The sequence below is a fragment of the Pseudomonadota bacterium genome (genome assembly GCA_039193195.1).
Taxonomy (GTDB): Bacteria; Pseudomonadota; Gammaproteobacteria; order Steroidobacterales; family JBCBZW01; genus JBCBZW01.
In genome coordinates this window covers 1-57,671 of the sequence record JBCCWS010000031.1, presented here as the reverse complement: position 1 = coordinate 57,671, position 57,671 = coordinate 1, and the positions used below count along the sequence as shown (strand labels likewise).

The following is a 57,671-nucleotide window of genomic DNA, read 5'->3' as shown; positions in this document are numbered from 1 at the left end:
AGCGGCAACTCGGCCAACCTCATGGCGGCGTTTCGGCGCGCACGGCAGCTAGAGCTCATCACCCTGGGCCTGTGCGGCGGCGATGGCGGCAATATGGCCAGCAGCGGCCTCGTGGAGCACTGCCTGGTGGTGCCCTCCAACTCCATTCACCGGGTGCAAGAGTCGCACGTGGCCGCTTACCACATTCTGTGGGATGTGGTGCACACGCTCCTCGCCGACGATCGCGGCTGCCTGGTGCATAAGGAGCAAGGTGCATGAAGTTTGTTGACGAGTTTCGAGACCCGGACGCCGCCAAGGCGGTGCTGCGCGCGATCGACGCCCTCGCACCGAACTTCGCCGATCGCCCCGAAGGCCCTCTCCAGCTAATGGAATTCTGCGGCGGCCACACGCACACGATCTTCCGTTACGGCATCGAACCGATGCTCCCGGACTGGATCGAGCTGGTGCACGGCCCCGGTTGTCCGGTCTGCGTACTGCCTATGGGCCGGGTGGATGACTGCGTCGCCCTCGCCGAACGCCCGAACGTCATCTTCACCACCTTCGGGGATGCGATACGCGTGCCCGGCTCGCGCAAGAGCCTGCTGCAAGCCAAGGCTGAAGGCGCAGACGTGCGCATGGTCTACTCGCCATTGGACGCGCTCGAACTCGCCCGCCGCCATCCCGAACGGGAGGTGGTCTTCTTCGCCTTGGGCTTTGAGACCACCATGCCCAGCACGGCGTTGACCGTGTTGCAGGCCGCGCAAGAGGGCGTGGAGAACTTCTCGCTCTTCTGCAATCACATCACCACCGTGCCGACCATCAAGGCGATCCTGGACTCCCCAGATATGCGCCTAGACGGTTTCCTAGCCCCTGGCCATGTGTGCATGGTGGTGGGCGAGCGCCCCTTCGATTTCGTGGCCGAACGGTACGGCAAGCCTCTCGTGATCACCGGCTTTGAACCGCTCGACATCCTGCAGTCAATCTGGATGGCCGTAGAGCAACTTGCCGACCGGAGGTGCGCGGTGGAGAACCAATACGCCCGCGTGGTCGCCGCCCACGGCAACCCCCCCGGCCTCGAGGCGATCGCCAAGGTGTTCGAGCTCAGAGCGTTCTTCGAGTGGCGGGGCCTTGGCTCTATCGATCACTCTGGCGTGGGCATGCGCGATGCGTACGCCCGCTTCGATGCCGAGCACAAGTTCACGGTGCCAAACCTGCGTATCGCTGATCCCAAGTCATGCCAGTGTGGCGAGGTACTGAAGGGATCCATTCGGCCCTGGGAGTGCAAAGTGTTCGGCACCGCCTGCACGCCCCAGACCCCCCTAGGGGCACTGATGGTCTCCTCGGAGGGCGCGTGCGCGGCTTATCACAACTTCGGCGACCTACAGGCGCTGCTAGCGCGACGAGAAACGCAAGAGGCGGTCAGCTCATGAGTTCTTCTATCCTCGCGGAGGGCACGCCATTCGCCCGCCCCCGTCGCACGCTCCACGCAGAGCGAATCACCCTCGCTCATGGCGCCGGTGGCAAGGCGATGCGCGATCTCATCGAAGACGTGTTCGTGGGCACCTTCGACAATCCCCATCTGCACGAGCTCGACGATCAGGCACGCCTGCCCCTGGATGCGATCGCCAAGGGCGGTGACCAACTGGCGTTCACCACGGACTCCTACGTGGTCGACCCGCTATTTTTTCCCGGCGGCGACATCGGCGAGCTGGCGATCACCGGCACCGTGAATGACCTCGCCGTGTCCGGCGCGACGCCCCACTACCTCACCTGCGGAATGATCATCGAGGAAGGGCTAGAGGTAGAGGCGCTGCGACGCGTGGTGGCGTCTATGAAACGAACGGCGGATGCGGCGGGCGTGGCTATCGTGACCGGCGACACCAAAGTGGTTCACCGCGGCGCGGCCGACAAACTGTTCATTAACACGGCGGGGGTGGGCGTGATAGCCGCAGGGCGCAAGTTGCATGCGAGCACGATCCGTCCTGGTGACGTACTGCTGGTGAACGGGGCGCTTGGCGATCACGGCGCCGCCATCGTGGACGCGCGCGGCGAGTACGCCATGCAGAACACGATCGAGTCCGACTGCCAGCCGCTGAGCGGGCTGATCGAGACGATGCTCAACGCATGCCCGGATCTGCGTTGCATGCGCGACGCGACCCGCGGCGGCGTCGCTACGGTGGCGAACGAGTTTGCCCAAGCGAGCCACACTGCCATTCGTCTACACGAACGGTCGCTGCCGGTGCGCGATGCGGTGCGCGGCATGTGTGAGATTCTCGGCCTCGATCCGCTCTACCTGGCCAACGAGGGCAAGCTGATGGCGATCGCACCCGCCGCGCAAGCGCAGCCGCTGCTGGAGGCGATGCGTGCCCACCATGCGGGCAGGGACAGTGCGATCGTTGGCGAGGTCCATCCGGCGCCCGCCGGTCGCGTGATTCTCGAGACGGGCTTCGGTGGCGATCGGGTGCTCGACGTGCTGATCGGCGATCAACTCCCTCGCATTTGCTAAGGCCATTCATCGCTATGCATGAGCTAGGCATCACCCGCAACATCGTGGCCATCGTGAGCGACCACGCGGGCGCGTCTCAGGTGAGCCGCGTGGCGCTGCAGATCGGCGCCCTCAGCGCAGTGATGCCGGACGCCATTCGCTTCTGCTTTGACATCTGCGCCAAGAACACGGTGGTGGAAGGGGCGCAGCTAGAAATAGAGGAAGTACCGGGACGTGGGCGCTGTCAGCGCTGCGGCAGAGAGTTCGCCCTCGACAAGCCCTTCGGCCAGTGCATTTGCGGCAGCAGGCAGATCGCCTGTATCGCCGGTGAAGAAATGAAGATCAAGGAAATGGAGACGATCTAATGTGCGGAACTTGCGGCTGCTCGAAGACGGCGAAGGGCACGGTTACGGATTTGCAGAGCGGTCAGGTGCTGCTGCGCGATGGCCACGCCCGGCCCCACGGCGGTGAGCACCACCACCATCATGGTCATGACCACTCACACGATCATGATCACCACCATCACGATCGCGCCCATGATCACGCGCAGGACCACGCCAACCACGCGCTGGAAGCTGCCATCATGGGCAAGAACGACCAGCTCGCGCGCGAAAACCGCGAGTGGTTGAGCGAGCAGAACATCATCGCCCTGAATCTCGTCAGCTCGCCGGGATCCGGCAAGACCACGCTGCTCGAGCGAACGATTCGCGAGCTGTACGACAGCGTGCCGATCTGCGTCATCGAAGGCGACCAGGAGACGGTGAACGACGCCGAACGGATCCGCGCGACAGGGTGCCGCGTCGTGCAGATCAATACGGGCACAGGTTGCCATCTGGAAGCCGATATGATCGCCAAGGGACTTCGTCAACTCGACCCGCCGCGCAACTCGTTGGCCATGATCGAGAACGTCGGCAACCTCGTCTGTCCTGCGATGTTCGATCTCGGTGAGCGTGCCCGCGTCGCGATCCTGTCCGTGACCGAAGGTGAGGACAAGCCGCTCAAATACCCTCACATGTTCCGTTCTTCACAGGTCATGCTGCTGAACAAGGTCGACCTACTCCCCTACCTCAACTTCGACGTGGCGCGCTCCATCGCCGCCGCCCGCGAGGTCAATCCCGATATCCACGTGATCGAAGTGTCGGCCACCACCGGCGCGGGTATGGCCGACTGGTACGCGTGGATACGGCAGCAGCTGCAGATCGGGCAGGAAGCCGCCGCGGAGTTACATGGATGATCACGGTACTCATCCTCGGCTTTCTGATCGGGGTGCGCCACGCCCTCGATGCAGACCATGTAGCGGCGGTCGCCTCACTCGTGGTCGGGACGAAGTCGGTGGCCCATAGCGTGCGCCAGGGCGTGGTGTGGGGCATCGGTCACACCTTGACCCTGTTCACCGTCGGCACCGTCGTGGTCGTGGCTGGCACCCGCGTGTCCCCGCGCGTAGAGGTCATGCTCGAAGCGGCCGTGGGCATCATGCTCATCGGTCTCGGCCTGGACGTAGCTCGCCGCCTAGTCGCCGAGCGGGTGCACTTCCACACGCACCGACACGAGGACGGCATACAGCACTTTCACGCCCACAGCCACCGGGGCGCCGCGAAGGAAACTCACGACGCGCAGCGCCACTCCCATTCCCATGCGCCAGCTGAGCGCTTTCCAGCGCGGGCGCTGCTGGTCGGCCTAATGCACGGACTAGCCGGCTCGGCCGCCCTGGTGATTCTGTGCCTAGATAGCACTGGCTCCCTGTTGAACGGCCTGCTCTACATGCTGTTGTTCGCCCTTGGCTCGATACTCGGCATGGCGCTGCTATCGGCCGTCATCGCCGTGCCTCTGACCCGATCCGAACATCGCCTTACACACTTGCATCGCGGCGCCCAAGCCGTCGTCGTACTCCTCAACGTAAGCCTGGGCGGTATGCTGCTCGCCGGTGCTTGGCCGGCCTAGCGGTTGGTACGGCGGCGAGCGTCCACGGCTGCGCGGTTGGGATTGCCATTGCGCAGATCGAGTAGAGTCGCTCTGTGCACCTCGCCAGCGATCACCGGTCTGTGCGGCGTGACTACCGTGTGGAAATCGTCGTGGCATAAGGGATGCGCGACACTGAATGCGGGGATAGGCACAGCCCCGTCGGAAAATGCGACGATCATCACGCTGGCGAACTCTCGACTGAATCGCCCCATGCTGACGCGGCGAACACTGCGCCATGAGCACCATGAGCGACCCCCTAGGCAGAAACCCCTCCCGCTTGGCCGGCGTACCCTCAATGGCAAGCGGTATTCCCGATTGCTTGATCGGCGACTTACGATCCGACCATGCGGGCGAGACCGGCGCCGTTCGGATCTACCAGGGCATCCTCGCCGCCTCCCGCGATCCCGAGGTAAGAGCCTTCGCGGAACGGCACATCGCCACCGAGCGCGAACACCTCGAGCTCGTATCCGCTGTCTTCCCCAAGCGTCTGCACAGCCGCCTGCTCCCGATCTGGAACGTTGCGGGATTCCTAACGGGCTGGTTCCCTGCCCTACTCGGCAAGCGTGCTGTGTTCGCCACCATCGAGGCGGTGGAGACCTTCGTCGATCATCACTATCAGGAGCAAGTGGACAAGATAGACGCCATGCTCGCCAGCGCGAGCTCAACGGCAACCGCCCGGGACTTGCACTCACTGCGTGATCTAATCACCTACTGCCAGGCCGACGAGATCCACCATCGGGACGAAGCCGCCGCCTTAGCCGGCGCCGATCGCTCCCCACTGATACGCCTGTGGTGCTGGATGGTCGGCGCGGGATCGTCGTCCGCCGTCAAGCTGGCCCGCGCCATCTGAAGCTAGTCTTCACTCCAGCGAGACGTCGCCGAGGCGGACACGAGCGGTTGCTCGAGATGAGCAGTCGCAGCGCTCGCTGGGCGTAGCGCTGGCAGCTACTGCGAGAAGAACTCTCGAGCAAGCCTCGCAATCAAGTCCGGATCTTCGGCGTGCATAAAGTGGTTGGTATCGATCAGCTCGACCCGGCCGTTCGGTACCACTTCGGCTGACCGATAGTACTCTTCCGCCTTCTGACCTGGGTCTTTGTACCCCTGCACGAACAATACTGGCATGGTCATCTTGGGCACCACGTTTTTCATACGGAACTCACGCTCGATGTCGAAGCTCGTGCCGACAAACGTGCGCGCGGCAGCCTCCGCTGTGCCCTCGAACCCAAACTCCCATTCGAGTCGCGCGATTTCCTCCTCCGGAAGTTCGACGGAGGCGTAGTTGCTCGCGTACATGCTCCTAATCAGGCCCTCGCGACGTTGCCATTCGGCGGTCGCCATCTGCGCGTGCGGCGGTCGCGGTAGGCCGTGCGGCTGGTCGAATGACTGCTGCATGCGCATGAATGCCTTAATGCGTCGATTCATGCGACCGATCGCGAGCAGTCGCTCAGACACGATGCTGCCCCGGTCGTGCGCAATCAAATTGAAGTCGCGAACACCAATCTTGTCGAGCAACGTTACCAGGCTCGCAGCAACGCTGGCATAGCTCACATCGATCTCGGGTCGCTTGTCCGACTGGCCATAACCGAGCGTATCAACGGCGATGATGTGGTAGTCATCGGCCAGTTTGGCCATGACCTTGCTGTAGGCATACCACGTGTCTGGGTAGCCGTGCACAAACAGAATGACGTCCTTGGACGGATCACCGGCCGTCACGAAATGCCACACCGGGCCATCGGCATCGACAAACCAATGCGTTGCAAAGACACCTTCGCCAATGTGTTCGATTTCACCATGGCGATTTACCGTGCCGGCAGGTGGCGTTGCTGCCGGGTAGCGATCCAGGTCTTCGGCGTAGACCGGGAACGGGTAAGGCTCGTAGGAAAACTCAGTCCAGGTGTAATTCTCATTGGCAACCGAAATCGTTGCCGTCAATGCGGCTACGACACCAGTGCTCAGCACCAGTGCCGGGAGCAGAAGGAGGGGCTTTCGTACTGGCAGCGCATTCGTCATCTCGCTTGGTCCTTTAGTGTCGGGTGGATTGCACAGGTGATCCGTACGGATCGTCCGTCCTGCGCGAGGCCACTGAACTGAACATCGATTGATTTCGGACCCGCTGTCGCGGACGCTGGTATTCCTGCGATTAGCTCACGGAGAGATCACCCGTGACAGGCGCCCCGGCGCACACATCGTGCGCGCAAGTTCGCATGGCGCGCGGACCGAGGCGATTTAGCCGCAAATCTCGGCTCCCGCCGATGCATCGAAACCGAAGGGGGCCGAACCTTCCTACTCACTGGGCTGGACCCCACTTACGGTGCTGCAATCACCTGAAACCCTCGACTGAGCTGTCGATAATGCACGCCTCGAAATCGATAGACGCGCTGTGAGAGATTCCCCACTCGCTCCGCCTCGGATGGCAACCGCGGAACCACTGCGCCCATGGGCGGCGCGATCGCGACGTACTCATCACCGTCACTGGCATAGAAGTGACCGTCGTAGAAGACGTATGTCCGACCGCCGTGGCGCACCTGCTCGTGACCGGACGGCAGCCGGTATAGCCGCTGCCCGATCGGATAGCCGGGCGGTGCGGCGGCGCCAGGGACCCCCGGTGGCGGTACGTGCGGTCTCGGCCCAGGTGGAGGTTGGGCGGTGGCAACAGCGATAGCGATGATTCCCACTAGGGTGCCCCAGGATTGCCGAGTCCTCATCACGTAGCTCCTCCGACGATGGTTCTTAGGACGTCGTTGAGAGTCTGCGGCCTCCGGCCACGTGAGCGAAGGGGCTAAAGCGCACATTGCATGCGCGCTTTGGTGACACCAGCGGAGGGAGAGGTGCGCAAGAGAACCCTAGCGCATGCCTTCCGGGGGCTCCCTGCGCAATCGCAGGAAGGCATTTGGTGATTGCCGGGTTTGCGTACGGCTAAACCGCGAGCACGTGCTGACGCGGCGCCACGTGGGGCAGCTAGTGAGCCGCTTTTCGCCGACGCTAGCACCCCATGAAGTGCGTGAGGTTCACCCGCAGGCTCGGCACCCGCGCCCAGCGGCTGAACACGACGTGCGTCGTGCCATACCCTTCCGGCATATCCTCACTCACGCCTGTCTACTGAGCTTGACATGCGTCCGTTTGCCCACTCGGCCCAGGCGCCTGCAAGCGATCTCCAAACAAAGCTCTAGTGTGCTGTCCCAGAAGTTCGTTGAAGATACGCACGGGGCTCTTCGTTCCTGGGTGCGGCGCGAGGACGAGCGTGGCAGGCCCCACGGGAGGACGAGCAACGTACTCAGGGACGAAAAGTAACCGCGTATTTTTCAACGAACTTCTGGGACAGCACACTAGCATCTTCGATGTTCACGATGCCTCACCATTCAAGTCAGCGTCTTCATCGGCACTTCCGTCATCAGCCCCTTCGATCGCAAAGCCATTGTCTCCATCCAACTCCTCTGCCAGGAGTCGACGTAGACAACGTAGACGTCACCTGTGCCGCTGTGCCCTTCCGGCTGTCTGCCTATCATCGCGGGGCCGTGAGCGTGCCGATCGGCCAGTGGTGCGCAGCGCGCGTCCCGCCGCGGTCCTTGCACCACCGGCGAAGCCCCGTGGTGTACGTCACCCAGGGTGGTTCATGGCGATCTCATGCGCAATCAGATCGGATAGGCGCCGGTGCGGGATACACCTTACTGATTCCAACGCTGGCGGCGGTCGGCGTAGGTACGCTCCGGTCGGCGAGGCTATCGATCCTCCTGAGATCGACCGTAGAGGACAAAGGTTCGGCCGGCAGCGGGCCGGTCTTCGTCGGGTGTAGCGCTCTGCGAGGTGATCAGCACATCTCCTAGACCGTCATCGTTCACATCGCCCACGGCGATCTGGCGACCTGCTTGCAGTAACGCGGCATCGCCGTTAATGACGAAGCCTTGGCCGCCATCTCCACCGTTTCTTGCGAGCAGCTGTGCCAGTTCGAACTGCGCCGGGAAACGCCCCTGTGACGCCCCATCCCTACCGTACACCACGAACACCTGACCCGCGCGATCCCGTCCCTGCGGACTGCCGTTCAGGGCGGAGATCACAAGGTCGCCAATGCCATCGCCGTTGACGTCAACGCCACCGGCGACGCTGAAGCCCGTGAGATCCTCAGCGGCGACCCCATTCAGAACGAAGCCGAAGCGCCCGTCACCGCCCTATTCGGGGAGCAGACGCGAGAGTTCGAGTATGGGGGAAGGGCTCACGGTCTATGCCCCTGCGCCCGAAAACGACGTAGGCGCGGCCGGCCTGCGCACGTCCTCCCGGAGACGCCCGGTCTGCTGCGATGATGACATCATCCACGCCATCGCCATTCACATCGCCCGCGGGCGCAAGCGCCGATCCGGTCTCATCTTGAGGGGCGATACCATCGATGAACAACCCGCGCGTGCCGTCTCCACCGAACGGTAGCAATAGGCGAGCAGCGTCAAAACGCGGTGGGAAGGTATCCTCGGTGGAGCGACCAAACAGCACGATCGCACCTCCACTTTGGTCCGGGGTCAGATTCAGGCTGCCGATCAGAACATCGTCCCGACCATCCGCATTCAGGTCGAAACCCCCGCCCATACTCCAACCAATACGATCACCGATCGCTGAGCCGCGGGTGACGAAACCCTCGTTGCCAGTGCCACCGGCGGACGGCAGGAGCTGCACCGAGTTGAAGCGGGCGGGAAATAGGCCGTCCGCAGCAGTATCGCGACCAAAGAGAGTGAACACGACGCCTTCCAATGCTGTCTGCAGGGTGGTGTCAGGCGCCGCCACAATGAGATCGTCCAGCCCGTCTCCGTTGATGTCTCCCGCGCCACCGAGGGGGTAGCCCAAGCGGTCTTCCGGAACGAGGCCACTGAAGATGAACCCCGCCGATCCGTCGCCACCAATTTCCAGGTCCGGCCGCAGATCACGCAGGAAGAACACCGGCGGGAAGAAACCGCCGAGATCCGCGTCTTGACCGAACACCACGTAGCTTTCACCAACCAGGCGCACATCTTGGGCGAAGCGCCCGCCGAGGGCGAGATCATCGACGCCGTCGCCGTTTACGTCGCCCACTCCGGCCAAGGACTCACCCGTGTAGTCAGATAGCTGCGACTGGATGGAGAAGCCCGCGCTGCCGTCGCCGCCGGACTCCGGATAGAGCGATTGCACCTCGAAGACCGCTGGGAACTCGCCCGATGGACGCCCGAAGATCACGTGGGTTCTCCCCGTGTCGAGGAGGTCGAGCTTGCTGGAGGACACCACAATGTCGTCGATGCCATCGCCATTGAGATCGGCCGTCGCGACGTCTCGTCCCAGGCCATCACTCGCGTAGGCGCCGTTGATCACCATGCCGTCGGTGCCATCGCCTCCGCTCTCCTGCAGCAGCGTTGCCAGGTCGAACTCGGCTAGGAAAGGGCCCGCAGTCGCCGCCGTGCTGAGGACGGCCCCAGCGCCCACAAGCCAGCCAGCCCCGGCACTGAGCAGAGCACGCCGCACCGCACGGCGAGTACCGCCCACACCCTCATCTGCTCGGGGGACCCCGGGCATATCGTCATCGGAGATGCTGGCGATTGGCGCTCTTACCATAAGTCACTGCCGGAAACCGTTTCTAAGCGGAGCGGCTCCGGCATAGCCCGAACGAGTGGCCAACACGCACCGCGTTCGCCCTTTGACGAGAGAGTGGTACCGGAATATTGATTTCTCAACGAAAATCGCCCACGCCCGGTGCGGCGCGGGCGCCTCGCCTACTCGACGAGTCCACGCACCGTCACCGTCACCGCGTCTTGGTTGTTCACGGCCACACCCGCCGCCACGCAGTCGAAGGCCGCTTCGCCCTCAGGCAACACGATGAACCGTGTCACCCCCGTCGTGCGGTTGTCACAGCGTACCTCCACTTGGCCGCCGAGGCGGGACATCTCTCCCGTGAGCGTGGCGCCGAAGTTGCGGCCCTGGCCTTGGATCGTCACTTGGTCATCGGCGCTGCTAACAAGGCCTAGCGCATCGCAGTCGATCGTCTCCACCAAGCGAACGTCGGGGAGCGAGCCGTTGACCAACTCGCCGGTGGTGAGGTTTTGGCACGCGGTGCCGCGCGTGTCCATGCCGGACAAGGTCAGCGCCAGCGCGGGCTGCTCAGGGAGAAACGGTTCGATGACACCGCGCACGGTGATGACCAGGGCGTCCTGGTTCTCACTGGCGAGGCCTGCGGCTTCGCAGTCCCAAAGGCCGTCGACAATGTCAGCGGTCACGGACTGCGCCGTGGTGGTGTTCTCGCAGATGACGTTGGCACCAACGCCAAGACCCGCCACCTCACCGTTTAGCGCCGCGCCAAAGTTCACCCCGTCCGCCTGTAGCACGATCTGCTCGTCTGGGAGGAAATCGAGGCCCAGAAAGCCACAGTCGAAGGACTCGTCGAGGGAGAACTCGGCCAAACCGATGGAGACCGTTTGGTCGATCGTGACGTTCCGGCAAGCGGCGCTGCGCGTATCCATGCCGACAATGCGCGCGGAGAGTGACGAGGGTAGGCGACCGAAGAACACGTAGCCTTCTCCGTTGATGTCCGCATCGCCCTCCTCTATGCCTCGCGCCGTGTCGTCACCGATCAGAAAATCCCCTAGGCCGTCGCCGTTGAGGTCGAAGTCACCCGCGATATTTGGGATCTGAAAGTCACCCACCGGATCTGCCGCCAGGAAGATCACGCCATCGTCACCGCGACCGCCGTTCTGCGCCTCGAAGGTCGACAGATCTACGCGCGCGCCGAAACCGTCGTGGCGACCGTAGACCAGGTAGACGCGACCGAATTCGGTCCGGAGGAACTCCGTGCGTGAGATCAGAAAGTCGCGCACGCCGTCAGCGTTGACGTCGCCCGCCGCCGCCACGGTGACCCCCAACTCGGCGATTGCACCGGCCGACGCCCCCTCGTCGAACACGGTGCCGACGCTGCCATCACCGCCGTTCACCTCGAGCAGGCTCGCGATCTCTAGCTCGGCACCAAAACCACCGCGCTGCCCGCGGATGAGGTAGGTGGCGCCCGTATCAGAGTCGTCGCTATCGACACCGTTGGCTCCCACCAGGAGATCTACCATGCCGTCGCCGTCGACGTCCCCGGGAGCTGCGACGACCACCGCAGCAAAGTCGGAGGCGACGACGGGCACTACGACGAATCCGTCACTGCCATCACCGCCGTTGTCCGCTTGCAGCGTGGGCAAGTCGAATTCGGCCGGCCAGGCGTCGCGGCCGTAGAGCACATAGGCGAGCCCGCGCACGGTGTCTTGCGTTTGGTCCGGGGCCGCAAGGGCGAGGTCGGCGACGCCGTCGCCGTTGAGGTCGCCCACGCCGGCGGTCGTCACGAAAGGGCGGAACAGGCGGTCGTTGCGCGTTTGCACGGGATCGCGCAGGACCACGCCCGCGGACCCGTCGCCGCCATTCTCCTGCAGCAGCGACGGCAGAGACAGCTCCGCGCCGAAGCTCTGGTCGCGGCCGAACACCAAGTAGTGATTGGTGGCGCAGATGAACGGCTCGGTGCAGTCGACGCCGATGACCGTGACGATGAAGTCGTCGCGTCCGTCATCGTTGACGTCACCGGCGGCGGCGAGACCTTCGCCCACACGGGTTTCATCGGGGGAGCGCAAGACGGTGCCGACGCTACCGTCGCCGCCGTTCTCCAGCGAGAGCGTGGCCAGGTCGATCTCGGCGGGGAATCCAGAGTCGCTGCCGTAGATGAGGAAGGCATCGTCCTGGGAGGCGACGAGCAGGTCGGCGATGCCGTCACCATTCACATCTCCCGCGCCGCCGATGCGCGGACTCTCGACGCCGCGAATGAGAAAGCCGAGGCTACCGTCACCGCCGTTCTCGGCGATCAAGCCGTCGAGGCGAAAGGTGACGTCCTCCACCGTGGTGCTGCCGAAGTAGACGTAGATGCCGAGGACGCCAGCGGAGATCGCGATGTCGTCCACGCCGTCGTCGTTTAGGTCGCCAGGGGAAGCAAGATACCGACCGACGCCACCACGTTCCGTGGCGCTGATGAGCGTGATGCCTACGGTGCCATCGGCTCCCGACTCGGCTCGCAAGCCACCGACACTGACCTCCGGTGGGAAGCTTGCGGCTTGCGCTGCCGAGAGCGGCAGCAGGGCAAGGATAGGCAGAAGACGAGTACACATAGCGCCCTCCGTGGCGCAGCTGAGGAGGCTTGCTAGCTTAGCAGTATCCAGTCCTGGGCGATGACGACGGCCAAGCCGAGCACGGCGCACGGCCGAGGACTGCAGAATCGGAGAACGCATCTCCCGAACCTGCGACGCGCCAAGTTCCAACCCGCCGAGGTCGATGGCCAAACCGTGGACGTCGTGATGAGCGTGCGGGTGAAGGTTCGCTGCATCGGTGACAAGTGCAACGTCAGCGCCTACCCCAACCTCGGCCTATACACGCAGGAGCACGGCGACAACTACGTGGCCCCTCAGGAGATCTTGACCCGCCAGGCCACCTGGTACGAACGCATGCTGACGGACGCGTCGTGTAAGGACGGAAAGACCCCACGCGAACCGTGCGTGGACGACGGCGCCTTCCGCCTGGTGGTGTACGTGGATGTGGATGACGCGGGCACCCCCTCCAATGCGCGCAGCCGGCGCAACCCCGCTGACCGCCGATGCGGACATGCTGATGGAGAAAGCCCACGCGTCGGTGGAAGCCTCGCAGTTCATCCCAGGCCTAGTCGAAGGCACGGCGAAACCGATGACGGTGCTCAGCTCGTCCCTGCACTACTCCAACAACAAGAGCATTCCGAAGACCATCTGCGTGGACGACACGGAGCTCGGCTCAAGGCTGGCCACCAAGCGTTGCTACAATGCCCAAGAGCACGCTCGCGTGAAGCCCGGCCTGCAGATCTACAGCTGGCTGCCCATGACCACCGGCACCAACATTGGCACGGACGGCTAAGCCTGCCATTGGCGAAGTCTCCCCAACCCTTAGAAGGTTGAGGCCTGTCCGAGTAGACAACCTCTATCGCCATCGACACTAGGATCAAGCTGAGGGCGGCGATAAGCCGCCCCGACATCGCTCGTGGTGCAGTACGTTGAATAGCCTCCGTTAGGTGTATCGTGGTGTTGCTACGGGCCTTCGCGGCGCGGTCCGCCCAGCGAGTGCCCGGCCCTTTTGGGGTCTAACCACTCGCTAGCGCAAAGTACCGAACGAAGTCTCGCACCTCAATACCCACGCTTTCTGGCGAGCTGAGGTGAGCGCTGCCATACCTATGCCACTGGATCAGGGTGTGGGGGCTTAGTCAGCGAATGCCACCTGGCAGCGAATACCGGCCGGCACCTTTGCCCCGTTGTTCGGCAGGCGCAGGCGCACGCCGAAGGTACCACTGGCCGCGTCTACGACGGAGTCGACCACGGTCACGGTTGCCTCGTACTCACCGCCCACAGGGGCCTCGGGTCGCACCATGGCCTTCTCGCCAACCGCCACCTGACCGATGTAGGCCACGGGCACCACGACCTCCACATGCAGGGGATTGACCCGCGCCAGCGTCGCGATCACCCCGTCGCGGACCAGCTCCCCCGCGTCCAGCTGACGCTCCATCACCACCCCGTCGACGGGACTGCGGATCGTTCGCAGGGAGAGCTCCACGCTTGCCTGGTTGAGTTCGAGTTCGGCGATCAGGCTCTCGGTTTCCACCTCGTCCTTATCGTGAATCGACAGGAGATCGTCGCGGTAGAGATCCTGGTTGCGCGCCACCTTGCGTTTGCCGAACTCGGCCCGCGCACGTGCCAGCTCCACCGCCGCCTGCTGGGAGCTTGCCTCCAGCTGCGCCACGGGATCGCCCGAGCGCACGCGATCGCCGCGATCGACGAAGTACTCGGCGATGACGCCGTTCACACTGGTACCTAGCTCTACCGTTCGGCTCGGTTGCAGCAGGCAATCAAACCCAGCTGCCTCCACGCCGCACGCCGCCAGGGCGAAGCACAGCCCCAGTCCCGTGACTCTCGCCCTAAGCAATACCAGGGTCCTCTCCGATGAACGCATAGCGGTCTTTGCCCGTAATGGAGTTGCGAAACAGCGCCAGGCGGGAAGCGCCTGCCAGACGCTCCTGACACCGCATCGCGCGAGTCAGGGCCCGTGCCGAGGGCGGCCGTTGCTCGACCTCCAGATGCTGCTCGACCACCCGATGCTCACGACACAGCACGTCCTGCGTATCGTAGCCTCGATGGCTGAGCGTCGCGCGGAGGATTCGGCGCTCGCCCGCCGCGGATGGCCCCGCCACCCATAGTACCGGCGTGGCCGGCAGTTCGCCGCGAAGCAGCGCCTGGGTGGTGGTCATTCGCACGCCGTCCGCACCGCCCTGCGCCTCGAACGCGGCCCGATCCTCCTCGTCGTCGACGAGCACGGCGCGCCCGCCGGCGTTCGCGCGCACCCACGCCACCATCCGGACACGGCTGTCGAAGATCTCGTGGCACGGACGCAGGGCGACACCCGCCGAGGCATCGGCGATACCAAGTCCCAGCAGCCGTCGGGCGGAGGCGACCGCACGGCTACCCGGACGCACGGTGCCGCACATCGCGCCGTAGCGCCGAGCCGCCTCCAGCAGCGTGGTCTCCCGGGCGTTGACGCGCATCGGCGGCGGGGGCAGGCGATGCCAACGCTGCAGGATCAGGGCGAGATCGATATCGCCCGCGCGCTGGGGGAGTTGTCCGGGTAGACGGGCCGCGTCGACGACCACCCTTCCGCCATCCACCCCGTAGTGCTGGTCCTCGCTCAGCAGTTCCCGAGCGCTCAGGGCCAGGCAGATCAACTCTTCGCGACGATTCGGCCCCGCCCACCAGCGGTCCAGCGCGTGCGCCAAGGCGCTGAGGCGGGCCCGGCCCGCACCGGTCAGCACCACAGCCTGTGGGGTGCACTGGTAGTGCGCAGGGGCGGACAAGGCGCTGGCGACGGTCACGGCGTCGTGGACTCGCCGCAGCAGTTCAGGCCGATCGACCACCGCCTGCAGCAACACGCGCCGCAGGCCCTGATTCAGGTAGGGACCGTCCGCATCCGCGGCGATCAGACGCGTCCTCGACAAGCGCGCGCGCTCCTGGTCGCCACCGCGCATGGCCAGCAGTGCCAGGGCCTCCGGCGTGCCCACGAGCACGGAGGCGCGCTGCACCTTCGTCGTCTGCGGGCCGACGAGTGCCCACCGTCCCTCGAGCCCGGCCAACGCGCATACGCGCTCGATGTCCGCTTCCTCGCCAGCGGACGAGGGCCACGCAAGGTGGACGGGCTCACCGTTGACGCTCGCTGCCGCCAGCGTGGCCGCGAGAAGCGCATCGCGTTCCTCGGCGCTACGCGACTCGACCAATCCACCAGCGAACAGATGTGCTAGGTGCATACCCCGCCGGGGGTCGACCCCCTGATCGCTTGCCATGGCGAATACTTCTGCCGCACGCGCCAGCGCGGGCGGTGGGCGATGCGACCACGCCATTCGGGCCTGCAGCAGATCCAGGCGCAGGGCCAGCGCGGTCTGCGCTATCCAGCCGTCGATACCGACGATCTCAGGCAGTCGCCTGGACGGCAGGGGCGGCAGCAGCGAGGTGAACATCACCGGCGCACTCACAGATCGAAGCGGCGCAGGAACAGCTGACGCAGCTGACGCGACCAGCGCTGGATCAACGGACTCCAGGGATGGCGGAACTTCAGGTAGGCCCGCTGCCCGAGGCGCTCGTAGGCGACCGGTTCGCTCAGGTCCACATCGATCTCGAACAGGGGCTGCACGGTGGTGCCGGGCTGCTGGGCAGTTGGATCCAGCGCGAAGGGTCCTCCGCCCTCGCGGCCGAGGGCCGCCGCCGGCAACTGGAAGGTGGCTGCGGGTACCTCACGAATCAGTGTGCCTACCTGAGGTGTCGAGCGCTTCGAGGTAATGAGGACCTCTACCGATCGGGAGTCATTGCTGACGCGGTCCGCGCGCTCCATGGGCACGGCAGCACGCACCCGCCGGGGCGGCCTGGTGAGGATCCAGCCCAATGCATCTCCCCGCTGCACGTAGCTGCCAGGCATATCCGACGGCGCCTGGGCCAGTAGGAAGCGTCCCCCACGATGCGCTCGGATCGTCAGGCCCGCCAGGCGGGTGCGCGCGTCGTCAAGCCGCGATCGGGCGAGCTCCAGCCGTTCGGTGACCGAGGCGGCGAGCACCCGGTCACTCGCCCGGGCCGCGAGCAGGCGCGCCTGCGCTTCACGCACCTCAGCCTCGTAGGCGCGCACCTGCGCTTCCAACACGGGATCACTCAGACGGAGCAGCACATCCCCTTCCCCTACGGTGCTCGCCACCTCGGCGATCACCTCATCCACCACGCCACCGCCGGTGGCGTAGAGCACGGCCTCGTCCGGCGGCAGCACCACCCCTTGCGCCGTCGTATGCTCCGGCAGAGGCACCACCAGTACCGCTGCACAGACGATCAGCATCGCCACGCCGGTACGGCCGATGGCAGCGCCCCGCTGACCGATCAGCGAGGGGTCGAAGAGCAGGGTCGAGGTGTGTTTGAGCATCGGCAGCACCAGAGCGTTGGCCAGCACCCACAGCGCCAGCAACACACCGAACATAAAGTACTGCCCGGCGATGAACAGGACGATCATGGTCATGACAAACAGTCGGTAGGCGAAGGCCAGCACACCGTAGGTCACCAGCCAGACACCCTCCCCCGCATCGCGAGTGACCGGGCGTACGCCCTCCTGGCGCAGGAAGTGGCGGCGCACGAGATAGCCGATCTGGCGGTTGGCGCGCGAGCCGAGGTTGGGGATCTCCAGCGCGTCCATGAGGATGTAGTAGCCGTCGAAGCGCAGCAGGGGATTGCCGTTGAACAGCACGGTGGATACCCCGGCGATGAACATCACGTTGAAGGCGATGGCACGCACTACCCCCTCCTCCGCCTGCACCCACAAGTGAAAGGCCACGGCGGCGATGAACACCTCGACGATCATCCCCGCCGCCCCCACCACCATGCGCTGCCAGCGGCTGCGCAGGGCGGAACTCGCCGAGGCATCGACGTAGGGCACCGGCACGAACACCAGCAACATCACCCCCATCTCGTGCACTTCCCCACCCCAGCGCTTCACCGCCAGCCCGTGGCCGATCTCGTGCAGCACCTTCACCACGGGGAAGACGAACAGCAGCATGATCAGGTTGCTGGGGCTGAGCACGCGGTCTGCCAGGTTGCCGGTGAGCGCATCCCAGCGCACACCTACCTGCAGCGCAGCCGACAACACTACGGCCAGCCACAGGCACAGGCCCGGCCAGGAGAACAACCAGCGTGCGACGCCAGCCAGGCGCGTGAGCAGCCGTTCCGGATCGATCAGCGGCACGCGAATCGCAAGCGGCGTGCGAAAGCGGGCGAGGCGCTGCTGGCGCAGGAGGCGTCCGCTACGACGCGCCAACTCCCCGGCATCGGGCACTTCGTCGGTGAGCAAGACATCGCTGCCGTGCAACTGCGTCAGCAGACTCATCAGTTGCTCCTGGGTCGGCGCTTCCTCGCCAAAGGCCTCGCGAGCCTCCTCCCAGATCTCCGCCAGCGTGCGCTCGCCATCCATCAGGGCGATGAGGTAGTAGGCCGGCGCGGTAAAGCGGGAGAACTTCCCGCTCGCGTGATCCTGGAGCACGTACCAACGCTCACCGCGATAGCGGTGACGATGGATCTCGACGTGCTCGCGCAGGCGCGGTCGCAGGCCCGCCGCGGCGTGCCACGCCGCGGTGAGCGTGGTGGTGGGATCACCTGCCGGCAGAGCACCGCGGCCGGCGACGGCCCCCCGTGTGCCGTCGGTGATCATGGGGCCAGACGCCAGTAGGTGAGGGCGAGCCAATCGATGAAGGTGCGGCTCCACAGCCACACCACCCTGCGCTCGCCGATCGACACTTTAGCTATTCCCGCCATTCCCGGGCGAAGGCGTTCGTCGTTCGCTGTCACCTGTGCCTCGACCGTAAAGACGTTGCGCCCGTCCTGCGCCTTGGACGACGGGGTAAGCCTTACCACTTCAATATCGAAGCGCTGATTGGGCAGGGAGGCGAGCACGAGCTCCCCCTGCTGACCGATCGCCAGGTGCTCGATGTCCTTGTCGTCAACGTCGATCTGCACCCGATAGCCTTCCAGGGGAGTGATCTCGAACAGCACCTGCCCCCGGGCGACCGACGCACCGAGCGACTGCGTTAGGTCACCGCTGATCACCAGGCCATCGAAGGGGGCCGCGATGCGCATACGCGATATCTGCTCATCGAGCAAGGCGACCTCCGCTTCCACCTGTTCTATCTGCGCCGCAAGCACGCTCGCCTCCGCGCGCTCACCACGCGCCTGGGCGTCCTGCAGTTGCAGGGCCAGCTGGGAACGGCGGCTTGTCTGCGCGAGGCGCTCGAGGCGCAGATCGCGCTCGTCTAACTGGCCGAGGAGATCGCCGCGATTGACACGATCGCCCGCACGCACCGGCGCCTCACGCAGGAAGCCGTCGATCGGCGCCGCCACCGTGCGGGTGATTTGCCCCTGCAGCCGGGCGTCAGCGGTCACGCGGAAGTCTCCGCGCACCCACCAGGCGGCAGCGATCAACATCGTAAGCATGAGCATGCTGGCCTTGAGGCCGAGATGGCCAGGTCCGATGAGCCGCTGCAGCTGATGCACACAGGCTGCCCCGAGCTTGCTGCCGATCCAGCGCTCGTCACGTTCCCGCACTGCCAGCACCGGTCCGCTGAGGAGCGCGATCCTCTCTACGGCCTCGCTCTCCTCAGGGGTGAACGGGGTATCCGCCCCTCGCTCCAGGCAGAGCGCACCCCAGGGCGGCTCATCGCCCGCGCCGTTCGGCAACACGACGGTCAGGGCGGTATCCACATCGTGTTCGCGCAGATGCCGCTGGTGCTCGCGGCGAATCAGCGGCGGGACTTCTTCGATGGCCGCGGGCGCCAGCACACTCGTGCCCTGATCGATGGTCTCGTCCATCAATTGCTCAATGCTGCGCACGAGGTTCATGCGCTTCGGTTCGATCGCCATGTGAGACACCACCTGCAGGCGGGAACGGCCGCGCAGGTAACGCCCTACGGACACCCGATCACAGCGCAGACGTGCTGCGAGGCGCGTCGCCAGCGAGCGAGCGCTATCGCTCATCGAGTCCGCGGCATGCACGGCGGCGAGCGTCTCAGCGACCTCGGCGGCCTCTTCGCTTCGCCGGCGATACCCGTCCGCCGACAGCTGCACCAGCCGCGCCAGCAGCCAACCGCTGCCCCAGCGCAGCTCACGTACGAGCGAGTGCGATGCCTCGCCCCGCCTGCGCAGGCGGAAGGCCACCGCTCCGATCAGCTCGCCCGCCCAGAGCAAGGGGGCGGCGGCATCGGTGCACTCGCCGCCCGCGTTCACCTGCCCGGCTCGCTCGGCGACGGCACGTTCGAGCAGGTCACGCAGCGCTTGCGGCGTGCTGCCGCGCTCGGGCACGGAGGCGACGCGTGTGAGCATGCCGTCCGCCTCACGGATGACGACGACCGCGTCGATGACATCGCCGAGGTGATCGCTCTGAAGGGCGAGCCACGCGGACGCGGCGCCAGGCATGTCTGTGGCGTTACCGAGGGCGCGCCAGCGAGGCTCATCCGGCGGAAGCGAATCCATAGAGGTTTACGGGGGCCCTGGGGGAGCCCCTTCGATCATCCCTTGGCCGGCTTCGTCTCGATCTTCAACTCGCCGACGGTGGCCTCGAAGTTCTTGATCGTCGCATCGAGCATGAGCAGCAGGCGCTTGGCCACGTAGGGATTCATGACGATGCGATTGGACAGCTGCACCGTGACTTCCTTCTGCGACGGCTGCCAGGTCAGGTTGGTGCCGAACAGCAGGGTGATCTCCTCGCGCGTGCTCGAGATGTTGCAGATGTTGGCGTAGGAGGTCTCCATGTCGCCATCATCCCACTTGATCGTACGACCCTCGAGGCTGGGCTTGGCAGTCGGTTCCTTCGATGACACTTAATTCTTCCTTCAGTGGTTACTAGGTAAAGCTAGGGCGACTTCGCTCGCCCCACGACACCGCTCAAGCCCAGTTTATCGGCTCACCGGCCTTGCGGGGAGCGCGCTCGCGAACGCGCCACGCCACGGCGCCGATCACAGCCGCGGCACCCGCGCCTCGCGTATCCACGGGTTGCTCCCAGAAGGCTACCGAGGCAGACCGATCGTGCTCTTCGAAGTGCGCCCCCCCACCGTCGCGCCCGTCGCCTAGGGCCGGGTTGGCGCCCGCCGGTGCCGGTGCCGCTTCCGGGACACCAGGCGCCTGCGGTAATCCGTCGGTATCGGCCGGCGTATCGGGTGGTGGCGCAGGCGGCGAGGGCGGAGCATTGCTCGAACCGCTCTGGCCCGTCAGGCGCTTGAGCAGACTGGTCTCCTCAGCTACCTGAATCGCTCCCTGGGGCGCCCCGTCCGGCGCCTGAGGCTGCTTCACGGCCACAATGAGGTCCTCGACGGCCACGGTGGTTCGCACCTGTACCTCATCCAGCTCGCCGAAGAGCGAGTCGTAGAGCGTGAGGATCTGGTTGGAGGCCAGATCGAGGACATCCGGGGCGAGGGTGACCAGAGAATCACCCAGCTGATTGGTGCCGATAAAGCGCGCGTACTCGCCGATGATGATGTCGGTGCCGAGTTCGCCCACGAAGAAGTCGCTGCCGAACCCACCGATCAAGATGTCCTGGCCAGCGCCGGAGTCAAGGGAGTCATCGCCCCCTGTCAGGGGATCGATCGTCTCCGCCACGAAGCGCTCGCCGAGGCGTGTCACCTGACCGCCATCGCCGATAAGCGTGTCGTCGCCCTCGCCGGTGCTGGCCGTATCAGCGCCGGCACCGCCGATGAAGATATCGTCTCCGGCAGTACTGACCATAGTGTCATCACCGCCGAGCAGTGGGTTACCGCTGCGCACGATGTCCAGGGTGCGAGGGTCACCTTCCTCATCGGCCACGAAGAAGAACTCGCCCTCGTCGCCAACCACCGCATCGCGACCGGTGCCCACGTCGATCGTGTCACTGCCGAGGCCGCCCGCCACCGCGTCGTCGCCCGCGCCCGTGACGATCGTGTCGTCGCCAGCCCAGCGCTCATCCGTGTCCGTGGTGCGTAGCTCGCCCGTCGCGCCGTCGACAAACTGTGCCTGCGCACCATCGCCGATCACGATGTCGCTGCCGGCGCCGGAGGTCAGCGTGTCGTTGCCCGCACCGCCGATGAGTACGCTGCCACCATCACCAGCGGTGATCGCATCGTCACCCCCAAGGCCAGGCACGGAGCGCTCGCTGCTGCCGAAGGCGAGAATCCCCACCTGGAAATTGGCCAGCGCGTTGAGCTGCAGTTCGCCGTCCCCGCCGGGCTGCGGATCGGCGATGAACGATGCCTCGCCGCCGTCGCCAAAGAGCACGTGGCTGCCGTTGCCTGCCTCGATCACATCGCCCGCGACACCCCCGAAGACGATGCTCTCACCATCGCCCACGATTAGCCGGTCGACGCCGCCTCGGTCGTCGAACAAATCGGTAGTCAGCACGAAGCTGACGATGCCGTTGTTGAATTCCACGGCCGCGTTGTCGCCGACCACGAGGTTGATGCCATCGCCCGCGGTGGCCGAGTCCTCACCCAGGCCGAGCAGGATCACGTGGTTGCCGTCACCGACGATCGCCTCGTCATCACCACCGGGCTGCGTGGCGGCCGTGTTGATGGAGGACAGCTCGCCCAGGGTGTTAAACTGCATGAAGCCGCCATCGCCGAGGATGATGGCGTCGCCATCGCCCTGGGTGAGCCGATCACCGGCCACGCCACCGACCACGACCGCATCACCGTCGCCGAGGCTCACGCTATCCGCGCCACCGCTCCCCTCGTCCGTGTCGGTAGACGCGATGCGCACGATGATGCCGTCCGCATAGTCGATCTCACCGCCGTCGCCGATGACCACACGCTCACCGTCGCCAGCGGTCAGGATATCCGCCCCTTCACCAAGCAGGGTTACGCCGGACCCATCGCGCAGATCCACCCGATCAGCCGCGCCGGCAAGGTCCTCGTCGGTGACGATACGGATGAGCACCCCAGCCTCGTCCCAGGTCACCATTCCGCTATCGCCCAGGATGAGTGATTCACCGCCGTCCTGGGTGATCAAATCGCCGAAGGCACCACCGACGATGATCGAGTTCGACTGGCCCACATTGATCGTGTCCGCCCCGGCCGAACTCTCGGCCGTATCGAAGGAGCGTGCCTCGGTGAGCACGCCGTTGGTGTAGGTGAGGCGACCGAAGTCGCCGAAGACCGTGTGGGTGCCATCGATCGCGTTGAGCGTGTCATTGCCGAAGCCTAGGATCGCGGTCAGGCGCCCATCGTTTGCTATCACCGTATCGCCGCCGCCCTGGTCGAGGTGGGTGGCGTCGACGGCGAGCAGCACGCCAGCGGCGTCACGCCGCACCTCACCGTTGTCCGCAATCACCAGGTCATCGCCACCGGCCACATCGATCGTGTCGCCGCCCATGCCCGCCAACACGATGTCATCGCCCTCGCCCGCGCTGATCGTATCGCTCGCGCCGGTCGTGCCATCGGCATCGCTGGTGACCACCCGCGTGGCCGCGGCGCCCGCGAGTTCGATTGCGCCATTGTCGCCGAGGATGACATCGTCACCCTCATCCCCGCTGATGAGGTCCTGCCCGAAGCCGCCGAAGATCAGATCGGCACCCTCATTGCCGTTGATCTCATCGTCACCGCCGAGGGCGGGCTCGCGGGTGCTTAGCACGTCGGCCCGGCCATCGGTCGTCTCCACGGTGGCGATATCGCCGAATAACACGTCTCGATCGCTTCCCGTGACTACCCCGGCGAGCATGCCTCCGTACAGGCGGTCGTTACCTATCGAACCGATAAGGTAATCGTCGCCGCCATCGCCGATCAGAAGATCATCACCGCCGACGGTCACATCGATGGTCTCGTGACGCGCCAGGCTGCCGTCGCGAATGACGAGGGCCGCGTCTCCGAGCAGGAAGTCCCCGTCAAAGCCGCCGCTCAGCGTGTCATTGCCCGCCCCGCCGATGAGCAGATCCTCGCCCGCATCGCCGGTGATCTCGTCGTCGCCACCCTCGCCCGTTGCCACAGAAGTGACGACGAGCATGTCATCGCGCTCGACATCGGCGTGATCGCCCACCAGGACATCGCCTTCGGTGCCACCATCGAGGGTGTCGGCGCCGTCTCCGCCGAGCAGGATGTCCGCACCCTGGTCACCGGTGATCGCATCGTCACCTCCGGTGCCCACCGCCGCGAGGGATGTGAGGATGGCATTGGCCTGCGTCGAACCATCCTCGAAGTGGATTACGCCCGCGTCACCGAGCGCGACATCGTCTCCCGCGCCGCCGCCGATCGTGTCGCCACCGGTGCCGCCCATGAGAACGTCGTCGCCCGCATCGCCTTCCAGCGTGTCGTCACCGCCAACGGCCGCATCCAGAGTCTCGACGCGGATGCGCAGGCTCGTGCCGTTGAGCAGCACCGTGCCACTATCGCCGAGCAAGGTGTCGTCGCCGAGCGCACCCGATAGGTAATCGGCCGCGGCACCGCCAAGCAGCACATCGTCGCCGTCCTCCCCGCGCAGCGCATCGGCACCGCCGGCAGCGGTGTCTGCGCTCGTCACCGCCTCGATGGCAAGATCGCCACCGCGCGTCACCGCGCCGTGGTCGCCCAGCAGCACGTCGCCCTCGGTGCCCCCCGTGATGTCGTCCGCGCCGTCACCGCCGAACAGCAGGTCTGCCCCGGCATCGCCGAACAAGACGTCATCGTCGCCCGTACCTACGAAGCTTGTGAAGACGTCGTCGGCAAGATCGCTGCCGTCTGCACCCACTACCGTGCCGGCATCGCCGAACACGATGTCATCACCGGCGCCCGCCCGGATCACATCGGCGGCCGCTCCGCCGAGCAGGATGTCGTCGCCCTCGCCACTCTCCAGCGTGTCGGCGTCGCCCGTGGCAGCATCCACGCTCTCGACTCGAAGGCGCAGGCTGATGCCATTCGCCAGCACCGTGCCGCTGTCGCCGAGCAGGATATCGTCGCCGAGGGAGCCGGACAGGAAGTCGGCATCGGCACCGCCGATCACCAGGTCATCGCCCGCTTCACCGTGCAGGGTGTCCGCGCCGCCCGAGCCGGTATCCGTGCTCGTGACTTGCAGGAGAATCCGGTTGTCGTCTCGCGTGACGACACCGTGATCGCCCAGCAGGACATCGCCCTCGGTGCCGGCCGTGATGTCGTCCGCACCATCGCCGCCGAACAGCAGGTCCGCCCCTGCATCGCCGAACAGGATGTCGTCCCCGCCCGTACCGAGGAAACTCGTAAACGCATCATCGGCAAGCTCGCTGCCGTCGGCGCCCACCACCGTGCCCGCATCACCGAAGACGATGTCATCGCCCGCGCCGGCCATGAGCACGTCCGCATCGGCGCCGCCGAGCAGGATGTCGTCATCCTCGCCGCCATCCAGCGTGTCCATACCGCCGGTCGCCGCCGCCAGACTTTCCACCCGCAACACCGTGCCCAGGCCGTCGTAGGTGATGCGGCCGGCATCACCCAGGAGGACGTCGACGCCACTGCCAGCGGAAAGCGTATCGCTCCCGGCACCGCCGAGCAGCACGTCGTCACCTGCGTCACCGTCGAGCGTGTCGTCGCCACCGATGCCCGCATCTAGGCTTTCCACCCGAACCCGCAGGCTGGTGCCGTTGAGCAGTACAACGACGTTATCGCCCGCCAGCGTGTCCGCGCCAAGGCCGCCGGACAGGAAGTCAGCGCCTGCGCCGCCCAACAGAACGTCATCGCCGTCCTCACCGCGCAGCGTGTCGTCTGCGCCCGCGGCAGTGTCGCTGCTCGTCACGTCGGTGATCGCGAGATCAGCGCCACGCGTTACAGCACCGTGATCGCCCACCAGGACATCGTCCTCTGTGCCGCCCGCAATATCGTCGACACCATCGCCGCCGAACAGCAGATCCGCGCCCGCATCGCCTAGCAGCACATCATCGCCGCCGGTGCCGGTGAAGGCCGTAAACGCGTCGTCGGCCAGACCGCTGCCGTCAGCGCCCACTACGATGCCAGCGTCACCGAAGGCGACGTCGTTGCCAGCGCCGGCCCTGAGCAGATCTCCAGCAGCACCGCCGATGAGAATGTCGTCGTCCTCGCCGCCGTCGAGCGTGTCCGTGCCCCCGGTCGCCGCCTCCAGGCTCTCCACCCGCAGCACCGTGCCCAGGCCGTCGTAGGTGATGCGGCCAGCATCACCCAGGAGGATATCCTCCCCCTGATCCGCCGTCAGCTCGTCGTCGCCGGCACCGCCAACAAGCGCATCGTTACCGCTGCCCCCGGTGAGCACATCGCCGCTGCCGCTCGCAACCTCGAGGCTATCGAGAGTGATCAGTGCTTCCTGGGCGTTGCGCACGAGGACGGCGTGATCGCCCGCCAACACGTCGTCGCCAGCACCCGCGTCGAGGAGATCCGCAGCGTCACCGCCGAGGAGCACGTCGTTGCCGCCGTTGCCGAACAGCATGTCCGCACCGCCCGTGCCGACCGCATCGGTGAAGATGTCATTCGCAGCGTCACTGCCGTCGGCGCCAACGATGAGGCCTGCGTCGCCGATCAGGATGTCGCGGCCGTTGCCGCCGGTGAGCGTGTCGCTATCCGCCCCGCCGAAGAGGGCATCGTCGCCGTCCTCGCCGTCGAGTACGTCTGCCCCGCCGATGGCCGGATCGACGGTCTCGACGCGCAGGCGCACGTTGACACCGCTGAACAGGGCGAGGCCTGCGTCCCCGACCAGCGTATCGTTGCCGAGCGCGCCGGAAAGCGAGTCGGCGCCGAAGCCGCCGATGAGCAGATCATCCCCGGCATCGCCCAGGAGCAGATCGTCGGCACCGGTGAGCGTTTCGGTGCTGCGTACCTCGAGCACCCGTGCGGCGGCATCGCGCACGATCAGGCCGTGGTCACCAAGGAGCACGTCGTCTTGCGAACCGCCGACGAGTTCGTCGGCGTCATCGGCACCGATCAGCAGGTCTACCCCTTCATCGCCGAACAACTGATCCATAGCGCCGGTGCCGATGAACGTGGTGGTGATCGTGTTGGCTTGCGCGCTGCCGTCATCGCCGACCACCAGGGCGCTGTCGCCGAGGAGCACGTCGTCGCCGGCACCGGCGATGAGGACATCTGCGAACGCCCCACCGATGAGAAGATCGTCACCTGCGCTGCCGGTAAGCGTATCGGCTCCGCCAAGATCACCGGCCAGGCTCTCCACGCGCAGGACGGACGCGAGGCCGGCGAAGCTTATTCGAGCTGCGTCGCCGATGAGTACATCGCCGTCAGCGTCGGCAGCGAGCTGATCGTTGCCCGCGCCTCCGATGAGCACATCGCTGCCCAGGCCTCCACTGAGGGCGTCGTCGCCACCGTCTGCGAGATCGGTGCTAAGCGCGAGGAGCACGGCGCCAGCGCCATCGCGCGTGATGTAGCCATGATCGCCGAACGCCAGATCCGCGTCGTCGCCACCGCTGAGCTCATCGGCCCCATCGCCGCCGAGCAGCAGATCGTCTCCTTCACCGCCGGACAGGATGTCGCCTGCACCGGTGCCCACGGCGGAGGTGAACACATCGTCCGCCTGCTCGCTGCCGTCGGCACCGACGATGGTGCCGCTGTCGCCGAGGAGCAGATCGTTGCCGGCGCCGCCGGTCAGTGAGTCGTCCGCGGCACCGCCGAGCAACCAGTCGTCGCCCTCCTGCCCATCGAGGGTATCGCTGGCGCCCGCGGAGGGGTCTAGCGTCTCCAGGCGCAGGCGCTGGCCGGTGGTATTCAGCAGCAGGAGCGCAGCGTCGCCGACCAGCACATCGGCCCCGAGGCCGCCGGTCAGAAGATCCGCGAAGGCCCCGCCGAGCAGGACGTCGTCACCATCGTCTCCGTGCAGCACGTCGTCGCCGCCGAGCGCGATGTTGGTACTGCGCACGTCGATGATCTGCAGATCCGCCTCGCGCACGATCGTGGCGTGGTCGCCGGCCAGGACGTCGTCATCCTCACCGCCCTCGCTCCGGTCGGCGCCGTCGCCACCGAGGAGCAAGTCAGCACCGGTATCGCCGAAGAGCTCATCATCGTCCCCCGTACCGACGAAATCCGTGAACACGTCGTTCGCCGCATCGCTGCCGTCGGCGCCGACGAGCGTGCCGCCATCGCCGAGCAAAATGTCGTTGCCTGCTCCGCCGAGGAGCACATCGCGCCCGGCACCGCCGACCAGCTGGTCCTCGCCCTCGCCCCCGTCGAGCACGTCCGCACCGCCGACCCCGGCGTCCACGCTCTCAACGCGCAGTACACTGCCGAGACCGTCGAGGGTGATCCGGCCACCGTCACCGAGCAGGATGTCGTCCCCGCCATCGCCCTCGAGCTGATCGCCGCCGGCCCCGCCGAGGAGCCAATCGTTACCCTCGCGGCCGAACAGCGTATCGCCATCACCGCTGGGAACATCGACGGTGAGAATCTGCGTGATCCCGTCGGACTCATCGCGGGTGATCGCACCATGATCGCCCAACAGCACATCGGCCCCCTCGCCGCCATCGAGGAGATCCGCGCCCTCGCCACCGAGGAGCAGATCCGCGTCCGCGTCGCCGAACAGCATGTCGGCGGCACCGGTACCTACGAAGCTCGTAAATACGTCATTGGCCTCGGCACTGCCGTCGCTGGCCACCACGGTGCCGCTGTCGCCGAGGAGGATATCGGCGCCGCCGGCGCCGGTGAGCTCATCTCCTCCGGCACCGCCGATGAGGATGTCCGCTCCCTCGTCACCTAACAGGGCGTCGTCGCCACCGGCCCCCGGGTCCACGCTCTCGACGCGCTCCAGGCCGCCTTGCGCATCCCGCCGCAGCAGCCCGTGGTCGCCCACCAGCACGTCGTCGCCCGCGCCGGCCTCAAGGTGGTCGTCGCCATCGCCGCCGAGCAGAACATCGTTGGCGTCACCGCCCAGCAGGACGTCGCCGGCGCCCGAACCCACGGCATCCGTAAACACGTCATCGGCATCGTCGCTGCCGTCCGCATAGACCACGAGGCCGGCGTCGCCAAGGAGCACGTCGCGGCCAGCACCACCGGACAGCTCGTCGGCACCGGCGCCGCCGAGCAGCACGTCGCGGCCGCCGTCCCCAGCGAGCCTATCGTCGCCGCCGATAGCCGCATTCGTGGTAGAGACGCGCAGGACCGTGCCGTCCTCCGTACGCGAGATGCTGCCCGCATCGCCCAAGAGCAGGTCGTCGCCATCGCCGCCCGTGAGTTCGTCGGCACCGGCACCGCCCACCAGGAGGTCGGCCGCGCCGCCGCCCGCGAGGACATCATTGCCCCCGATGTCGGCGTCGATCGCCAGCAGGTCGTTGGCGGCGTCGCTACCGTCATCACCGATGATGTCGGCGCTGTCGCCGAACAACACGTCGGCGCCCTCATTGCCTTCGAGTTCGTCGCCGCCGGCGCCACCGACCAGGATGTCCTTACCCACGCCACCGATGAGCTCATCCCTTGCCCCGGTGCCTGTGGACACCGACGTCAGGCGCACCAACACCGCCGCTTCCGCCAGGTACAGGGCATGGTCACCCACGAGCGTATCGGCGCCATCGTCGCCGCTAAGACTGTCTTCGCCGCTGCCGCCGAGGAGCAGATCGCCGCCGATACCGCCGCTGAGCGTGTCGCCCGCACCGGCCGTGTCGTCGCCACCTCGGCTATCCACTTCGATCACGGTCTGGTCGATCGCGGACCAGAGGATCGAGGCCAGGTCACCGACGAGCGTGTCGCCCCCCGCCTCACCGAACAGTTCATCCGCGCCGGTGCCACCCACCAGGACGTCGGCACCGTCGCGCCCTTCGATGCGGTCGTCCCCGTCCTCGAGCACCTCCGCATCGACGCGCGTGAGGCGGAAGCTGCCGTCTCGAACGATGAGCGCCGCCCCGCCCACCAGCAGGTCCGTGCCCGAAGAGCCGATGATCGTGTCGTCACCCCGCCCGCCGATGAGGGCCACGCCAAGGCCACTCGCCTGCGCATCGAGCGTGTCGGCGCCCCCTTCCCCGAACACTTCCAGGATGCCCTGGTTGACGCTGGCCTCCACCACCACCAGATCGTTGCCGTCGTTGGAAAATAATTGCGTTAGGTCATGGGCTCGCAGGCCGTTCACGGAGATCTCATCGCTCCCCGTGCCGGCGTAGAAGGCGAGACCGCCCGCGAAGCTGCCGGCGTTCGGGTCAGCGAAGTAGGTGATGAGTCCAGCGGACGCACCGCGGATCTCATCCTCGTCGATGGTCACGACGTCGCCTGTGCTATCGACCGAGTCATCGACGACCAGGGTGTTGGTGCCCGTACCCGCGTCGATAGTCATATCGAAGGCGATGGCGGACAGGCTGCCCGCGCGAAGCTCGCGGTCGGAGGAGACGATGATCTGATCATCGCCCGCGCCGGTGTTGAGCTCCAGCACCGCTTCCACGCCGGCGACCAGCACGTCATCGGCGCCGCTACCCAGATCGACACGAAGGGTCTCCACATCGTCGTAGGCGATCAACACGTCGTCATCGGTGCTGCCGTCGAGGCCATCGATGGCACCGCCGTCGAAGGACACGCCGTCGATGGTGAAGGTCAGCAGATCGATGATCGGCGCCAACGAGTCCGTGCGACCATCACTGGTCAGCACCAGCGCGTCGGTGCCGGCCTCGTCGCTGCCCCCGTCGCCCAGGAACACCACCGGGCCGAGGATATCCTCCAGCGATCCGTCGCCATTGCCCACGGTGACCCGATCGCTGCCCTGGGGATCGGGGTTCTCGGACTGATCCTCTTCCCGGACGATCGTGATCTCAGTGTCTTCCTGGACCACCCCATCGCCATTGAGGTCGTCCCAGATGCGGCGCGTAACCAGTCCATCCGCATCGCCGACGATCGTAAGGTCGGCGGCGTTGGCATTCACCTGCACGCTGTCATCGCCACCGGCCAGGTTCAGCACCAGCGTGGTGCCCGGCTCCGTGTAGTCGATGGTGAGCACATCGCTCGCATCGGAGAAATTGAAGTTGATGGTGTTGAAGCCTTCAAACACCACCTGGGCGGCGCCATCGATGCCGAAGCCTGTGAGCTGCACGCCGTCCGGATCGTCCTCCGCCGGCGTGTCCTCATCGCGGTACTCGATCAGCGTACCGCTGGGGAAATCGGAACCGAACTGGTTGTTGATGATGAGCGTGTCGTCGCCGATGGCACCGACCAGCTCGAGGTTGCCGGAGAAGGAATCGAGGGCTCGCGTCTCGGGCGCGACGAAGGTATCGGTCTCCTCGGCCACCGTGACCGTGCCGATCACCGTGCGAATGGAGCTCGAGTCGCCCGCCTCCAGGTCGATGCTCTCGAGGCGTTCGAAGTCCGAGATGTCGGCGCGCAACTCGCCGAAACCGAACAACCAGAAGCCGAAGAACCAGTCCGACACGAACGTGTAGGGGAACAATCCGTCGTATACGCGCACCCTATCGGAAACACCGAGATCCACGTTACGACCGATCTCGTCGCTGAAGGGATCGCCCGTGCTCGGATCCTCCCATTCACTGGCGATGAATGCTTCGAATTCCGTCAGGCTAAACTCCACCGTCTCGGTGAGGCCGCCGGCATCGATGGGCACCGGGTTGCCGTCCTCGTCGACGCCAGAGCCGTCGTCGACGATCGTCAGCACCACGGCAGAGAACAAGCCGATGGATTGGGCGGAGGAATTGATGTCCTCGCTGTCCACGGGCTCATCCGGGAAGTCGAACTGCTCGGTGAAGGAGAGCTGCGGCAGTTCCAACCCACTCTGGGGAATGCTCGTGTGCCACCACCAGTTGACGAACTCGCCGTCCACCACGAGATCGTCATCGTCGGGGTTGGTGTCGTTCGCCTGCAGGTCGGCGATCAGGTCGAGGATGAACTGATCGACCAGGTCTTCGAAGGCCTCACCGGTGACGATGTCCGTCTCGCTGGTACGCGTCACCCTGATGTCAGTGCCCCACACCTCGACGGTGCGGCTGCCGGACTCGGCGCTGACGCGCTGAGGTACGTCGTAGAAGAGGCTGAAGAAGCCTCGCTCAAAGAAATCGTAGGCGTTCCAGCGCGTGTAGGTGAATTCGACCGAGTCCACCACCGTGGTGGCCTGATCGGCGATCACATCCGAGCCACGCTCAGGGATGATGAAGGTGCCGAAGCCGAGATCCCCGCCCACCTCGACCGTGTCATCACCGCTGCCCGTGTTGATGATGATGTTCTGCCCCGGCAGGCTGCCGTAGACGAACACCACATCGTCGCCGCCGCCGGTGATCAGCACCAGCTGCTCGACGCCGACGATCTCCTCCACCACCAGGCCCGCGCCGTAGATCCGCTGGACCAGCTCGGAGGTGGCTGGATCGATCTCCGTGAAGACGTAAAACTCGTCCGCGATCGCCGTGCCGGCGATCACTACCGAATCGAAGCCTTCGCCACCGAAGATGTAAACGGGCGCGTTGCGCACGTAACTGACCTGATCGTTCTCGCCGGCGCGTGAGGTCAGGTTGACCTGATCCTGACCCTCGACGCTCTCCCGCGTGCTCTGGCGCAGGAAGTTACCGAGCGCTTCGGCGATGTCGTCGTAGTCCTGTGGGTCGTCCTCGAACGCTACGTCGTTGTCGATCAGCAGCTGCTGGGCGAGGAGGAAGAACTCCTCCACGTTGTCCACGGTGACGTCGGTGTTGGCGTCGATAAGGCCCGCATCCAGCAGCGCAGCCTCGAGGGCATCCACGTCTTCCGAGCTGGTCTCGTCGAAGGGCGTATAGGTGAGGTGGGCCTTGAGGAAGAAGATGTCGTCGCCGTCCTCGCCGTAGAGCCACAGCTCGGCAACGTTGCGATTGACCTCGAAGTAGTCATCACCGGCACCGCCGAACAGGCGCGCCCCAAAGCCGACACCGTCGGTGATCGCCGTGACCACGGGCAACAGGGACCCGTCGTCCTGGGTCTCGATCACCTGTTCCAGCACGTTGCCGACGAAGAAGCTGTCATCGCCGTCATCGCCGTAGACCTCGAGGCTGCGCGCCGTATCGTCGAAGACGAACACGTCGTCGCCGTCGCCGCCGCGGAAGCTGATGTCGGCGATGATGTTGCCGTCGCTGGTGATGTAGCTGATCGTCTGGGTGTTGACCTCGTCGTCGAAGACGCGGCCCGGCAGCAAAGACCCCGTGTCGCGGACGCCGTCGTCCTCCTGCGGCGTCTCCGACTGATCGAGGAGGTCGTCGACCAGCTCATCGACGTTGAAGGAGGCGAAGGCCTCGAACAGCCCGTCGCCGTCGAGGCGGCGGACAAGGCCGTCGTTGCCCTCGGTCAGGAAGTGGAACAGGTCGTCGCCGGGGCTGCCCGAGACCACCAGGGCGTCGTTGCCGGCAAGGCCGGTGTCATCCACGGTAAAGAGCGTGTCGTAGAACGCGCCCGGGCGAACGGAGACCTCAGGTGCGGACAAGCCAATCAGGTAGGTATCGCTACCCTCGAAGCCATCGAGGATCAGCTCCTCACCGGTGAAGTCCTGCACCACGAAGGTGTTCGCGCTGCGGAAGGCATCCGTGCCGACCCCCGTGAGGGTAACGATCTCGAACACGGCCTGGCCGTTCTCATCCAGCAGGGATTCGATCTCCGCCGCGCCGTCGAAGGCGGCGGAGGTCGTGACCGTGTTACCCCACTGATCCTCGAAGGTCTGTGTCGTGCCTGCCTGGGCGTCGTCGTACAGGCCGATGATCAGGCTCTGGTCCGAGATGAAGAAGTCGATGGGCTCGCCATCCTGGCCCACGGTCTCGAACAGCGTGTCCGTGCCGCCGCCGTCCTGGAAGCTGTCGACGCCGCGGCCGCCGGAGATCACATCATCACCGGCGCCGGCGCTCAGCGTGTCGCCGTAGCGCGAGCCGAACACCGTGTCGTTGCCCGCACCGGCTTCCAGGGTGAGCAGGGCGAGCTGGTTGGTCACGCCTCGACCGTCGAGGAAATCGTCCACCAGGTCATCGTCGGACACGCTGTCGAAGGCCTGGATCACCAGCCGATCGCCGTCCTCGCTGGCGCTCGACTGGTTGAGGGTGAAAGACGTGATGAGGGCCGCGTCTGCGTTCTCCGGTTCGCCGTCGGGCACGAGGTCGCGGTCGTAGCGATCGATCTGCCAGAATTCGTTCTCGGTGAAGACCTCGAAGAAATCGCGATCGCTAGCACCGCCCTGGAGCACCAGCGTGTCGGCGGCACCGTCGTTGTCGCCCACGGGCACGATGGTGACGAAGGACTCGCCGTTCTCGTCCGTGACCGTGCGCTCCTCGAAGCGCCGCTCGCCACCCATGCCGACGTCCACCTGCATGAGATCGCTGGCGCGCAGGTCGCCGAAGGTGATCGTATCCCCACCGGTACTGGCCGTGAGGTCGAGCAGTTCGATGTCGTCGAAGGTGATCTCGCCGCGATCGCCCCAGTCGATGCCGACGGAACCGTCTCGCAGCGCGTTGTCGACCACCGCATCGATACTCTGCCCAACGCCGTCGTTAGCGCCGAGGAGGATCAGGCGATCGTCGCCCTCACCGCCTTCGATGACATCGTCGCCACCGCCCTGGCCGCGTACGCCGATGAAGCCTTCAGGCCATTCGTAGGCGTCGTCGTACCAGCTGATGGCGTCGTCGCCGGCGGCGCCGAACACGAGGTCGTCGCCGGCGCCGCCGGCCAAGGTGTCGTCGAAGCGCGAGCCGTAGATCTCATCATCACCGTCCCAGCCGAAGATCACATCGCCGGCTTCGCGGGCGACCGTGCCCGTATCGGCGGCGTCGACGGCGGCTTCGTCGTCGCCGTAGATGATGTCGTCGCCCGCATCGCCGTGGATCGTGTCAGACCCGGCACCGCCGCGGATGAAGTCGTTGCCTTCCGCGGCCTGGATGTAGTCGTTCCCGCTGCCGCCGTCGAGCTGGTCGTCGCCGGAGCTCGCGATGATCGTGTCGTTGCCCGCGCCACCGTCGGCGATCAGCGTGGCGCCGCCGCTCACGGTGATGTAGTCGTTGCCCTCACCGCCGTTAGCTACGACCGTAAGACCACTGCCCTCCAGGGCCTTGACCACGATGTCGTCGTTGCCGTCGCCGGCATTCACCACGATAGTGCCGACGTTGAGGTACTCCTCCTCGAAGCCGAGGTACTTCACCCGCGTGACGATGCCGTCCTCGGACTCCACCTGGGTGATCTCGAAGCGCTCATCGCCACCGTCCGTGTTGACGTTGCGTCGGTCGCCGGCGCGATCGCCCATGTTCAGGGTCAGGGTGCCGCCCGTGGCGAGGGCCCCGGCGGCATCGGGCGCGACGGGGTCGTCCATCAGGCGCGCCCCGGTCTCGCCATTGGCGAGGATCACCTGCTCGACGTTGGACTGGTCGACGAGCACCGGTGGCTCCACCGGCGGACACTCGATGGAGAAGTCGGCGATGGTCGCACTGAACAGTTCGAACTCGTCGGAGAAGATCGTGACCTCGCCGATGAGGGGAACATCGATGCCCACCCAGAGAAACGCGGCCAGGCCGACGTCCACGGTGCCACCGATATCGAAGATGCACTGCGGACCGAGCAGAAAACGCTCGCCGATCTCGTCGACGCGCATGCGTCCGTCGTCGTTCGGGTCGGCGAGGTCGAAGCCGATCGTGGCCTCCACGCCGCCGACGACACCGACTTCGACCAGGCCACCGATGCCCAGGGAGGCGCCCGCCTCGATGCCGGCGGAGATGTAGGCCTCGTCCGGGTCGTCGCCGTCGCCGGGGGTCGGATCATCGACGATGAAGAAGCCGTTGAAGATATCGGCGACATCGTCCGTCTCCAGGAACTCGATGATGCCCACCGTATCGAAGCCGAAGGCGAAGTCGATGCCGATGCTGACCCCGCCACCTAAGAACGCATTGAGGCCGGGGAAGATCGGGAAACTGGCGCCGAACTCGGCGCCGAGCTCGAAGCTCGGCAAGTCGTAGATGAACAGGTCAACGGGGTTCGATGCGAGGTAGTCGACGTTGCCCAGGAGCAGCTGGAACACCGTGCCCGGGTCCGTGAGCAGGGGGATCTCCAGGCTGCCACTGCCCGTGGTCAGAGTGCGCGAGAAGTTGCTCGTCGCCATGCCGGCACCGGACTGATCGAGGCGCGAGTCGAAGCTGTCGGCGCCGGAGAAGGCATCCATGTCGATGCCGTCCGTATCGGCGTCGTCGCCGACCAGGTCTGCGCTGAGGTCGATGAACTCCAGCCCGTCGAACTCCTCACCGAACACATCCCCGAGGTCGATACCCGTGTTACCGAACACCACGTTCGGCAGCGGGATCATCACGGTGTCCGTGTTGGTCGGGATGGCGTCGATCAGTTCGATGACGAAGGCGATCTGCTCGACGAAGGCCGCGAAGCGAGCGCCGTCTTCGCCCACGGCGACGATGTCGAGGAAGCTTACGTCTTCCCCGGATAGGTCCGACAGCACCGGCAGCGGCGTATTCGCCAGTTCGATCAGGGGCGCGATGGGATCGGTGATGTCCTGGATCACCTCCAGCACCGGCGCCATGAACTCGCTGATGAAGGCGCCCAGGTCCAGGGCCGCATTGCTGATCAGGATCGAGGGGCTCGTCGGGTCGGCCCGGAAGCCCACCCCCACGGTGAAGCTGCCCGAGAACTCCTGGAAGTAGCGGATCTCCGCCTCGATCTCAGGAAACTGGGAACCGCCGCCGAAGCCGATCGCTGCGCTAAAGTCCGCGTCAGCCAGCAGGTCCAGATCGGCGCGGATGACCCGCGCCGTGACGAGGCCGATCTCCGACACCTGATCACCGGTCAGGGACAGGATGATCAGGCGGCCATCTTCGAAGTTATCGGCGACCAGGGGATCCTGGTCCGAGATATCGAGGGCGATGGTGCCCTCGATACGGCTGGCGCCATCCGTATCGACGATCTCCTCCAGCGTCGCCTCGAGGATGCCGATCACGGCATTGGCGGAGAAGTCATCGGGCAGGGAGGCGCTGACGTTGAACTGCGCCTCGTCGCCGAGGATGTCGAGGTACAGGTAGGAGTCGCCGAACTCGACCCCGTCCGCACTCACCACCACCGGGTCGGCGTAGAAGCCAATGCCGAGGTCGAGGAGGTAGTCCATGACCACCTCGATGCCACCATCCACCTCGAAGGCAAAGCCCGGGATAGCCGCTTGGAAGTCCAGGGGGATTTCGAAGGTTGCGATCACGTCCGCCAGGCTGAGGTTCAGCTGGATCTCGCGATCGGTCACCAGCACCCCGATCTGGCTGGCCGCGTTCACGTTCACCAGCAGGCGCTGGATATCGCCGTCGAGGTCCTCGTCGTCGACGAGGAAGGGATCGAGCACCTGGTCGGTGAGGAAGTCGTCGAGGGCGGTGGCGATGGCCTCCAGCACATCGATCTCACCGGCTGTGTCACGGCTCACGTCCGCGTCGTCCACCAGGGCGTCCAGCGCGCTCCAGTGGTCGTCGTTCAAGACGTCGAAGCGCTCGCCCTCGGCGAGGCCGATGAAGGCCCCGAGCTCGGCCGCGAAGGCCGGGACGCTGAACTCCGTGCGCAGGGTGACCAGTTGCCCCAGGGAGTCGAAGAGCACCTGTTGCAACAGCTCGATCGTGCTCGGATTCCCGGCGTCGGCGAGCGCCTCTTGCAACGGTGCGAGCACCGCGTCGCGCAGGTCGCCGATGAAGCCCGAGGCCGCCTCGAAGCCGTCCCCCACCACCGGCACGTCCACGGCGAGGCCGCTGCCGAGCAGATCCTGCAGACCTTCGAACAAGCCGTCGATGGAGTCGACGATGAAGGTCGGATCGTTGACCAGGCCGATGATGCTGATGCTGGCCGCCAGGTCCGGCGCATCGAACTCGGCCACGGACAGGCTGATCCCGTCCGTGACGCTGGTATCCAGTGCCCCCGTGAAGGTCAGAACGTTGTCTACCTGGAAGTCGTCCGTGTACCCGCCGACGGGCAAGGCCTCGGTGGGGAAGTACAGGGGTAAGGCGGCGCTAAAGATGAGATTCGGCGTGACCAGGGTGAAGCCGACGTCCTCCACCACGTAGAGGTCCGCCACCGCGTCGCCGTCCTCGCCGTCGACGTCCACCTCGCTCAGGGCAGCCGTCGCCCCGGCCGTGTCGACCAGTACGCCGAAGGCAGGCTCGCCCGCGTTCGCCGATTCGATCGTCGCGCTGCCCTCGCGCACGAACAGACCGAACTCGCCGAGGGGGGTCTCCAGGGCCGCCGTGAACTCGAGTCCCTCCCCCGTGGCGCCGAGATTGACGCCAGCGCCGAAGTCATCGCCCAGGAGCACGCGCGGGCCGACCCCGGTCAGATCCGACAGATCCAGACCGATCGTGCCGTCGAGGCTAATATCGGCCCCGAGGGTGAGCGTGCCGCCCGCACCCACGGCGAGGAAGCTGTCGAGGAAGTCCGCAAACTCCTCGAAGGGCGCCGGCAGCGCGCCCAGGGCCGCCAGATCGAAATCGAGGGGCAGCTCGAGATCGAGCAGGTCCAGCTGCAGGTCGAGATCGAGCACCACGATGCCGGCGTCGAGCACGTCGTCGTCGTCCGTATCCACCTGCACGAAGCGCAGGGGTGTCTCACCGAACCAGTCGCCGAGCACGCCGTCGGTGAGCGCCTCGTTCAGCTCGTCCAGATCGCCGTCCTGAAACTCGACCCGGTAGTTCTCGCCCTCCCTGGCAAAGCGCACGGTCACGGCGGGGATCGTGGCCAGGGCGGCAACGATCTGTGCCTGCACGTCGGTGAGCTGTACGTCCAGACCGAACAGATCCGTCAGGGACTGCCCGAGCAGGGGAATGTCCGAGGTGAGCAGATCCGATTCGAACAACCCGCCTGCCCCCGCGTCCACACCGATGGACAGCAGGGCACCGAAATCCAGGTTCACGCCCAGGATGAACTCGCCACCCTCGCCGGGATCGGTCGGGTCGAAGTCGAGGTTCTGGTAGATGATCACCGGCTGGAAGGAGTTCAGGGCGGCGGCCAGCTCCTCCGGAATCGGGTTATCAGGATCAGTACTCAGGAACAGGGGCAAAAAGACATCGATGCTGATCGTGGCGTCGAAGTCCAGGCCGTCGATGAAGGCCCCGAAGCCGCCGTCGTCCGTGAGCGCCTGCAGATTCACCTGCGCCGGCGCGTTGGCAAGACCTAAGGTCCCTGTCAGGGCGATCTCGCCGAAGGTCTCCTCGTCGATATTGCCGATGGCGATGCCGACCCCGCCCAGGGAGACCTCCACCACCAGCTCGGTCACCGCCAGCTCCACCGCACCGGACACCTCATTCAGGCTGAGAACGATGTCATCGAGAGCGAAGTTCGAGAAGTCTGCTACGTCGGCGGCGAGGCCCACGTCGAAGAGCAGGCCCGCATTGATGCCCACATCGCCCATGAAGTCGGCGTCGAAGCCCACGCCATCGCCAGCGAAGCCGATCAGCTCCTGCAGCTGCGCATCGCCGAGGATCGGCTCCAGCCACGCCTCGAGGTCCGCCGCTAGGGACTCGAGGGAGATGTCCTCGAAGGTCACGCCAAAGTCGGCGTCGAAGATCACGTCGAAGAACAGGGACTGAGCGCCCGCATCGTAGCCGGCGATGAAGCGGAAGGGGCCGAGATCCACACCGCCATCGAAGCTGCCCAGCTGCGTGTCGACGATCCAGTCCACGAGCTGCGAGAGGCTCGGGAAATTCAGGAAGACGTCGGCGACGTCGAGGCGGATCGCATCGAAGGACACGGGCACCTCGGGAAGGCCGAGGAGCAACTGGAAGTCGTCCAGGTAGTCGCGGATATCGAAGCCGTCGAGGGTGATGCTGAACAGCTCCGGCAGCAGGCCGTCGAAGTTCGGCAGATCGAGATCGAGGCTGAGACCGAAGTCCGTATTGAGGGTGAACAGCAGGTAGTCGAGGAAGACGCTGAAGTCCGCATCGAGGGTCAGGCCCGAGAGATCCACCTCCGGGAAGCGCAGGTCCAACTGGGCGAGGAGTGCATCGAAGTTGAGGACGATGTAGATCTCGGCCAGGTAGTCGGTCCAGTTGCCGAGGGAGAGGAAGTCGCTCGGCAGGTCGAGGGCCGGGAACAGCTCGGACAGGCGGGCCGCCAGCGCGTCCCAATCCGCCTGCAGATCGACGTCGAAGTCGACGCCGAGATCCAGCAGATCCGCCAGCTCCGTCACAAAGCCTTCGATGTTGAAGCCGAAGGGGCCGAAGGCGCCGAGTTCTAGGGCGAACAGATCGACGAAGCGCCCGATCACCGCCTCAAGATCAAAGAGATCCGTTAGGCCGCCGAAGATATCATCGAGGGTGATGCCCCCGGGCAGGGTGAAGTCGAGATCATCGAGGTTAGGACGCAGGTCCGCCAGCGGCTCGACGATGTCGAGGATCGTGTCCACCAGCAGCGAGATATCCAGATCGACGCTCGCATCGATCGGGAAGGCAGCGAACAGATCCAGACCGAGCAGATCCGTCAGGTTGTCGAAGGCGCCGGACAGATCGACCTCGCCCGTGTCCACGTCCGGGGTGATGAACGCCGAGTAGTCGGTGGTGAGGCGCACCAGCAAAGCGGCCAGGAAGATATCAAATTCCGCCTCCACCTGCAGATCCAGGCCTTCCAGCCCCAGCGCTTCCTGCAGGGCGTCGAACTGGAGCAGGACCAGAATCTCCTCCGCCCGCGCGCGCCAGCTGTCGAGGTTGAGATCGCCGTCGACGATCGACGAGTCGAAGCGATCGTTCAGCAGCTGCGCCAGCGCATCCCAGTCCGCCTGGTCGTCGACATCGAAGTCGACCTCGCCGATCAGGGCTGCCAGGCCCGCGAGTTCGTCCTCCACGTCGAAGATCATGGGGAAGAGCTCGGGATTCTCGATCAGCAGCACGGGACGGCCGAACTGATCGATGTCGACGCCACCGATATCGGCGGAGATCGGCAGCACGGCGAAGCTCTCGCCCGTGAGCGAGAAGGCGAGGTCGCCCAGGGAGTCGCCGATCACGAAGCTCAGGGGCTCATCCAGCGTGAGTCCTGCCACGATGTCGATCAGCCCGTTGACGATGCCGACATCGATCACGTCCCCGTCCGGTCCGAAGGCCAGAGAGAACTCGAGATCCGAGAGTTCGATCTCGCCGTCGGCCTCGAAGCGGTCCACCGTGAGGAAGGCGTCGTCACCGGAGAAGCCGTTGCCGTCGAGGGCGTCGGCGAGACGGATCCCAGCCGAGGCGGCGGCGGCGACCGCGCCGGTGACCGTCACCTGCGTGGAGCCGGCGAGACTGACACCCAGGCCATCCGCGCTACTACCGATGAGATCGGTGATCGCCGTGACCGCGTCGATGCCGCTCAGCACGCCGTCCTCGCCGACCAGCGCCTCCTCGAAGTCCGCCAACGACACGGTGGTGGCGGCGGAGCCCTCCGCGTCCACCTCGAGGTCGAGGCGGATCTCCTCCAGGTCGGCGAAGTAACCGCCGCTCAAGGTGAAGGGACCCAAGGCCAGAGAACCGGTGAGGTTGCCGAGCTTCACCTCCACCAGGTAATCGATCAGCTGACCGAGCGTGGGCAGATCACGGAACAGGTTGTCGACGTCCACACGGATGGCGTCGAAGCTCACGGGCACCTCGGGCAGGTCCAGCAGCGCAGCGAAGGCCGGCAGGTAATCGCGGATATCGAAGCCGTCGAGCCCCAAGCTCACCAGTTCGGGCAGCAGGCCGGTGAAGTCCGGCACCTCAAGATCGATGTCCACGCCGAAGTCGGCGGCGAGCACGGCGGCCAGGCGACTCAGGAAGGGGCCGATCTCGAGGTCGATATCGAAGCCGTCCGGCAGGTCGATCCCGATGTTCAGCGCGATCGCCTCGAAGCGCAGGAGCACGAACAGCTCGGCGATCACCGACTGCCAGTTGCCGAGGGACAGGTTCAGGCCGTCGAGACTGGGGAACAGGTCCTCCAGGTACGCGGCGAGGGCATCCCAATCCGCATCGAGGGTGAAGTCGAAGGGGTTGTCGAGGTCGAGCAGATCCTGGAGCTCGATACCGAACCCGGTGATGTCGAAGCCCAGCGCACCGAAGTCGACGCCATCGACGGCAAACAGGTCGAAGAACTCGATGGCCGGCGTGGCGAAGTCGAGGAGGTTGCCGATCTCGGCGAAGAACTCGTCCAGGCCCACGTCCGGTAGGTCGAAGGGCAGATCCGCGAAGTCAACGGCAGCGCTGGCCAGGGGCTCGAGAATGTCGAGCAGGGTCATGCGCAGCTCGGTCAGGTCGAGGTCGACGGTCACCGCGAGCTGCGAGGGATCGGCGAAGACATCCGGGTTGCTGATCAGCAGCACCGGCGAACCGAGACTGCTGAAGTCCGCGCCGTTGATCTCCAGCTGCAGCGGCAGGGTGGCCTCGGCCGATGCCTGCGTGCGCCAGACCACCTCGCCCTCGCCCAGATCCCCCGGTGGCGGGCCGGCGAGGTAGTCCGCGATGCTGCCGTCCGCCAGGGTGTAGCGGCCGAGGTCTGCCTCCAGGGCGATCCCCGCCAGCAGCAGCACCTCACCGCCCTCCACGCCCAGGCGCACGGCATCCGCGAAGTTGATCTCGGTCAACAACTCGGATAGGCGTAAGGATGCGATGGCATCGAAGGCATCCACCTCGAGGAAGACATCGTCGCTGCCGGCCTGGGTCTGGTCATCGCCGTCGAGCAGATCACTGAGGGAGACACCGACGCTGGTCTCGGCAGCGAGTCCCGCCAGCGCCGTGACGAAGCTCGAGCCGGTGAGCTCCAGATCCAGAGAGTCGAAGCCGTCGCCGAGCAGGGCCGCCACATCGGCGTCTGACCCCAACTCGCCGAGCACGGACGTCAGCGCATCGGCCAGATCCGTGAGCGTAACCAGGGAGGACAGCTCGCCGGTCGCGTCGAAGGCCACATCGAGGCGAAGCTCCTCGACATCGGCGAAATAACCGCCGCCCAGGGTGAAAGGCCCTAGCTCCAGATCGCTGAACACGGTGGCGAAATGGAACTCGCCGAGGAAATCGATCAGGCCGCCGAGGGTCGGCACCCGATAGAGCAGCGCTTCGATCTCGCCGCGGATGGCGTCGAAGCTCAGGGGGGCATCGGGCAGTTCGAGCAGACCGGCGAAGGCCTCCAGGTACTCGCGGATGTCGAAGTCGGGTAGCTGCAGGCTGAGCAGCTCAGCAAAGAGCCCCGACAGGTCCGGCGCCTGGAGATCGAGATCCAGGCCGAAATCCGTGTTGAAGTGGAAGGCCAGGCGCGCCAGGAAGTCGCCGATATCCCCCACCACGAACTCGCCGAGGTCGATATCGAACTCACCGAGATCAAGGGCCGGCAGATCCAGGGCGAGGCTCAGGGCCTCGAAGTTCAGCAGCGTGTAGATCTCGGCGAAGTAATCGGTCCAGTTGCCGAGGCTGAGCGTGATGCCGTCGAGATCCAGGTGCGGGAACAGCGCCGCCAGGCGTTCCCGCAGCGCTTCCCAGTCGCCGGGCAGGTTGAAGTCGAACTCCACACCCAGGTTGAGCAGCTCGCCGAGTTCCAGCCCGAACAGGGAAATGTCGAAGCCGAACAGGTCGACGGTGCCGAAGTCCGGCACCTCCAGCGCGAACAGATCGAGGAACGCCAGCGTAGGCGCCTCCAGATCGAACAGTTCGGCGACGCCGGCGAACAGCTCCGCCAGCCCGATGTCCGGCAGATCGAAGGGCAGCAGATCGACGTCCGGCACCAGCTCGGCGAGGCTCGCCAGCATTTCGAGCAGCGTGTCCTGCAGGGCCGTGAGATCGATATCTACACTGACCGACGGATCGATCTCGTCGAATACGTTGACATCATCAACGAAGAGGATAGGCGATCCCAGTTCGCTAGCGTCGAAGTTTTCTGCGGAAACGCTCAGCGGCAACGCGGCGTTGAAGGCGCCCGTGAGCGCCCCACTGCCCGCGAGGGAAAGACCGGCCAGATTGCTGAAACCCTCGCCGAGTTCGCCGAGGCTGATGAGGCCATCTTCGTTCTCATCGAAGGCCTCGTTGATCACCGAGGCGAGGGCCAGACCCGCCGTGACATCGAGCAGGCCGTCGGCGACACCGACGCTGACATCACCGGCGAAATTGATCGAGAAGTCCACCGCGTCCGCACGCAGGCGGCCGTCGACCTCCAGAGCGCGCAGATCCAGGTACAGGTCGTCGTCCGTGAGCGCCTCGGACGCGTCGATCAGATCGGTGAGGTCGATCACCGCGGAAAGGTCGACGAGGACGTTGCCTTCCACCGTGACATCCGTACTGCCCGACAGGGAGACACCGAGATCTCCTGCCTCAGCGCCGATAAGGTCGAGGACGGCCTGGGCCCCACCGACATCGCCGAGCAGCCCACTGTCGTTGGGATCATCGGCATCGCCGACCAGAGCGGTGACCAGATCCGCTTCGCTGAAGCTGTCCGAAGCCTGCCCATCCGCTTCGATCAGCAGATCGATGCGCAAGGCCTTGACGCCGTCTTCGACGAAGAACCCACCGGCCAGGGAGAGGGGACCCAAGTCCAGTTCCCCGGAGAAGGTGGTGAGCTGCGTATTGGTGATGTAGCGCAGGAGACCCGACAGCGTGGGCAGGCTGCCGAGGGCATCGCCCAGCTCGATACGAATGTCGTCCAGGTTAACGGGCAGCTCAGCCAGTCCCAGCAGCGCCTGCAGGGCCTCGTAGTAGTCCCGGATATCGAAGTCTGCCTCGAGGCCGAGGGACGACAGGTCGATGCCGTTGAGACTCAGGTAGCTCGCGATCTCGGCCAGGTACTCACTCGGATCGAAGCTCGGCAGATCGATGTCGACGTCGAAGAGATCTTCCAGGGCCGCTGCCAAGGCGGCGAGATCGTCCCCCAGGGGATCGATGACACCGAGCAGGGCGGCCAGATCCGCTTCGAAGTCGGCCACCTCGAAGGTGAAGGCGGCGATCAGGTCGTAGAAATCGGTGATGGAACCTGCGAAATCCAGGAGATTGCCGAGATCGGCGAGGATGGCGCCAAGGCCCGTCTGGGGAATCTCGAAGGGGAAGTCCACGCCGTCGAAGTTCAGATCGGCCAGGGGCGCGAACAGCGATTGGAGATTCGTCTCTAGGGCGCCGATATCCAGGTCGATCAGCACCTCAAGGGCAGACAGATCCAGGGCGTCCTCGCTGGACAAGGTGAGGATGGGCGAGCCGAAGGTGGCGCCAAGGTCGAGATCACCGCCGACCGTCGCCCCCAGGGGCAAAGTGGCGTCAAAGGCGGCGACGAGGTCGAACTGCAGCTCATCGATCCACTGATCGACCGTCTCGGTGATGCTCTGGCCCGTGCTGGCGAAGTTCAGCGTCGGGGCATCGGTGAGCGGCACGCTGGCGCGGAAGGACGCATCCCCGCCAAGGATGGTCACACGATCCGCATCGGAGAAGCGCAGCTCGACATCGATCCCGTCGAGATCGAGACTGACCGTGGGCGTGAGCTCGGCGACATCGACGGTCACGTCATCAACGCCCACAGCGGTGGCGTCATCCCCGTCCAGGGCTTCGCTCAGATCCACGGCCACGTCGACGGCAAGGGCAACTTCGCCGCCGAGCACCACCTCATCGATCGAGAGAGATCCCACGTCGGCAAAGTCCACATCACCGAGTCCTGGGATGCTGGCGAACACCTCGTCGGAGCGCAGCGGCTGCAGCAGCTCGTTGAGCAGGGACTGCACGTCCCCTTCGCTGACGTCGGTGACCAGCTCGGTAGCGAGATTCACCTCCAGTCCGAGATTGAGCGCTTGCGTATCGGCGTTGTAGGCCGCCGTCACCGCGACGCCTTCGAAGTCTGCTGAGGCGCTCAGGGATGGCAGATAAACATCAGCCAGGTACTGCAGCAGGAGATCCACGCTGGCGCCGTCCGCCAACACGCCTTCCGCCGCTGCGATGAGCGTCGCGAGGTCCGCATCCGGGTCCTCGCCCGTGAGGGAAGCGAGCACGTCGGTGATCGTCCGGACATCGAAGATCACGCCGAGGGCGCTACCGATCTGATCGACGAAGCCTGTGATCGACAGCTCGTCGACGGCGATCCGCGCGATGTACGAGAGGAACGGCCCGTAGGTGTCGATGTCCCCCTGCAGGTCTTCCCCGGTCAGGGATGCCGAGGGGTCGCCGGTGATCTGCGCTACCAGGGCGTCGAAGTCGGCGTCGCCGGCGAAGCGCAGGTTCAGGGCGCCGGCAAGCTGATCCCAGTTGCTGAGCGCCGCCGTATCGAAGTCGGCGATCAGATCCAGGGCAGCGCCGAGGTTGGCGTTGCTGACGAAGTCGATCACTGCCCCTTCGACGGCCGGCAGATCGACCGCCCCGGCGATCTCACCCACCTGGGGGAGATAGAGGTTGGCGTCGAAGTTCTCTGGCAGTGTGTTCGGGTCCAGGCCCAGATCGAAGACCCGGTTGAGCTCGTCGATCAACGCGGTGACGTCGGCCTGCGCGTCGGCGTCGTAAGCGGCCCCCAGCCCCAAGGCGTCACCGAGCAGCGCCGCCCCGTTGGCAAGGTCGAAGCTGTCGCCGAGGAGGAGCGAGAACTCAGCGAAGAAATCCGATAGGTTCGCTACAGACAGAACGCCCGCATCGATACCCACCAATGCGCCTGCGGCATCCAAATGCGCCTGGTTGTTCAGGTCAAATGTGAAGTCGATGCCCGCCAACTCGGCGATGACATTAGCGTTCTGGGTGATGAAGTTCGGCTGCAGCAGGCCCGTGATGTGCCACGCGTAAAGCGGCAGATTCGTAGCACTGAGCGTGCCGACAAAGTCCGTGAGGGCGACGCCCGCCTCCGCCTCCACTTCGTTGATCTGCACCTGGATCGCGAGGAGCTCATCAAGATCCGTGATATCAACATCGATCGAGGGCTCCACGGCTTGCTCACCCGCGAGCGGCTGATTCAACCAGCGGAACACCTCGGGCAGGAACTGCACGAGGTTATCCGGCGTGAGATCCTCACCGAGCAGCCGCCCGTCCGCCTGCAGGGCGCTCTCGAGGACATCCACATCTTGCGCGTTTGCCGCATCGAAGCTGCGACCGCCCGTGAGCGTGTAGCTAGCCGTAATCGCATCGGTGTTATCAGCGATGTAGTTCGAATCGAGGCGATTGAGGATCGTCCAGGTGAAGTCGTCGAAGTTCGCGGGACGGTTCTGGGCGTCCGGCTCGATGCGCAGGCCGCCATCGATGCGAATACCGTAGGACGCCTCGATGTAGAGCTGTAGGTCGCGTCGATCCTGGTCGTTCTCCAGGTCGAAAACCTCGGCCGCGGCGAGCAGGCTCGTATAGCGCGTGTCGCCGATCGCATCGAAGAGCAGATCTTCGAGGCTCGTGGTCTCCTCGTTCAGCCAATCGTTGACCTGCACCAGCACGAGCTGGATGTTGCTCGGGCTGAGGTTACCGTCGGTGAACTGCAGGTCCGGGAATTCCTCGCCCAAGGCCGCGGCAAGTAAATCCAGGTGATCGACGTTATCCGGGTCGAAGCCGCCGGCATCGGTGATCCCCAGGGCGTCAGCGATCGCCTGAGCGTTGTCCGCGAGGAAGTTAGGTTGATTGAAATCGAATACGGCCCAGGCGTAGGACGCCACGTTCTCCGCCACCAGACTCACGCCAAGGGGCGAGGTCGGCGGCGCCGGGCTCTCGCCGGAGTACTCGGGGAAGACGATGTCCTCGAGGAGCAGTTGGAGCACACGCATGCTCACGGTGAACTCGCCGCTGCCGTCTGGCGCGGTGAAGAGCGCATCGCGAATCGTCGCGTAGAGCGCGCCCACTTCGCTCTCGCGCCCCTCAGTGGTCCACGGGTTGAAGTTGCCGTCTGCGTCTGGCCCTTGCAGCAGGCCGTCGATGAAGGGCAAATACTCCACCAATGACTCGGCGCTGAGCACCGCGCCGTCGGGGAAGATCTCGAAGCCGAAGGCGTTCTCTAGCTCCGATTGCAGCGCCTGGAGGGTGGCTGGCTCGTCGACATCGAAGGTCGGGTCGATCTGCAGGCCGAGGGTCTCGCCGAGTTCGATCAGGCTGTTGCTGAGCCAGTCAGGCTGGTAGATGCGGAACAGCTGCCACTCGAAGGCGTCGGGCACGTTGTCCGCATCGAGCTGCGAGATAATCTCCGACCCGTACCGCGCCGACAGCTCCACCTGCAGGGCCGCCAGATCCGTCGGCGACTGGGGATCGAAGCTGTCCAGTCCCAGCGCCAGGGCGATCTGGTCGGCCTGCAAATCGGCGAACAGCAACTCTCCGTAGAGGCTGGTGCTAGCTTCGGAAATCGATAGCAGATCAGCACCGTCGACGCGTCCGTCAGAACTCTCCAACGTGCGCGCAAGGCGCGCCATATCGCCCAAGGAACGCGTGTCGTAGACCTGCGCCAGTTCGCTCTGAAAGTCGTAGTCGACACCGACCAACCCCAACGCCTGGCCGAGGAACTCGCCCACGTTGGTCGACGTGATCGTGCCCGGATCGAGCGCCAGCGCGGAGGCCAGGGCCTCGCGATGTTCCTCGAGGGCGAAGTTGAAGGGGAAACCCTCGCCCAAGCCGATGGCCTCACCGATCGCCAGCAGCTGATCGTCCGCGTCGTCGCGGATCAGCTCGAAGATGCTCCACGCGTAGTTCACCACGTTGTCAGCACCCAGGCCGGTGACGAACACCTCGGGGAAACGCCCGAGCACGAAGCTCTCGAGCGAATTGCGCGCGTCTGCATCTGCGGGATCGAAGTCGCCCGCAAAGCCGATAGTGTCAGCGACGGCCGGATAGTCATCCACGCCCAGCAGAAGTTCAAGACCCAGGGCTTGGGCCAGGGACGGGATGAACTCGCCCAGCGTATCGGCGGTGAGCCCCTCGCCCACGTACAGATCCAGCTCTGCCAGGGCAGCTTCGATCGAGGCGAGCTGATCGGCATCGCTGCGCAGGAATCCTACGATGCTACTCAGCGCATCGACGTTCTCCTGCCGGCCTAACAACTCAGTCAGGTTGCCATTCAGGTACTCCAGCAGCTCGCTGCGGAAGGCATCGAAGGTCGCCTCGGACAGGTCCGCGAAAGACTCCCCAAGGGCACCTTCAAGGGCCGTTCGCAGGGCCGGAATGTCACCAGTGATGTCGAAGACGCCAAGGCGCAGAGCTTCGCCGAGCAGATCCAGGCTGGCCTCGAGGGAGAAGACCAGGGCGGCGTAGGCCTCAGCTTCGCTCGCCACCTCCAGACCCAACTCCGCGGCCAGGGCGGCGATCTGCGGCAGGCTGGTGAGGTCGATCTGCTCCCCGGCCGCGAGGCCGATCAGCGAACCGATGCTGTCCAGACTCTCCCCAGGATCGAAGGTGAGTGCGTTGCCGAGCAGTTGCCAGACTTCGTTGCGGTAGGGGCTGAAGTCGAAGTTGGCGCCGACGGTTTCCGTGATGGTGTCCGGGAATCGCTCGTTGATGAGGCTGGCGAGCGCCTCGTTGTCCGCCGCGGAACCGGGATCGAACGGCAGATCGTCAGCGCGGGCGTCATCGGCATTGCTGAGCAGATCGCCGATGGGGTCGGCCAGCGCGGTGAAACTGAACAGATTGCCTGCCACCAGGCTCGCGATGTACGGCCGATACTCGGTGTAATCGAAGCCCTCGGTGGTGAGGCCGAGGTCGAACTCACCGTTGAGGGTATCGACGAGTCTCGAGATGTGCTCGGGTGCCTCCGGCTGGAAGGCACCGAGGCCGATCAGGCGCCCGATCTCGGCGTCGAGGTCATTGAGATCGAAGGTGAAGGCGTCTACTAGGCGGAACAGATCTTCCGCCGCGTCCTGAAGGTCTAGCACGCTCTGCAGCGGCTGGAACAGGTCGCGCAGCTGCTCCTCACCCACGGGCAGATCCACGGGCAGCTCGGCGAAAAGATCGAACACTGCGAGCAAGGGCTCCAGGGCCGCCAGCAGGCCCTCACGCACCTCATCGCTGTCGAGATCGAGCTCGTCCTCGCCGTCGAGTACGCCCTTGAAACTCGCGAACGCCTCCCCGCTCGCCAGCGCCGATTTGGCGACATCGCCTACCTGGTACTCGAGGTCCCAGTCGCCACCGAGGGCGGCGTGACCCGTGAGATCCTCGGAGGCGGCGACGTCGGCACCTGTGGCCTGCGCCAGCAGCTGAACAAAGCGCTCTCCGACCGGGTCCCCCGCCAGTTCGCAACCGTAGAGGTAGAGATCTGCTCCGGGCTGCAGGGCATCGCCCCACTCGTTCAGGGCCGAGCGGTAACGATCAATTTCGTTGGCATTGAGGGTGGTGGCGCCGAGGCGAAGCTGCCCGACTGTGCCGTGACTGAAGATGTGCAGGGCGCCCACCGCGTCGTAGCGGGCCAGCACCGAATTGATCTGAGCCACGCCGTCCGTGTCCGGATCGAGCACCGTGACGACGACCTCCGCATCGACCGCGCTCGCCTGCGTTACGCGGGCCTCGATCGCCTCCAGCAGGCTCTCGTAGTCATCGATGGCCCCATCGACAAAGACCAGCGAGGGCGACGGCGCCTCGACGATCGGCGCGGCCAGGGCCGGCAGAGGCGCCAACCAGTCGACGTCCGCCTCGGGCAGGGGCGCGTCACTGGCCCCCTCGCCCGCAGGCACGGGCGCGTTCGCGGCCGGAGCATCGCTGGTGAGGGATGCGCGCGCGGCGTCGAGATCGAACCACTCGACCGGTACGGCCGAGTGGATCGTGGGCGGCTCAGCGCTGCCCTCGCCTGCGGACGGCGCCTCGGCAGGCTCGTCGACGCCTGCTTCCTCGCCTGGCACCGCGCTGGCTGGGATCTCATCGCCCGGCGCTGGCGCTGGGTCGTTGAAGGTGATGAGCGGGTCCGCGGGCGGCGCGATCCCGACGGCGGCCGGTGCCTCGGGTAGGTGTGCCTGGAGACGCTCTGCAGAGGTCGGGTCGAGGCCGGCGGCGGCGTCGAGTTGAGCAACGGTGAGTTGTTCTACGTCGGCGGCGAGCAGCGCCGCATCAGCAGAGAGGAGCAGGCGTGGCTCCAGCGCCTCGAACTGCCACGGCTCGGCGGGGGCACAGCTCGGCGGCGCCAGGCGTCGAGCGAAGAAATCACGCAGCGACCGGGCCCGTGCCACCTGTCCCTGCAACAGTCTGCGATGCCATCCATGACGCACGACTCAAGCCCCTATGTAGTCGTGTGGTAGCGGCGTGTGCGGCCGCTACATCCCCTAGGGCGGGCCAGGGGCACCGCCACCGTGCTCCCCTCAGTCCCTGGCGACCGGCGACCGACTGGCCGGCGCGTCGACCAGCATGGCATCGACCGCCATGAGGTCTCCCCGATTCAAAATGCCCGCCACCCGCTTCAGGCGCAGGGTGTCGAGCAGGAAGTCGTAGCGCGACTGCAGATAGTCCCCGCGCGTGAGGTAGAAGTCGCGTTGCGCGTCCAGGATGTCGAGGGCCGTGTTCAGTCCCGCCTCGTAGCCGCGCTCCTTCGACTCCAGGGCACTGCGCTGGGCCTCGAGCGACTCGAGCAGCGACGGCACCTTCGACAGCCCCGTCACCACGTTGCGGTGGGCGCCCCGCGCCTCCCGCTCACTCTGGCGTTCGAGCAGCTCGAGCTCATCGCGCGCCCGCTCCAGCTCTGCGAGCGCGCGGCGAACCCGAGCGTTAACTGCACCGCCCTTGTAGATGGGCACCTGCACGCGCAGGAGCAGCTCCTGAGTCTCCACTTCACTGCCACCGCCGAAGAGGGTGCCCCCCGTGTCGCGATCGGAATCGGTGACGACCAGATCGAGGCTTGGGTAGCGGGCACCGCGTTGGACTCGCACCTCACGCTGGGCAGCCACCACCGCCTGACCTGCGGCAGCGATGCGAAGGTTCTGCGCGAGGGCGGCATCGACCCAGGACTGGCCGTCGACAGGGTCGGGTTGCGTAAGACCGATCGTCGCCTGCAGCGCCTCACGGCGCAGAACGACGGGGCCGACCGTTTCCTCCAGCGCGCGGAGCGCGTCCTGCTGGCGGTTCTCCGCCTCCAACACCTGGACGTCGGCGACGGCGGCCCGCGCCTTCGCGTCGTACACATCCACGCGATTGGCCATCCCCGCCGCGCGACGGGCTTGCACCAGCTCGAGGTTCTCCTTGATCGCCAGCTGTTCAGCCAGCGCCAAGTCAAAGCCATCGTTAGCTGCTAGCACGGCGAGATAGCGCTCGGTGACGCGGAAGATGAGTTCCTGCTCCTCCGCCGCCAGGGTCTGGGCTGCCTGCTGCACTACCGCCTTGGCGCGCTTCATGGACTGCCACAGGTCGTAGCGGAAGATCGGCTGGCGCAGACTGATGATCAGGTTGTCGGTGGGGAACGTGGAGCGACCGGCACCAAAAACCTCGTTGTCGCTGCGCACGATGTCCTGCTCGGTCTCGATGTTCTCGTAGACGATGTCGAGGGACGGCAGGTAGGCCGATCGTGCGAGGGGCCGTTCCTGAGCTTGGGCGTCGTACTCGTGGCGTGCCGCTAGAAACCGCGGATCCTCACCCAGGGCCCGCTCGTAGAGCTCGGCGAGTTGGCCAGCTTGCGTCCCCGGCAGCATCAGCACGTACAGCACTAGCGCGATGCAGCATCGCCCGCATAGTTGGAGCATCCGTGGTCCACCCGCTTTTATTGTTTTCCCCTGGTCGGCGTGGCCGACGTCTCTGTGAGACTACACAAGCCCTTCCGTCGATGTCACATGAATTCACCATTGCGGAATTATGTGCGACCAAAGCTAACGCTGCATCGCACCAAGCCAAGCCCCACTGCCGCCCGGAAAGCACCAGCCTGGAACGCCGCACAACCTGCCCAGGGTGTTGGACCGTTGCGAGTCAGTAGGTGACGGTTCCGCGTAGACCTGAGTCGCTTTCCGTGTCTTCGGTAGGTCGACATCAGATGCATTGCTTCAGTGCACGTGGCCGGGTTCGGCGGCAACCGGCCACCGGAGCTGATGGCGACAGAGACGGCAGCACGAGTGCTGCGCTGATCACCCCGGGAGCTGACGACACCTTGCCTGGCATCTTGGCGTAGCCACAGCGCTCCCAGGCCACCGATCAGCAACTATAGGCTGGCGGGAACAGGGACAAACCACCCGCTGATACGAAACCCGTAGGTAAAGGCCGCCCCGCCCCAGTTTCGGCCGTCACCGTCTCGCCAGATGTCGTAGTGCTATCATGACTCGTCGTACTTTGAAGGCTGTGCGTCGACTTGATCACCCGGGCTTGTGGAACCCTGCACACCTGCGAGACCTCTAAGAATGGATTCAAGGAGCCTCATCATGAAGCACACATCACGCCTTGAGGCTGCTCGCCTCGCCGCGGGCATTGCGACTCTTTTGCTCAGCTTCAACGCTGCGGCGGACGCCCCCAAGACACCTTCAGGACTGTCGCCGGCCGACAGCCCCGCAGCAATACTCGCTCAACCCCCGCTAGCGCTGACGGGAGGCATTCCCCTTTGCCTCACCGATGGCTTCGATTACCTCTGGCGCCTGGAGGCCAACGTGGTGTCACCACCGCCGCGTATCGAGCTTGCCGGTGAGGTCACCTTGTCCGAGTCGACATGGAATGCGCTCGACGGATTGATCACCCCAAGCACGGAACGCTTTCGCTTGGTCGCGGTTAACCCCGAGGCCGACGGCTGCACGGGCCCTAGCACGAGTTGGTTCGAATACGTCCTGACCCGCACTGGCTCCTCGCTGGAAGGGGAGTGGCGGTCCTACTGCAGCTTGTACCCAAGCCGCGCCTTCCGTGACGGCTCAGGCAACATCGATGCCACGATCGTCAGTTGCGCGGACACGGCCGAGTACACGTCGTACCCGCGACTCCCTCTTGGCGAGAGCACCCATCTCGCAGGCCCAGGTCGGGGCCTTCCAGGCGCACCCGCTGTGGAACACACGCCCGCGCGACGCACTCGATACCGTTGACGCGTTGCGCGCAAGACTCGCCTCGGTGGCAGCCAAACCGATTGAGCTGCGACGCGGCCGCCGTCGATCGAAAGACAAACTTACGATCGCACTAACAAAGATCCCTATCTCGAAGACTTCCGTAGCGTGACCGTCGCTGTAAGCTCCTTGGCGCAGGGTTCGTGCATGGGCAATTCGCCGCATCAGCCGTTGCAATCATTCAACAACCGTCCTCAAGGAGGAGCCTCATGATCCGTCGCACTGTGCGCCAGCACCTTACTACGGCCCTGGCCTGCACGGCCTTGCTCATCGCCTCGGGCGCCGTCGCCGCCTACACGCCAGCGCTGCCAGATGGCGGCAAGATCCCGCTCAGCGAAGTCGTCGAAAGACCGAGGAATGTGCGCTGGGCGAACGGCACTGCGCAGGTGAACTGCCAGGTGCTGGTCACGCGCAAGGGCAAGGCCGGGGGAGCGAAGTGCGGCCTCGCCGAGGGCATCAAGGGCAGCACGTCCGAGAGCGTGTTGGGCGCCACCTACGCAGGCCTTCGACGCGCCAAGTTCCAAGCCGCCGAGGTGGATGGCAAAGCCGTGGACGTGGTGATGAGCGTACGGGTGAAGGTTCGCTGCATCGGTGATAAGTGCAACGTCAGCGCCTACCCCAACCTCGGCTTGTACACCCAGGAGCACGGCGAGCACTACGTGGCCCCCCAGGAGATCTTGAGCAGCCAGGCGACCTGGTACGAACGCATGCTCAAGGACGCCGCCTGCAAAAACGGTAAGGCCGCACGCGAGCCGTGCGTGGACGATGGCGCCTTCCGCCTGGTGGTGTACGTGGATGTGGATGACGCAGGCACGCCCACCAATGCACGCAGCCGGCGCAATCCGCTAACGGCCGATGCGGACGTACTGATGGAGAAGGCCCACGCATCGGTGGAAGCCTCACAGTTCATCCCTGGCCTCGTAGAGGGCAGCCCGAAGCCAATGACGGTGCTCAGCTCGAGCCTGCACTACTCGAACAACAAGAGCATTCCGAAGACGATTTGCGTGGACAACACGGAGCTGGGGTCTCGGCTGGCCACCAAGCGTTGCTACAACGCCCAGGAGCATGCTCGCGTGAAGCCCGGGTTGCAGATTTATAGCTGGTTGCCTATGACCACCGGGACGAATATCGGCACGGACGGCTAAGCCTATCCATTAGCGAACCCGGGCGCCGGGACGGCTCCACTCCTGCGGCCGCCCTGCGTGCTCGGTATCCAAGGCAGACCCCGTCAGCCTTCCATCTGCTCGAGCTCGCGGCCTCGCGTCTCCCTTACCATGATCACCACAAAGCCAGCAGAGATGGTCGCGCAGAGGAAGTAGAAGCCGTACGCGCCAACAAGCCCCATGCCGCCGAGCATGATCGGAAAGCTAAGGGTGATCGCGAAGTTCGTGCCCCACTGCATGAAACCGCTCACGGCCAAGGCAGAGCCGCGAATCTGGTTCGGAAACATCTCTCCTAACATGACCCACATCACCGGCCCCCGTGTCATATTGAACACGAACACGTAGAGATTGGCGCACACGAGGGCGACCGTTCCCACTTGTCCCTCGAGCTGCAAGGCGCCGTCGGCATCAACCTGTGCCGAGGCGAATGCCAGCACAAGGCCCAGGAGCGCTGCGGCCATCCCCACGGAGCCGACGATGAGTAGGGGCTTGCGTCCGATACGATCGATGAGGGCGATCGTCAGCAAGCAGGCGATAACACTCACGGCACCTGAGACAATGTTGATAAGCAGCGCGTCACTCTCCGCCGACTTCCCCAACACGAATGGATTCGTGCAGGCGGACGGCTCCACCACTCACAATGTTGGTGACTTCCTCGACCCGTCAAACCCGCGCGCCCATGTGTCCATTCGCGGCGGTCAGATCGGTGGCGCAGCGATCGACGATCAGGTCGACGAGTTCAAACTATCCGGTGTTTGGGACCAGGGAAACGACCGTGGCTTGGTCCGCGCGCGCTTCGGGGCGGGCGTCTCCAACGAGAGGCGCTCCGTAGCCTTCTTCGATAACACCACGAGCGGCACGCACGCCATCCTCGCGGGCTACCTGGAGCAGGGTGATTCCGGAAGCTTCAATGGCGTACCGATCCCCACCTTCGATATCCCTGACTCCGTGTTCAGCGTCTTCGATGCTGGAAGCGGCTTCTTGGGCAGTATCAGCGGCGGTGGTTCGTCCACGACTCAATGGCTGCGCTTTGACGCGGAAGAGGTCTTTGACCTCTTCGAAGCGAATACGGGCATCAACCACGACGCCGTACAAACCGGCGCCTCTTACGTGGTGGACGAAGACACGGACTTTGCCTATCTCGAGTTCGACTTCGCGGGTGAGCTCGGCAAGATGCCCATCACAGCCATTTTTGGTGCTCGCTACGAGGCGACGGACGTCCGGGTCAATGGCACGTCCGTGCCCCTCGAAGCGCTGACGATCATCGATGAGACGGAGTTCGGTCGGGTGTTTAGTGACGCGACGCCGGTGGTAGCGACGTCCGACTACTCGGTGTTGCTCCCGAGCCTATCGGTGCGCCTCGATGTCACCGACAACCTCATCGCCCGCTTTGCGGCTTCACGAACCCTGACGCGACCGACGCTGGCGGACTTAACGCCAGTGCTGACCATCGTGACCACCCGTCCGGGTGGCAACCTCACCGCACGCTCCGGAAACGCTGCGCTGCGGCCCTTCAAGTCGGACAACCTCGATCTATCGGTCGAGTACTACTACCGACGCTCGAGCTACATCTCCCTCGGGTACTTTCAGAAGAACGTCGACAACTTTATTGTGGCAGGCGCCACGGACACCACGTTTACGGACAGTAACGGCAACGTCGTTGCGGACCCCCTCACCGGCGAGGATGCCATCTTCACGCTCACGACACCCACCAACGGCGAGACGGCCCAGGTGTCTGGGATCGAGTTTGCCTTCCAGCACACCTTCGACGTGGGCCTCGGCTTCATCTTCAACGCCACGCTCACGGACAGTGATGCCGAACTCGATGTCCAGAACACGGCGCAGACCTTCGCACTCCCTGGCCTTAGCGACAGCTTCAACGTGGTGGGCTTCTTTGAACGCGGCCCCTTCCAAGCCCGAATCGCCTACAACCGACGGGACACATTCCTACAGTCCCTTAGCCAGTCGGCCGGCGCCGAAGAGCCGGTTTTCGTAGAGGACTACCAGCAGTGGGATCTAAGTGGCAGCTACGCCTTCACGGATCGGCTGACGGTATTCGCGGAGGTTATCAACCTGACTGAGGAAGAGGTGATTCGCCACGGTCGCTTCGAGAATCAGTTTCTCAGTGTGGACGACCCTGGACGGCGTATTGGATTCGGCATCAGAGCTGTCTTCTAGCGCATGGGGACGGCACATGGATAGGCGTCTACAGACAGTAGTGATCGTGGGCGGCGGTACGGCGGGTTGGTTGACCGCCGGTCGCATCGCTGCCCTCCACGGGCCGAAGGGGCAGGACGGAGTTCGCGTCAAGCTCGTCGAGTCCCCGAATGTGCCTACGATCGGGGTTGGCGAGGGCACGTGGCCTACGATGCGCAACACGCTGAGAAGCATCGGTATCACCGAGACCGAGTTTCTACGCCAGTGTGATGCATCGTTCAAGCAGGGAGCTAAGTTTGCGCGCTGGACGACGGGGGCGGCGAACGACTTCTATTACCACCCACTCGTCCTCCCACAGGGCTTCAGTCAGTGCAATCTTGCCCCCTACTGGCAGATGCGCCGCGACCAGGGTGATGAAAGCCGGTCCTTTTCACAAGCGGTGTGCTTTCAAGAGGAGATCTGCGAGCGAGGCCTAGCGCCCAAGTTGATCACCACGCCAGAGTACTCTGCGGTCGCCAACTACGCGTATCACCTCAATGCGGGTAAGTTCGCCACACTGTTGCAGCGCCACTGCACGCAGGTGCTCGGTGTAGAGCACGTCCTTGACGACGTCGTCCATGTGAACAGCGCCCAGAACGGCGACATCGCAAGCGTCCAGACACGAGAGCATGGAGCCGTCGACGGAGATCTCTTCGTGGACTGCACGGGATTTTCCTCGATTCTGCTCGGCAAGCACTACGATGTCCCCTTCGTGAGCCGTGACGATGTGCTGTTCATCGATACGGCGCTGGCCGTGCAAGTGCCCTACGCCACGGAGGATGCCCCGATCGCCTCGCACACGATCTCCACCGCCACCGCCGGAGGATGGATTTGGGACATCGGCTTGACGACCCGTCGCGGTGTTGGCCATGTCTACTCTAGCCGTCACTTCTCGCAGGCGGAGGCGGAGCAGGCGCTGGAACGCTACCTAGCCTGCTTTATTCATGAGGTGTGGCGTTGAGCCCCTGAGATGAGATCGTAGGGCGTTGACCGCAGCTGAGCGAGTGCCTGTGAGGCGTTCTCAGGGTTGAGGCCGGCGTTTTCCGAGTGTTGGGGTCGCTCATGCAG

Annotated in this window: 24 protein-coding genes and 2 pseudogenes (1 of these 26 running past the window's edge); 12 read left to right on the top strand and 14 right to left on the bottom strand. The window is 65.2% G+C overall.

The genetic code is table 11. The annotated features are described in order from the left end of the window. The 6 genes in view from AAGA68_19695 to AAGA68_19670 are tightly spaced (at most 14 nt apart) and all read left to right on the top strand, a layout consistent with a single transcriptional unit that may run on beyond the window. Window positions 1-258, top strand: partial view of an SIS domain-containing protein gene (locus tag AAGA68_19695; protein ID MEM9387292.1) — the 3' end only. Its footprint begins 438 nt before the window's first position; 258 of the gene's 696 nt are visible here — the last part of the coding sequence; its start codon lies beyond the left edge, outside the window; it ends in the stop codon at window positions 256-258. Then, window positions 255-1,409 carry a hydrogenase formation protein HypD gene (gene hypD / locus AAGA68_19690; GenBank protein MEM9387291.1) on the top strand — a complete coding sequence of 385 codons (1,155 nt, stop codon included), beginning with the start codon at window positions 255-257 and terminating at the stop codon, window positions 1,407-1,409. The genes AAGA68_19695 and hypD overlap by 4 nt, the downstream gene beginning before the upstream one ends. Continuing rightward, on the top strand, window positions 1,406-2,485 hold the full coding sequence (hypE, locus tag AAGA68_19685) for a hydrogenase expression/formation protein HypE (protein ID MEM9387290.1): 1,080 nt from the start codon (window positions 1,406-1,408) through the stop codon (window positions 2,483-2,485). The genes hypD and hypE overlap by 4 nt, the downstream gene beginning before the upstream one ends. Window positions 2,486-2,499: 14 nt before the next feature. Beyond that, on the top strand, window positions 2,500-2,829 hold the full coding sequence (hypA, locus tag AAGA68_19680; protein MEM9387289.1) for a hydrogenase maturation nickel metallochaperone HypA: 330 nt from the start codon (window positions 2,500-2,502) through the stop codon (window positions 2,827-2,829). After that, entirely contained in the window at window positions 2,829-3,698 is an 870-nt protein-coding gene (gene hypB / locus AAGA68_19675; GenBank protein ID MEM9387288.1) for a hydrogenase nickel incorporation protein HypB, read from the top strand. Before hypA ends, hypB begins: the two co-directional genes overlap by 1 nt. Beyond that, a complete protein-coding gene (locus tag AAGA68_19670) occupies window positions 3,695-4,405 on the top strand; it encodes a sulfite exporter TauE/SafE family protein (GenBank protein MEM9387287.1) in 711 nt (236 codons plus the stop codon). The genes hypB and AAGA68_19670 overlap by 4 nt, the downstream gene beginning before the upstream one ends. Here the strand turns inward: AAGA68_19670 and AAGA68_19665 are convergent. Next, window positions 4,402-4,638: a hypothetical protein gene (locus AAGA68_19665; protein MEM9387286.1), complete on the bottom strand. Its 237-nt coding sequence runs from the start codon at window positions 4,636-4,638 to the stop codon at window positions 4,402-4,404. The two genes, AAGA68_19670 and AAGA68_19665, sit on opposite strands and share 4 nt — an antisense overlap. Window positions 4,639-4,661: 23 nt before the next feature. Here AAGA68_19665 and AAGA68_19660 point away from each other — a divergent pair, with 23 nt between their 5' ends. Then, window positions 4,662-5,276: a demethoxyubiquinone hydroxylase family protein gene (locus AAGA68_19660; protein MEM9387285.1), complete on the top strand. Its 615-nt coding sequence runs from the start codon at window positions 4,662-4,664 to the stop codon at window positions 5,274-5,276. A gap of 95 nt (window positions 5,277-5,371) precedes the next feature. Here AAGA68_19660 and AAGA68_19655 read toward each other — a convergent pair whose 3' ends face one another. From AAGA68_19655 to AAGA68_19635, 5 genes are all read right to left on the bottom strand, one after another. Then, a complete protein-coding gene (locus tag AAGA68_19655; protein ID MEM9387284.1) occupies window positions 5,372-6,436 on the bottom strand; it encodes an alpha/beta hydrolase in 1,065 nt (354 codons plus the stop codon). A 296-nt stretch (window positions 6,437-6,732) separates the two neighbouring features. After that, window positions 6,733-7,131: a DUF6515 family protein gene (locus AAGA68_19650; GenBank protein ID MEM9387283.1), complete on the bottom strand. Its 399-nt coding sequence runs from the start codon at window positions 7,129-7,131 to the stop codon at window positions 6,733-6,735. A gap of 1,014 nt (window positions 7,132-8,145) precedes the next feature. Continuing rightward, the gene (locus AAGA68_19645; protein ID MEM9387282.1) at window positions 8,146-8,565 is read right to left on the bottom strand and encodes an integrin alpha; all 420 of its coding nucleotides are present in this window, start codon (window positions 8,563-8,565) and stop codon (window positions 8,146-8,148) included. Between the two features lie 19 nt (window positions 8,566-8,584). After that, entirely contained in the window at window positions 8,585-9,994 is a 1,410-nt protein-coding gene (locus AAGA68_19640; GenBank protein ID MEM9387281.1) for an integrin alpha, read from the bottom strand. A 158-nt stretch (window positions 9,995-10,152) separates the two neighbouring features. Continuing rightward, window positions 10,153-12,564, bottom strand: a complete 2,412-nt coding sequence (locus AAGA68_19635; GenBank protein MEM9387280.1) for an FG-GAP repeat protein — start codon at window positions 12,562-12,564, stop codon at window positions 10,153-10,155. A 448-nt stretch (window positions 12,565-13,012) separates the two neighbouring features. Here AAGA68_19635 and AAGA68_19630 point away from each other — a divergent pair, with 448 nt between their 5' ends. Continuing rightward, window positions 13,013-13,336: a hypothetical protein gene (locus tag AAGA68_19630; GenBank protein ID MEM9387279.1), complete on the top strand. Its 324-nt coding sequence runs from the start codon at window positions 13,013-13,015 to the stop codon at window positions 13,334-13,336. Window positions 13,337-13,675: 339 nt separating this feature from the next. Here AAGA68_19630 and AAGA68_19625 read toward each other — a convergent pair whose 3' ends face one another. The 7 genes from AAGA68_19625 to AAGA68_19595 form a co-directional block, all read right to left on the bottom strand. Next, entirely contained in the window at window positions 13,676-14,395 is a 720-nt protein-coding gene (locus tag AAGA68_19625) for an efflux RND transporter periplasmic adaptor subunit (protein MEM9387278.1), read from the bottom strand. Beyond that, the gene (locus AAGA68_19620) at window positions 14,388-15,974 is read right to left on the bottom strand and encodes a hypothetical protein (protein ID MEM9387277.1); all 1,587 of its coding nucleotides are present in this window, start codon (window positions 15,972-15,974) and stop codon (window positions 14,388-14,390) included. Before AAGA68_19620 ends, AAGA68_19625 begins: the two co-directional genes overlap by 8 nt. 11 nt (window positions 15,975-15,985) lie before the next feature. Beyond that, entirely contained in the window at window positions 15,986-18,193 is a 2,208-nt protein-coding gene (locus AAGA68_19615; GenBank protein MEM9387276.1) for a peptidase M50, read from the bottom strand. After that, window positions 18,190-20,007 carry an HlyD family efflux transporter periplasmic adaptor subunit gene (locus AAGA68_19610; protein MEM9387275.1) on the bottom strand — a complete coding sequence of 606 codons (1,818 nt, stop codon included), beginning with the start codon at window positions 20,005-20,007 and terminating at the stop codon, window positions 18,190-18,192. The genes AAGA68_19615 and AAGA68_19610 overlap by 4 nt, the downstream gene beginning before the upstream one ends. 35 nt (window positions 20,008-20,042) lie before the next feature. Further along, window positions 20,043-20,354 (bottom strand): DUF3467 domain-containing protein, encoded by a 312-nt coding sequence (locus AAGA68_19605; protein ID MEM9387274.1) that lies wholly within the window; start codon window positions 20,352-20,354, stop codon window positions 20,043-20,045. A gap of 64 nt (window positions 20,355-20,418) precedes the next feature. After that, the gene (locus AAGA68_19600) at window positions 20,419-50,415 is read right to left on the bottom strand and encodes a DUF4347 domain-containing protein (GenBank protein MEM9387273.1); all 29,997 of its coding nucleotides are present in this window, start codon (window positions 50,413-50,415) and stop codon (window positions 20,419-20,421) included. Window positions 50,416-50,544: 129 nt separating this feature from the next. Then, entirely contained in the window at window positions 50,545-51,915 is a 1,371-nt protein-coding gene (locus tag AAGA68_19595; GenBank protein MEM9387272.1) for a TolC family outer membrane protein, read from the bottom strand. A 666-nt stretch (window positions 51,916-52,581) separates the two neighbouring features. Between AAGA68_19595 and AAGA68_19590 the strand changes: the two genes are divergently transcribed. Both AAGA68_19590 and AAGA68_19585 read left to right on the top strand, forming a co-directional pair. After that, the gene (locus AAGA68_19590) at window positions 52,582-53,226 is read left to right on the top strand and encodes a hypothetical protein (protein MEM9387271.1); all 645 of its coding nucleotides are present in this window, start codon (window positions 52,582-52,584) and stop codon (window positions 53,224-53,226) included. Between the two features lie 227 nt (window positions 53,227-53,453). After that, entirely contained in the window at window positions 53,454-54,389 is a 936-nt protein-coding gene (locus AAGA68_19585) for a hypothetical protein (protein ID MEM9387270.1), read from the top strand. An 83-nt stretch (window positions 54,390-54,472) separates the two neighbouring features. Here AAGA68_19585 and AAGA68_19580 read toward each other — a convergent pair. Beyond that, window positions 54,473-54,994: pseudogene (locus AAGA68_19580) on the bottom strand (MFS transporter). Between AAGA68_19580 and AAGA68_19575 the strand changes: the two are divergent. Together AAGA68_19575 and AAGA68_19570 are read left to right on the top strand one after the other, a co-directional pair. Continuing rightward, window positions 54,885-56,585 (top strand): TonB-dependent receptor, encoded by a 1,701-nt coding sequence (locus AAGA68_19575; protein MEM9387269.1) that lies wholly within the window; start codon window positions 54,885-54,887, stop codon window positions 56,583-56,585. The pseudogene AAGA68_19580 and the gene AAGA68_19575 sit on opposite strands and share 110 nt — an antisense overlap. Before the next feature lie 16 nt (window positions 56,586-56,601). Continuing rightward, window positions 56,602-57,534: pseudogene (locus AAGA68_19570) on the top strand (tryptophan 7-halogenase). Window positions 57,535-57,671: the final 137 nt, after the last annotated feature.

What these genes read in the sequence shown, in the direction of transcription:
- hypD (MEM9387291.1), top strand. Translation starts at nt 255, where the DNA reads ATGAAGTTTGTTGACGAGTTTCGAGACCCGGACGCCGCCAAGGCGGTG.
- AAGA68_19610 (MEM9387275.1), bottom strand. Translation starts at nt 20,007, where the DNA reads ATGGATTCGCTTCCGCCGGATGAGCCTCGCTGGCGCGCCCTCGGTAAC.
- AAGA68_19615 (MEM9387276.1), bottom strand. Translation starts at nt 18,193, where the DNA reads ATGATCACCGACGGCACACGGGGGGCCGTCGCCGGCCGCGGTGCTCTG.
- AAGA68_19575 (MEM9387269.1), top strand. Translation starts at nt 54,885, where the DNA reads ATGAGTAGGGGCTTGCGTCCGATACGATCGATGAGGGCGATCGTCAGC.
- hypA (MEM9387289.1), top strand. Translation starts at nt 2,500, where the DNA reads ATGCATGAGCTAGGCATCACCCGCAACATCGTGGCCATCGTGAGCGAC.
- AAGA68_19640 (MEM9387281.1), bottom strand. Translation starts at nt 9,994, where the DNA reads ATGGTAAGAGCGCCAATCGCCAGCATCTCCGATGACGATATGCCCGGG.
- AAGA68_19585 (MEM9387270.1), top strand. Translation starts at nt 53,454, where the DNA reads ATGATCCGTCGCACTGTGCGCCAGCACCTTACTACGGCCCTGGCCTGC.
- AAGA68_19595 (MEM9387272.1), bottom strand. Translation starts at nt 51,915, where the DNA reads ATGCTCCAACTATGCGGGCGATGCTGCATCGCGCTAGTGCTGTACGTG.
- AAGA68_19670 (MEM9387287.1), top strand. Translation starts at nt 3,695, where the DNA reads ATGATCACGGTACTCATCCTCGGCTTTCTGATCGGGGTGCGCCACGCC.
- AAGA68_19590 (MEM9387271.1), top strand. Translation starts at nt 52,582, where the DNA reads ATGAAGCACACATCACGCCTTGAGGCTGCTCGCCTCGCCGCGGGCATT.
- AAGA68_19665 (MEM9387286.1), bottom strand. Translation starts at nt 4,638, where the DNA reads ATGGGGCGATTCAGTCGAGAGTTCGCCAGCGTGATGATCGTCGCATTT.
- AAGA68_19655 (MEM9387284.1), bottom strand. Translation starts at nt 6,436, where the DNA reads ATGACGAATGCGCTGCCAGTACGAAAGCCCCTCCTTCTGCTCCCGGCA.
- AAGA68_19620 (MEM9387277.1), bottom strand. Translation starts at nt 15,974, where the DNA reads ATGTTCACCTCGCTGCTGCCGCCCCTGCCGTCCAGGCGACTGCCTGAG.
- hypE (MEM9387290.1), top strand. Translation starts at nt 1,406, where the DNA reads ATGAGTTCTTCTATCCTCGCGGAGGGCACGCCATTCGCCCGCCCCCGT.
- hypB (MEM9387288.1), top strand. Translation starts at nt 2,829, where the DNA reads ATGTGCGGAACTTGCGGCTGCTCGAAGACGGCGAAGGGCACGGTTACG.
- AAGA68_19650 (MEM9387283.1), bottom strand. Translation starts at nt 7,131, where the DNA reads ATGAGGACTCGGCAATCCTGGGGCACCCTAGTGGGAATCATCGCTATC.
- AAGA68_19635 (MEM9387280.1), bottom strand. Translation starts at nt 12,564, where the DNA reads ATGTGTACTCGTCTTCTGCCTATCCTTGCCCTGCTGCCGCTCTCGGCA.
- AAGA68_19630 (MEM9387279.1), top strand. Translation starts at nt 13,013, where the DNA reads ATGCGCGCAGCCGGCGCAACCCCGCTGACCGCCGATGCGGACATGCTG.
- AAGA68_19660 (MEM9387285.1), top strand. Translation starts at nt 4,662, where the DNA reads ATGAGCACCATGAGCGACCCCCTAGGCAGAAACCCCTCCCGCTTGGCC.